The sequence below is a fragment of the Ferrovibrio sp. genome (genome assembly GCF_046297595.1).
In the GTDB taxonomy this organism is placed as follows: Bacteria; Pseudomonadota; Alphaproteobacteria; order Ferrovibrionales; family Ferrovibrionaceae; genus Ferrovibrio.
In genome coordinates this window covers 553939-608338 of record NZ_JBKBHT010000002.1, presented here as the reverse complement: position 1 = coordinate 608338, position 54400 = coordinate 553939, and the positions used below count along the sequence as shown (strand labels likewise).

Sequence of the window (54400 nt, the reverse complement as noted above, 5' to 3'; positions counted from 1 at the left end):
CGAGCGGCAGATGATCGCCGGTTTCGAACTCGACCTGATGGTGGTGGAGTTCGAGCGCGACAAGATGACCGTGCGCGTGCCGCTGTCGAAGGTGAATTCGGTGGGCATCCGCAAGCTCAGCTCGCCGCAGAAGATGCGCACCGCGCTCGATACACTGAAGGGCCGCGCCCGCATCAAGCGCGCCATGTGGAGCCGCCGCGCCCAGGAATACGAGGCAAAGATCAACTCAGGCGATCCGGTCTCGATCGCCGAGGTGGTGCGCGACCTGCACCGCAATGCAGGCCAGCCCGACCAAAGCTATTCCGAGCGCCAGATTTATGAATCGGCGCTGGACCGCCTAGTGCGCGAACTGGCTGCCGTGGAGCGGATCGACGAGGATTCCGCCACCAAGAAGCTGGAAAAGATTCTCAAGATCGCGTGACCCGCGCGCCTGGACCGATCACACCGGGCGCGAAAAAATCACACGGCTTTTCGCTTCGCATTCCCCAGCGGGTCCGGTAGCATCGGTTGCCGGACCCGCTTTTCACTGGCCGATTCGTTAGGGACTTGTCCGCGCTGTATCCCGCTTCCGCCTCTTCCGGCGACCCCGCCGCGCCTCCTCCTGCCGCGCCCGCCCCTGCTGCGTCTTCTTCGGCAGCGACCTCTTCCGAGGCCTTTGCCGTTCTTCATCACAGTCGGCGCGTCTGGGCCGTGGCGGCCATTCATGCCGAAATCGACCGCCTGCGCGAGGCCCATAACGAACTGGCCGCGCGGCTGCTGCCTGGCGATCGCCTGGTCTATCTGGGCAACATGATCGGCCAGGGCCGGGCCACCGTCGAAACCCTCGATGAGCTGCTGGCCTTCCGGCGAGATTTCCTCTGCCTGCCCGGCGCCGAACCCGGAGACATCGTCTATCTGCGCGGCGCGCAGGAGGAGATGTGGCGCAAGCTGCTGCAGATCCAGTTCGCGCCCGGCCCCGGCGAGGTGTTCGACTGGATGTTGCGTCATGGGCTGGAGCCGGTGCTGCGCGGCTATGGCATGGACCCGGCCCAGGTGCGCGGCATCCTGCGCGAGGGCGCGGCGGGCATCAGCCGCTGGACCAACAGCCTGCGCGCCGCCATCCGCAAACATCCCGGCCATGACGACCTGTTCGGCTGCTTCCGCCGGGCCGCTTACACGGTCGGCGGCGAATTGCTGTTCGTGCATGCCGGCATCGATCCCACCGTGCCGCTGGCCACGCAATCGGACCAGCTATGGTGGGGGTCGCCGGCCTTCCGCAATTTCACCCAGCCCTATGGTGGTTTCCGCCGTGTGGTCAGCGGCGGCAACCCCCGCGGCGAGGGCGCACATCTGGATGCCTTCACCTGCTGCCTCGACGGTGGCGCCGGCTTTGGCGGACCGCTCAACGTGGCCTGCTTCTCGCTCGACGGCGCTATCGTTGAGAGTTTTGCCATCTGATATCTTCTCGACGATACCGCGCCAACACCTCTGGATGAAGCCCCGGCATCTTGCTATGGCTTGAACATGAACGAGCGCGCCACCCTGCACTCCCTTGTCGACGCCCTGCTGGCCGACCGGCACGATCTGCTCACCAATTATTTCGCCGAGCGCGGCGCGCGGCTGGAGGCCCTGGTCTGGTCGCCCGAGCGGACCGTCTGCGACTGCCCCCAGATCGCGTTCCTGATCGACTACTGGCAGAACCTGCGCAACGGCACGGATCTGCCGCCCGTCGACAGCATATCTCCCTTTGGTATGAAGCCCGCGCTGGGCCATATCGTACTGATCGACATGGTCGACGACGGCTGGGATGGCGTATTCCGGCTTTATGGCACCCGGGTGGCCGAGACCTATGGCGCCGATATGACAGGCCGGCGCATCTCTGAGATCGACGGCGGCAATTACGTGTCGCTGTTTTTCCGTGCCCTTTACCGCGCCGCCAGCCTGCGGCGGGAATCGCTCTATACCCACCACTTTCCGCCGCCCCATGTGGCCGTGGAATCGTGGCAGCGTATCATGTTACCACTCTGTGATGCCGAAGGCCGCGTGACGCGGTTTTTATGCAGCAATATCGCGGGTCCATGGCGCCCGCCTCATGCCAGGACGAAACTGCCCAGCCCCGCGTTCACGACAGCGTGACAGCCCACACGCAAGCGTGAGGTGATCCGCCGGGTCGCGAAGGGCGTAGAATTGGCAGACCAGCGAGGCTGCCATGACCCCAGAGCGCAATCACGCGGAACGGACGTCCTCCCCCGCCGCCGCGTCCCGGACCTCCCCTTCGTCGGAAGCCAGCGACCGCGCCTTCGTGCGCCGCGCGATGCGGCTGCCGCTGCTGTCGCCCGAAGAGGAAGCCGAACTCGCCAGCGCCTGGCGCGAGACCCAGAACCAGACCGCCCTGCACAAGCTGGTGGCGCCACATATGCGGCTGGTGATATCGACCGCCGTGCGTTTCCGGCATTACGGCCTGCCGCTGAACGACCTGATCCAGGAAGGCAACCTTGGCCTGATGCAGGCCGCGGCCCGCTTCGAGCCCGCACGCGGCGTGCGGTTCGCCACCTATGCGGCCTGGTGGATCCGCGCCGCGATTCAGGACTTCGTGCTGCGCAACTGGTCGATCGTGCGCACCGGCACAACGGCGGCGCATAAATCACTGTTCTTCAATTTGCGGCGCCTGCGCGCCAAGATCGAGCGCGGCGGCCGCGACGCGTTGACCGCCGAAGGCCGGCGCCAGCTCGCCCGCCAGCTCAATGTCAGCGAACACGATGTGCTGCACATGGAAAGCCGGCTGGCGGCCAGCGACCGCTCGCTGAATGCCGTGATCGGCGAGGATGGCGAGACCGACTGGCAGGACCTGCTGGTGGACGACCGCCCCAATCCCGAGGAAACGACCATCACCCAGCGCGACGCAAGATTGCGCAGCCGCTGGCTGGGCGAGGCCCTGGCCGCCCTGCCCGAGCGCGAACGCATGATCGTGCAGGCGCGCTTCTACAGCGAGGGCAACGTGACGCTGGAGCGGCTGGGCATCAAGCTCGGCATCTCGAAGGAACGCGTGCGGCAGCTGGAGCACCAGGCCCTGAAACGCCTGCGCCGCCATCTGGGCGATGTGCCGGGACTGCAGCCGAACCAGGTGTGAGTCATTGCGCTTTCGATATTCCTCTGCCTAGATTTAAACAGAGGGATTTGAACTATGCGCTGCTCTACATACTCCGCTATCGCGCTGATTGCTACCGCGCTTCTCATGCCATTATTTATCGCGTCGACAACTGCCCAGCCGATTGAAGATCGCTGCAGGCAACAACCACACCGCAGCTGCGTTACTCTCATTGCATTTGACACCGTACAGAAGCAAACTCATCCGTTTCATGTAAGCGGTAGCTTGTCCTTCCTTGCACCTGCCATTGCCAAACTGGGACAAGTAAAAGACGGGCTAGCCTTGGCATCATCGATTCCGGAAGCTGCCCTGCAGGCGGTTGCCATTGCCCGTATTGCTGAAGTGACGCGTGACGACGCCCTGTTCGATCAGGCCAATATTATCCTTCAGAAGCTCACAACCGAGGATCAAAAAAACCTTGCAAAGCAAGGCGTCGCAGAAGCATTGGCCCGCGCAGGCCAGACTGAACGCGCGGCAGCAATCGCTGAAACCATGCCACCAACCGGCTTTCGAACCCGAGTCTACAGCTATATTGCTGCCTACGAGGAAGGCGACAGACATATGCAGAAGTCCCTAGAACTTCTGCGTGCCGCCCCAGTGATTTTAAAAGCTAGCGGACTTTCCAGAATTGCTGCTCGACACAACAACAAGGCCATTGCCGATGAGGCAGTCACAGCCGCACGTGATGCAAAGAACAAAAGCGAATCCGCTCAGGCGCTGGCAGAGATTGCTTACATCCTTGGCGATTACACCCTCATAACGGAAGCAGCCGGCATGGCCAAAAACATGCCGATCGGAACGCGTCTGGTAATTGCACAATTACAAGCCAGTCTAGGCGATATTGCACCAGCTTTCGATATCATCCTGCCTGTCCCAGATATAGATGTTCGAGCTTACATTTTGTCGAATATCGCATTTAATATGCGTTGAAAAATGATCAGCTCGATCACTCCACCAGCTTGACCCGTTCACCCGGCTTGATCGTCTCCCCTTCGCGCAGGCCGTTGAGCACACGGAACTGCTCCAGCTTGAAACGGCCGAAGGGAAGCTGTTCGGCGAATTTCTCCACCGTGTCGCCCTGCCGCACCGGCACGATTTTCAGCCGCAGCGGCTTGATCGCCTTCGCCTCGGCCTCGGAGAGGTATTTCAGCGTGTTCACGCTGCGGATCATGGCCGGTTCGATTTTGCTCAGGCCGCCGGCCGGCGCGATAATTACGAAACGCAGGATCGCATCGGTGGGAAAACCGACGGCGACGAAACGCACATCGGCGCTGCCGCCGCTTTTCATCTGCACGCGCGCCGAACCGGTGGCTGCCGGCATGCCGCCCACCGTGATCGCCTCGGCATTGCCAAGGCGCAGGTTGGGCACCCAGAGCCGGGTGAGGTAGTCGAGCGCGTTGCGCGACCCCTGCACCTTGCGCTTGTCGCGCTCCATGTCGAATTGCAGCTTGCCGCCATTGCCGCTGGCGATCACCGCGTCGCTGCTGTTGGAAATGCGCCAGTCGTCGGGTACCGAGAAGCTGAGACGAAGATCGGGATGCATGAAGGTGGTGCCGCGCACCACGCCTTCCTTCGGATCGTCGCCATAGAGCATGCCGTTGATGCGGTCGAGATATTCGTCGCGGCGATAGACCGGGCTGGCGGGGAACTCATTGGCCGCCGCCATCGCCTCGCGCACGCGCTGCGGCCCGCCGGGATGGGTAGCAAACAGGTCGTTCACGCGATCGCGACCAGCCTGGCCGGCCATTTTGGTCGCCAGCTCGCTGTAGTCGCTCAAGCTTTGCAGGAAGGCGGCCTGGGCATCGGGCGCATAGCCCACGCGGGCGAGCAGCTTCACGCCGATGGTATCGGCTTCCAGTTCGTTCTCGCGGCTGAAACTGGCGAGATAGGCACCGCCGGCAACGCTGCCGAGCTGGCCGATCAGATCGCCGGCGCCTGAACCCAGGAAGATCGAACCGAGGATCGATGCTCCCGCGACGCCCAGATTGGTGAAAACCGACTTGTCGTAACGCTGCTCGGAATGATGCGCGATGACGTGACCGATCTCGTGCCCCAGTACGCCGGCCGCCTCGGCCTCGTTGTTGGCGATCGCCAGCGTGCCCCGCGTGATATAGACGTAGCCGCCCGGCAGGGCGAAGGCATTCACCACCGGGGAATTGAGCACGGTGAAGGTGAAATCGCTGGCCGGCTGGCCCGACTGGGCGGCGATGCGCCCGGCGATGCCTGCGACATAGGCGCCGATCTCCGGATCGTCATAGGGTCCGCCGAATTCCTTCAGGACCTTGGGGTGCTCCTGCGCGCCGAGTTTCTTCGCATCCTCGGGCGACATGAAAATCTGCGCCGCCGCCCGGTCCGGAACAGCGGCCGGAAGCGCAAGCCCGCAGGCCAGCAGAAGGACGGCAAAAAAACGGCGGAGCATGGTCTCAAAGCCCCTTGAACATGGCGGCCCGCTTCTCGACGAAACTGGCAACGCCTTCCTTCACGTCCTCGCTGGCCATCAGGCGCTGTTGTGTCGGATGGAAATCGGCCACGGCGGCAGCCGGGCCATCCTCCACGGCAAGGCGGGCGTTGCGCAACGTGGCGCTGACCGCCAGCGGCGCCTGGGCGGCGATGCGATGCGCCATGCGCATGGCCTCTTTCAACTGGCCGCCGGGCTCGGTGACTTCCTGCACGAAGCCGAGCCGAAGCGCGGTGGCGACATCGAATTCATCGCCAGTGAGCAGATAGCGCATGGCATTGCCCCAGCCGGCGCGCTCGACCATGCGGATGGTGGCGCCGCCGGTGGCCATGATGCCACGTTTCACTTCCAGCTGGCTGAAACGGCAATCGCTGGATGCCACCACGATATCGGCAGCCAGCATCAGCTCGATGCCGATGGTGAAGGTGATGCCCTGCACGGCGGCCACCACCGGCTTGGTGCGGAAAGGCGGCAGGTTGTTGCAGGGATCGATCTGGCCCGGCTCGACCAGCAGGTTTTCGCTGCCCATCAGCGGCGCGACTTTCGGCAGGTCGAGACCGGCAGTGAAATGCGGCCCTTCGGCATAGAGCACGGCGACGCGCGCCTCGACATCGGCCTCGAAGGCCGTATAGGCGGCGGCAAGTTCGCGCAGCATCTTGGGCGTGAAGCCGTTCAGCTTGGCCGGCCGGTTCAAGCCGATAAGGAACACCACACCATCGCGGCTGGTGAGAATTTCGCCGTCGGGGTGATGCTGATACTGCTGGGCCGCACTCATCAAGAATATTCCTCCACCTGTACGGGCCGACTTTTCCACAGCGAGGCCGATGCGGGCAAGACGGGCGCCATGCTCCCGCGATATAATGCGGTTTCGTGGCGGAAGCAGGGCGGGTACGAGACCGGGATGCCGGATTTCGCGTGGGAAATCAAACTGGCGGGTGCAACGGATGCACCGGTCTGCGGCGTGGACGAGGCCGGCCGCGGTCCGTTGGCCGGGCCGGTGGTGGCCGCCGCCGTGATCCTGGACCGGCGCCGGACCAGCCGCGAGCTGCTGGCCGGAATCGACGATTCCAAGAAACTGAACGAAGGCCGCCGCGAAAAGCTGTTCGCCGCGCTGCGTGCGCAGGCTGCGACGGGCCATGCCGTGATCGGCATCGGCGGCGCCAGCGTGGCCGAAATCACGCAGCTGAACATCTTTCACGCCACCATGCTGGCGATGCAGCGCGCGGTGACGGCTTTACGCGTGACGCCCGCCCATGTCCTGGTCGACGGCAAACATTGCCCGAAGCACCTGGCCTGCCCGGCCACCGCCATCGTCGATGGTGATGCCCTGAGCCTGTCCATCGCCGCCGCCTCCATCGTCGCCAAGGTGGTGCGCGACCGCGCGATGACGAAACTGCACCTGCGCTACCCGGCCTATGGCTGGGACCGCAACAAGGGTTACGGCACCGCTGCGCACCAGGCCGGGCTGAAGCGCGCCGGCATTTCGCCCCACCACCGACTAGGTTTTGCGCCTGTGCAGCAGCAAATGACTCTAGATATAGAATTAACCAATTAATAAGCTAAAGAATCTAATGACTTGCGGGTCGTTTTAGGGGGATGATCCGCAGATGGCTCCGACACTCACCGACCAGGCCCGCAGGGCGCTTCGCAAGGGCCATCTCAGTCTGGTCAAGACGAGCCCCGATGCGGGTCGCCGTACCACCCGCGCCAAGCCGCTGGTGGCCAAGCCGGCCAAGGCCGAAATTGCCCAGCCCTTGCCGCATCCCGATCTGCCGCTGGACAAGATCCTGATCGGCGAATGCATCGCCAAGATGAACAGCCTGCCGGAAGGCAGCATCGACTGCATCTTCGCCGACCCGCCCTACAACCTGCAGCTTTCCGGCGAACTGCGCCGGCCGAACGACAGCGTGGTGGATGCCGTCGACGACGACTGGGACAAGTTCGATTCCTTCTCGGATTACGATGCCTTCTCGAAAGCCTGGCTGCAGGCCGCCCGCCGGCTGCTGAAGCCCAACGGCACGATCTGGGTGATCGGCAGCTACCACAACATCTTCCGCCTGGGCGCGCAGTTGCAGGACCTGGGTTTCTGGATGTTGAACGACGTGGTGTGGCGCAAGACCAACCCGATGCCGAATTTCCGCGGCAAGCGCTTCACCAACGCGCATGAAACGCTGATCTGGTGCGCAAAGGATCAGGCCGCGCGCAACTACACCTTCAACTACGACGCCATGAAGGCGCTGAACGACGACCTGCAGATGCGGTCGGACTGGTTGATCCCGATCTGCTCGGGCAACGAACGCCTGCGCGGTGAAGACGGCGCCAAGGCGCATCCGACGCAGAAGCCCGAAGCATTGCTGCATCGTGTGATCATCGCTTCGACCAAGCCGGGCGATGTGATCCTGGATCCCTTCTTCGGTTCGGGCACCACCGGCGCCGTGGCCAAGCGCCTGGGCCGGCATTACATCGGCATCGAGCGCGAACAGCGTTACGCCAAGGCGGCCGAGCGCCGCATCGGCACGGTGCAGCCTTCCGCGCCCGACGACGTGGAAGTGACACGATCCAAGAAGGACGAACCCCGCGTGCCGTTCGGCTGGGTGGTGGAGCGCGGCCTGCTGGCGCCGGGCACGGTGCTGGTCGATCCCTCGCGCCGCTTCTCGGCCAAGGTGCGCGCCGATGGCAGCCTGGCCAGCGGCGACGCCGTCGGTTCGATCCACAAGATCGGCGCCCATGTCATGGGTGCCACCGCGTGTAATGGCTGGGTCTTCTGGCACATGCAGGTGGAAGGCAAGCTGGTGCCGATCGACATCCTGCGCCAGAAGCTGCGCGCCGAGCTGGCCTGAAGCCGCCCCAAGCCGGTTTTCCACAGCAAAGGCACGATCTACACCCATCCGTGCTGGCCTCCGCGCCAGCACGGATGCTAACGTCCGCCGGCCCTGAGACGGACGATTGGGGGATCACCGCTTGGACGATCAGTCCGGCATCTCGCCGGCCCTGCTGCAACGCCTGATGGATGACGACGAGTCGCTGCTGGACCGGCACGACCCGAAGGTGGAGGCGTTGCTGATCGAACGGCTGTATCACAACAGCTTCGCCACGCGGTATCTGCCGATCCCGATGCTGTTCGGCGCCTTCGTCATGTACAAGGAATACCTGACCTGGTGGCATATCGCCGGACTGACGCTGCTCTATGCCGCCGGCACCTTCTATCTGGATTACCAGCGCGACCGCTACACCAACTCCGCACCGCTGATCACTGGCGGCGGCGACTGGGGTCTGCGCTTCACCTTCGGGTCGGCCATCACCGGCATCACCTGGGGCCTGCTGGGCTGGTTCTGTTATCCGCCGGGCGATTTCGCGCTGCAGGCCGTGCTGGGTGTGGCCTGGGCCGGACTGCTGATCAGTGCGATGAGCACGCGCGCGGTGCATCTGCCGGCCTTTTACGCCTTCATGATCACGATGTCGGTACCGCCCTATGCCCGCGCCATACTGGAAGGCGAACCGAGCGCGATCTACATGTCGTTCTTCGGCATCATCCTGATGCTGTCGCTCAGCTTCGTCGCGCAGGTGAACAACCGGCGGGAACGCTTCGCCATCGCCCTGCGCCTGCGCAATGCCAACCTGATCGGCGACCTGGACCGCGCGCGCGTCGTGGCCGAAAGCAGCCGCGCCGAAATCGAGCGCGCCTATCGCGGCATGCTGGGTGAGTTCGCTGCCGCCCAGCGGCTGTCCGGCCATGGCAGCTGGAGTTGGCAGACCGCGCCCGAGCAGATCGGTTGGTCGGATGAATTCTATCGCCTGCTGGGCCTGGCGCCGCAATCCTGCCCCGCCGCGCTGGCCGCCTGGCTGGAACGCGTGCATCCCGACGATCGTGATATCGTGCGCGGCCATTACCAGCGCCTGCGTGCCGGCGCCGCCCGCGACCATGTCCGCTTCCGGCTCAATGACCGCGACCGCGCCGACCGCTTCCTGCAGGCCCTGGGCGAAAGCGAACGCGACGCGGATGGCCAGGTGGCACGCATCCACGGCATCCTGCAGCCGGCGGAAAATTAAGCCTCAGTCGAGGCCGAACACCTTCAGCCGCACCAGATCGGGCCGGCGTTCGCCGATGGCGACAGCCAGCCTGTGCACCAGCCACTGCAATGAAGGATCGGCTGTTTCGAAGCGCATCGCCGTGCGCATGTAATAGGCGGAGGCATCGACGGTTTCGCCAGCCGCCAGCCGCGCCATCACCTCAGGCGAACCGATGCGCAGGCCGCGACTCCACACCTCGATGCGCCCGCCCGCGTCGGTTTCCAGCATGTAGCGTGCATCCAGGTCGGCCAGTCCATCGGGCCGCAGCACCTGCCAGTCCGCGCCGCCGGCCAGCACGCGGCCCTGCAGCCGGCCGGAAAAACGCCCGCCGGTGATCGGCACGCAACGGCGCTCGCCGGTTTCCGCGCGGCCGACGCTCTGCGGCGCGGCGACTTCGACATCCAGTTCAAGCAACGGCGTGAACATGCTTCCTCCCTTTTGCCGGAGGAAGGCTAGGCAAATCAGGCCCGGAGGTCCACCCCAAGCGCTGCCGCGACGGGGCCAAGGGCCGCGGCGGGCATGGCGGCCACCTGCAGGCCGGCCAGTTCGCGCTCGGCCTCGGCGAACATCTTGTCCATCTCGATGCGGTCCTTGCGGGGAATATTCGGATGCAGGCCGGTCTCGCGCAGCTTGCGCATGATCTTCTTCAATTCCTTCAGCATCCCCATCGCCTCGCTTTTCAGCGCGGCAAGATCATTGCCCTGGGCCGGAGCAGGAGCCGCAGCAGCCGAAGCTTGTGGTTTGGCCTGCTCACCGGCTTTCGCTTCGGCCGCGGTCGCCGACGCGCTGCCGGCCGACGCCGCCAATCCCGCGCCGCCGGCACTGCCGCCGGCCGCGGCCAGCGCTCTGCCGAGTTCGCGCGCCGCGTCACGGATTTCCTTGGCCACCTTGCGCGCCAGTTTCGCGTCGCCGGTGGCCGCCGCCGAACCGGCGGCGAGTTTCAGCGCCTCCAGCCGCGCCTTCAGCCGTTCCAGCTTGCGGCGCGCAGCCTCTTCGGCGGCTTTGCTCTTGCTGCTTTTCAGCTCGTGCAGAATCTCGTCGAGTTTCTGCTCGGCGTCGGTTTTCGGACGGGGGGTCTTCAGGCCGGCCAGCGCCTCGCGCGCGGCCAGCAGGCTTTTGGGAACGGCATTCCCGGCAATCTCGGCGACCATTCTGGCCTCCTGCTTGCTGTCTGTGTCGCCGCCGGCTTCTGCCGGACGGCAGGGCCATTCTAGGCCCGGATCGTTAACACACCACAAAAAAAGACGGCGCATCCGGGGGGATACGCCGCTGAGTCTGGGGGGAAGGGAAATAACGCTGAACGTACTGACCCTTACGGGTCGGGAAACTCTTTGGCCCTGACAGGCCGGGAAAACTCAGTTCATCACCTTCCAGCTGCCATCGGGCTGGCGGCAGGCAGTGCCATACCCCTGCTGGGTCTGGCCGCCGACCGTGATGGTCTGCTGGAATTCGCGGCAATACTCGCCGCTGCGCGCCTGATACGCCGGCTGCGGCACCACGGTGCCGGCATTGCCGCTATCGGGGTTGCGCCAGGATACCTGGGTGCCGGACGGCGTGCTCTCAAACGCGCGCTGGTTGGCGCGGTCCATATAGCTGCGGTCGGCGCGGTCGAGCGACTTGCCGACCTCCGAACCGAGCAAGGCACCGATCAGCGTGCCGGCCGCGACGCCGACCAGCTGGCCGGTGCCCTTGCCGAACTGCGCGCCGGCGACGGCGCCACCGACACCGCCGAGCACGGTACCGACATTCTGCTTCGGTCCGCTGTCGGTGGAGCAGGCGGCCAACAGGCCGGCGATGCCGAGGACAGCGGCGAAAGAGGTGAGACGCTTGGATGAAGCGATCATGGCTGGAGGAACCCCAAAGACATGCCCATGGCGGGCACGGGGAAGAATCTCGGCCCCGATTACGGCGGGATTGCGGCGCAGATTTGGTATTGTTGCGTCACTGCGCTATATGTGCGGCGCCGGCTTTGTTGCCAATTAAGATTGATTATCAAAGGTTTGAACCAGACATGGATGCCTTTTCCAACCCTTTCGCCCTGTTCGCCGAGTGGCTGGCCGAGGCGGAGAAGAGCGAACCCAACGATGCCAATGCCATGGCGCTGGCCACGGCCGACACCGACGGCCTGCCCAATGTGCGCATGGTGCTGCTGAAAGGCCATGACGAACGCGGCTTCGTCTTCTACACCAATTTCGAAAGCCAGAAGGGCCGCGAGATCCTCGCCAACAAGCAGGCGGCGGCCGTGTTCCACTGGAAAAGCCTGCGCCGGCAGGTGCGCCTGCGCGGACAGGTGAGCGTGGTGAGCGATGAAGAGGCCGACGCCTATTTCGCCTCGCGCCCGCGCGACAGCCGCATCGGCGCCTGGGCCTCGCAGCAGTCGCGCCCGCTGGAAGGCCGCTTCGCGCTGGAAGCCGCCGTGGCAAAATATGCTGCCAAATACGCCATCGGCGAAGTGCCGCGTCCCTCCTACTGGTCGGGCTTTCGCATCGCGCCGAGTTATCTGGAATTCTGGGCCGACCGGCCCTTCCGCCTGCATGACCGGCTGGTCTACCGCCGCAGCGGGGACTCGTGGGCCACGGAGCGGCTGTTTCCCTGATGGCCGGACCCAGCGCCTATGTGCCGGCCGACCCCGCGCTGAAGGCGCGGCTGATGCGGCGCGCCACCTATGCCTCGGTGATCGTCGCCGCCCTGCTGATCGCGGCGAAGCTGGCAGCCTGGCTGGTCACGGGATCGGTGTCGCTGCTGGCATCTTTGGTCGACAGCCTGCTCGATGCGCTGGCCTCTCTGGTCAACCTGCTGGCGGTGCGCCACGCGCTCACGCCGGCCGATGACGAGCACCGCTTCGGCCACGGCAAGGCGGAAGCGCTGGCCGGCCTGGGCCAGGCGGCGCTGATCGCCGGCTCGGCGCTGTTCCTGGTGGTGGAATCCATCGATCGGTTGCTGCACCCGCAGCCGGTGGAACAGAGCGCGGCCGGCATCGCCGTGATGGTGTTTTCCATCGCGATGACCGGCGCGCTGGTGCTGTATCAGCGTCATGTGGTGAAACAGACCGGTTCGCTGGCCGTGTCGGCCGACCGTTTGCATTACGTGGGCGACCTTGCTACCAACCTCGCGGTGATCGCCGCCCTGGTACTGGCCAGCCGCGGCGACTTCGCCTGGTTCGATCCGGTCTGCGCGCTGGTCATTGCCGCAGTGATCCTGAAAAGCGCCATCGACATCGTGCGCGGCGCCCTGCATCACCTGATGGACCGCGAGATGGCCGATGCCGACCGCGAGCAGATCCTGGCCGTGGTGCGCGCGCATCCGGAAACCCGCGCCCTGCACGACCTGCGCACACGGCAGGCCGGCAACCAGGTGTTCATTCAGTTCCACCTGGAATTGGACCCCGAGCTCTCGCTGCGCGAGGCGCACCGGATTTCCGACGAGATCGAGCAGAAATTGCTCGATCTGTTCCCCGGTGCCCAGGTGATCATCCACCAGGACCCGGCCGGCTATGACGAACCCCAGGCCGATTTCGTGACCCGCGACGGCAGCCCTCGGCATTAAGCCGCCCCAAGGCATTGCCCGGCCATTGATCGGCCCGGCGGCTGGCCGGTATGGTGCCGCCCGTCATTTATGCATTCCGCGTCGTTTCGGGGGAAACATGACCTGTCTGCGTGTTCTGCGCCTGGCCGCGCCGGCTATCCTGCTTGGCCTGCTGTTCAGCCTGCCGGCCGAAGCCGCCACCGCCATCGACGGCAAGGCGCTGAACATCCTGTGGGTGCTGCCCTTTGCCGGCATCCTGCTCTCGATCGCGCTGATGCCGCTGTTCACGCCGCATTTCTGGCATCACCATTACGGCAAGGTCGCCGCCTTCTGGGGTCTGTGCGTGATCGTGCCCTTCGCGCTGCAATTCGGTTCGCTGCCCACCGGCCATGTGCTGCTGGAAGTGGCGCTGCATGAATACATCCCCTTCATCATCCTGCTGTTCGCGCTATTCACGGTTGCCGGTGGCGTGCGTCTGACCGGCAACCTGCATGGCTCGCCCAGCCTGAACACCGCCATGCTATTCATCGGCACCGTGCTGGCGAGCTGGATGGGCACCACCGGCGCCTCCATGCTGATGATCCGCCCGCTGATCCGCGCCAACGACAACCGCAAGCACAATGTGCATGTGGTGATCTTCTTCATCTTCCTGGTATCGAATATCGGCGGCGCGCTGACCCCGCTGGGCGATCCGCCGCTGTTCCTGGGCTTCCTGAAGGGCGTGAATTTCTTCTGGACGACCCAGGCGTTGTTCATGCCCACGCTGGTCGTGGTCGTGGTGCTGCTGGGCGTGTTCTACGCCATCGACAGCTATCTCTACCGCAAGGAAGGCATCGTGAAGGCCGATCCGACGCCGGACAGCCCGATCGGCATCGAGGGCGGCGTCAACCTGATTCTGCTCGGCGCCGTGATCCTGGCCGTGCTGATGTCAGGCACCTGGAAGCCCGGCGTCACGCTCAGCGTCTTCGGCATCGGCGTCGAGCTGCAGAACCTGGCGCGCGACCTGCTGCTGCTGGCCATCGCATTCGCCTCGCTGAAACTCACCGAGGCGCAGACGCGCGCCGATAACGGTTTCACCTGGGGCCCCATCGCGGAAGTGGCCAAGCTGTTCGCCGGCATCTTCGTCACCATCATCCCAGCCATCGCCATCCTGCGCGCCGGTACCGAGGGCGCCCTGGGCGGCCTGGTCAGCCTGGCCTCCAATGCCGACGGCTCGCCCAACAACGTGATGTATTTCTGGCTGACCGGCGTGCTGTCGAGCTTCCTCGACAACGCCCCGACCTATCTGGTGTTCTTCAACATGGCGAGCGGCGACGCCGCCACCCTGATGGGTCCGCTGGCCACAACCCTGCTGGCGATTTCGGCCGGCGCAGTGTTCATGGGCGCCAATTCGTATATCGGCAATGCCCCCAACTTCATGGTGAAGGCCATCGCCGAGGAAATGAGCGTGAAGATGCCGAGCTTCTTCGGCTACATGGTCTGGAGCAGCGCCATCCTGCTGCCGTGTTTCGCGCTGGTGACCCTGCTGTTCTTCCTCTGAGCGGAAACCTCAGCGCTTCTGCGGCACCGCTTCCGGCGGCTCGGGATCATCGAAGGTGGCCCAGCCGGTTTCGCCGCCGGTGCTGGTCGACGGCAGGGTTTCGGGCTGGATTACCTGGTGCATATAGGCCTTTGCGAGAAAATTCGCCGTGATCGGCGCCGTCAGGAACAGGAACAGCGTGATCAGCAGTTCATGCACGGTGAAGCCGCCGCCGAAGGCCGCAAAATACACCATGGACGCGAGCAGCGTACCGCCGACGCCCAGGGTGGTGGCTTTGGTGGGGGCATGCAGACGGCTCATCAGGTCGGGTAGCTTGATCAGGCCATAAGAGCCGACCAGGGCGAAAATGCCGCCGACCACGATCAGGAAGGAAACCAGCAGTTCAAAGAAGATCATCATGTCGCGCCCTCACTCGATGATGTCGCCGCGCAGGACGAATTTGCAGAAAGCCACGGTGCCGATGAAACCGACCATGGCAAACAACAGGGCAGCTTCGAAATACATCGCGGTGGCCTGACCGATGCCGAACAGAACAAGCAGGGCGATGGCGTTGATCACCATGGTGTCGAGTGCCAGGATGCGATCCGTAGCACTGGGGCCTTTCGCCAGACGCCAGAGATTCATCAGCAGCGCCAGCGAGACGGCAGCAAAGCCAAAAGTCAGGGCATAGCCGATCATCAGAATATCTCCTTCAGCCGGGCTTCGTAGCGCTGCTTGATATCCGCAACGGTCGCCTGCGGGTCGCCGCTGTCAAGGCAATGCACCAGCAGGCTGCGATGATCGGAAGACAGATCGCAACTGACAGTACCCGGCGTCATGGTGATGGTGCCGGCCAGCACGGTGATCGCTTCCGGGCTGCGCAGATCGAGCGGAACGGTGACGAACCGCGTGCGCAGCCGGTCGTTGCGCCGGAACAGGATCAGGTAGGCCACCTGCAGATTGGCCACCACAATGTCCCACAGCACCAGGAAAAAATAGGATACGGCCTTGCCATAACTGCGGATACGCGGAGCATCCGGCCAAAAGGCGCTGGTGAACATCGGGATCAGCCAGCCGAGAATCAGGCCGAGCAGCAGTCCGCCGAGGCTGAAACTGTTCAGCAGCAGCAGCCACACAACCGCCAGGACAAGGGTGAGGACCGGATGCGGCAGCCAGGCCTGTAGAAAGCCGCGGCTGTCCTTCGTTTCTTTTGTCGCCATGCGCACCTCCCTCACCGCTTCACGATTGCTTCGGGACCCAGAACGGCACGGATATATTCGCCCGGCGCAAAAAGCTGCGCCGCGGTGGCCTCAAGATAGGCCATCACCGGGCCGGCAAAGGCGGTGAGCGCCACCGTGCCGCCCAGCAGCAGCCCGGCAGCCACCATGGGCAGGGCCGGACGCGCCACAGGCTCGGGTTCGATCACGCTGGGAAACGCCGCGCTTTTCCAGAACAGCAGGCTGCCGGCACGTGCAAAACCCAGAATGCAGAGCAGCGACGTGGTCAGTACCACCAACCAGATCCAGACCATCGCCGTGTCGCCGCGCGCGCTGTCGAGAATCAGCAGCTTGCCGACAAAGCCGCTGAGAGGTGGCATGCCGGCCATCGCGATAGCGGCGAGAAAGAACAGCGAGGCCAGAATACCGAGCTGGGCGAAGCCGGGGGCGGCTGTCACGCTGTCGCCCAGTCCCGGCCGCCGTTCGGCAATCAGATCCACGACCAGGAACAGGCCGGCGGCCACCAGGGTGGAATGCAGCAGGTAATACAGCGCGGCCGTCATAGCCTCGGGCGTGAACAGGGCAACGGCCGTAAGCAACGTGCCCATCGAGCCGATCACCGCGAAAGCCGCCATGCGCCCAAGATTGCGCGCCGCCATCACGCCGGCCATGCCGATCACCAGCGTGACCAGCGCGGCGGGCAACAGCCACGGCGCGGCCAGCCAGGCCGAGGTGCCGGCATCGGCACCGAAGGCCAGGGTGTAAAGCCGGATGATCGAATAGGCGCCCACCTTGGTCATGATGGCGAACAGCGCCACCACCGGCGCCGGCGCGTTGGCATAGGTGCCGGGCAGCCAGAAATGCAGCGGCACGAGTGCCGCTTTCACAGCGAACACCAGCAACAGCAGCAGCGCGCCGACCTGTAGCAGCGCCTGGCTGCCGGGTTCCACCAGCGGGACCTTCACCGCCAGATCGGCCATGTTCAGCGTGCCGGTGACGCCGTAGAGCAGGCCCACTGCCACCAGGAACAGCGTGGAGCCGACCAGGTTGATCACCACATACTGCACGCCGGCGCCCAGGCGTTTAGCACCGCCGCCATGCAGCATCAGACCATAGGAGGCGATCAGCAGCACCTCGAAGAAGACGAAGAGGTTGAACACGTCGCCGGTGAGGAAGGCACCGTTGATACCCATGAGTTGGAACTGGAACAGGGCATGAAAATGCCAGCCTTTGCGATCCCAGCCATGGGAGGCATAGACCAGCACGAACAGGGCCAGCACCGAGGTGAGCAGCACCATCATCGCCGACAGGCGGTCGAGCACCAGCACGATGCCGAACGGTGCCGGCCAGTTGCCCAGGGCATACATCTGCGGTGGCCCGGCAGCGGCCATGGCGACGAGCGCAACGGATAAGGCCAGCAAGGCCGCCGTACCGGCCAGGGAGAAGATGCGCTGCAGAACGATGTCGTGGCGCATGGCCAGCACAATCAGCGGCGCCAGCATCGCCGGCAGCACGATGGGAAGGATGACCCAGTGGTTGGCGAGATCGTTCATGCCGCTCACCGCGCCTCGGCCGGGCTGCCGTCGGCCGGACGGTCATCGACATGATCGCTGCCGCTTTCCAGGTAGCTGCGCAACGACAGCACCACCACCAGCGCGGTCATGCCGAACGAGATCACAATGGCCGTCAGCACCAGGGCCTGCGGCAGCGGATCGGTATAGCCCGGCGCGTCATCGCTGATGATCGGCGGCAGGTTGACCACCAGCCGGCCCATGGAAAACAGGAACACGTTGATCGCATAGGACAGCAGCGCCAGGCCGAGCACGACCGGAAAGGTGCGGCCACGCAGCAGCAGGTAGACTCCGGATGCAGTCAGGATGCCGACGGCGCTGGCAACGAGCAGTTCCATGTCACTTCCCCCTTAGGACTTCGCCGGATCGGTCGCACCCGATGGATCGACATCCATCGGCGCTTCGTTGACCGGCAGGCGTTCGGCCTTGCGCCCGACGCGCGAGAGATTGGCCAGCGCCAGCATCACCGCGCCTACCACGGTGAAGAAAACGCCGAAATCAAAGGCCATGGCAGTGGCCAGTTCGAACTTTTCCAGCAGCGGCAGCTTCACATAGCCGAAATCGCTGGTCAGGAACGGACGGCCGGCCAGCCAGGCACCGATGCCGGTGAGACCGGCTGCCAGAACGCCAACGCCGATCAAGCCGTGATAGTCGAAAGTCATGCGCTGCTGCGCCCAGGCAAAGCCGCTGGCCATGTATTGCATGATCAGCGCGATAGCGACCACCAGGCCGGCGATGAACCCGCCGCCGGGCTGATTGTGGCCACGCAGGAATATGAAAGCACCGACCATCAACGCCAGCGGCAACATCAGCCGCGTAGCGACCACCAGCATCATCGGGTGGCGGTCATGCGCGCGTGCCTGATCCGGCAGCCAGGCCGCAAGACGCTGGCCGGTGGAGCCGCGCAGGGCGCCATCCAGCAGGGCGAAGATCGCCAGCCCAGCGATACCCAGCACGATAATCTCGCCAAAGGTATCGAAGCCGCGGAAATCAACCAGGATCACGTTGACCACATTGGTGCCGCCGCCGCCCGGATAGGATTGCGCCAGGTGGTAATCGGAAATGGTGGTGAAATCCCGCGTCATCACTGCCCAGACGATGCCGCCGATTCCTAGGCCGGCCAGCACCGCAAGCATGGCATCGCGCAGGCGACGGCCGGTACTGCTTTCCACTGGGGTTTCCTTGGGCAGCAGGTTAAGCGCCAGCAACAGCAGGATCGTGGTGACGACCTCGACGGAGATCTGGGTCAGCGCCAGATCCGGCGCCGACAGGTAGATAAAGCCGAGCGACACGACCAGGCCGATCACGCTGGTGAGCACCAGCGCCAGCAGCCGGCGGCGATGCAGCAGCGGCAGGGCGATGCAGGCACCCAGCAACAGCGCCCAGCCGGCAACCGCGACCGGGGAAATGGGCAGCAGGTCGCGCAGGCCGGCGACATGGCTGCCGGAGAAATAGGTGGTGAAGCCGACCGCCAGGATGGCCAGCAGCATCGCCACGATATAGCGCTGCAGCGAACCGTTATGCAGACCGTCGACGACAGTGCCGCACAATGCGGTCAGCGCCGCGAACAGACGGTCGAAGATGCGCTTCGCTTCCGGACGCGGCAGGCGCAGCCAGACCAGTGTGGCGCGCTCGTAACGCCACAGCACCAGCAGGCCGGCAACCACGGCAACCGCGCTCATGCCCAGGGCAGGCGTGAAGCCGTGCCATAATGCCAGATGATAGTCGGGCAGTGCCCCGCCGGTCACCGCGCCAGCCGTCGCCGCCACCAGCGGGCCGGCGATGACGGCCGGAAACAGGCCGATCAACACCACCAGAACGACCAGCAGCGCAGGCGGCAACCACATGCCGACGGGCGGATCATGCGGGTGGTTTGGATAGTCGTTGCGTGTCGGCCCGAAAAAGACGTGCAGGATATAGCGGAAGGAATAGGCCACCGAGAACACCGCGCCGAGCGTGGCGAGCAGAGGCACCAGCCATGACTGGCCAAACCACACGGTATGCGCCGCTTCCTCCAGCATCATTTCCTTCGACAGAAAGCCATTCAACAGGGGAATGCCGGCCATCGAGGCTGCAGCCAGAGTGGCAAGAGTGGCGGTGATCGGCATCAGCGCGGCGAGTCCGCCCAGCCGGCGCACGTCGCGCGTGCCGGTCTCGTGGTCGACGATGCCAGCCGACATGAACAAAGCCGCCTTGAAGGTGGCATGGTTGATGATGTGGAACACGCCGGCCACGGCCGCCATCGGCGTGCCGAAGCCGAATAGCATGGTGACGAGGCCGAGATGGCTGACGGTGGAAAATGCCAGCAAGCTTTTCAGATCGTCGCGGAACAGGGCGATCCAGGCGCCAAGCACCATGGTGACCAGCCCGGCCGTGGCCACCAGATAGAACCAGGCCTCGGTGCCGGCCAGTGCCGGCCACATCCGCGCCAGCAGGAAGATGCCGGCCTTCACCATGGTGGCGGAATGCAGATAGGCGCTGACCGGCGTTGGCGCGGCCATGGCATGCGGCAGCCAGAAATGGAACGGGAACTGCGCGGATTTGGTGAAGCAGCCGCCCAAGATCAGGATCAGGGCCGGCAGGTAAAGCGGGGACTGCCGGATCGCTTCGCCCTGCGTGAGAATGACGGTAAGGTCGTAGGAGCCGGCGATGTCGCCGAGGATCAGCATGCCGGCGATCATCGACAGGCCGCCGGCGCCTGTGACGGCCAGGGCCATGCGCGCACCCTGGCGGCCTTCGGGCAGATGCTTCCAGTAGCCGATCAGCAGGAAGGAACTGAGGCTGGTCAGCTCCCAGAAAATCAACAGCAGAAGGATGTTGTTGGACAGGACGATGCCGACCATCGCGCCCTGGAACAGCAGCAGGAACACGTAGAACCGGCCCATCGGATCGTCCTTGGACAGGTAATAGCGCGCATAGGTGATGATCAGCAGGCCAATGCCGAGGATCAGGCCGGCGAACAGCAGGCCAAGCCCGTCGAGGAAAAAGGTGACATTGAGCCCAAGCGCAGGCAGCCAGTCATAACTGACCTGGATCACCTCGCCGCGCAGCACCGCCGGCGCCTCGACCATCAGCAGCACGAAAGCCAGCAGGGTCACGGCACCGGTGGCAATCGCGCAAGCATCGCGACCGGCCCGGATCATCACCGCCGGCAGCACCGCGCCGAGAAACGGCAGCATGACGATCAGCAACAAACTCATGAAGATTTCCCCGTTCAGCCTTTTCCGATCCCGACCTGGCGCCGCACAATCCGGACCGGAACCGGATGAGCTGCAGTGGGCATACGGAAAAGCCACTTTTTTCTGTGTTTATGGCCACCCTGTAAAACGCGACACCCTACCCGTCGGGCTACCCACCGGCAACCTGGCGGTCCGGCATCGCCGGCTCCGGCATGAGATAGGTCGTCAAACGCGCGATAACACCCCGAAATCACATAGCTGTAATTGTCGAGTCGCCTGAGTAGCAGTATGATTGTGGCGATTCGGAGGCATGACGATCCGAATCGGGTGCCCGTTTCCGGAGGACTCCATCAAGGAGGGTTCAGCCATAGCAACCACCAAGACGCGCAAAGGCGCTGCCGCGGCCGCCGGCTCCAAGCCCAAGGCCGCCTCCACCGCAAAGAGTTCAGCCGGCAAGAAGCCCGCCGGAAAGACCAAGTCAGCCGTAAAGGCTGCCAGCAAAAGCAAGGCGCCGGCCAAGAGCACGGCTCCGGCCAAGAAAAAGACGGTGACCAGCGCCGTCACCAAGGCCGCCAAGGCGACCTCCAAGCCGAAACCCGCGAAAAAGCCGATCGATCCGAAAAAGGCCGAAGCCCGTCGTGCCGCCATCCCGGCCGCTGTGATCAAGCTGCACAAGCTGATCCTGAAATCGCTGGACGACGACAAGGCGGAAGACATCGTCTCGATCGAACTGACCGGCAAATCGTCGATCGCAGATTTTCTGGTTGTCGCCTCGGGCCGGTCCTCGCGCCAGGTGGCCGCCATCGCCGAGCATCTGGTCGAACGCATCAGCCGCGAGACCGGCAAGAAGGTGCGCGCCGAAGGCAAGGCCGTGGGCGACTGGGTGCTGATCGATACCGGCGACATCGTCGTGCATATCTTCCGGCCGGAAGTGCGCAGCTTCTACAATCTGGAAAAGATGTGGGGCGCTGCGATTCCCGAGCCCGCCGCGGCCTGACGGACAGCACCGCCCCAGCATGGCTGGGGCGGTGAAACCCACCCATGAAGATCACGGTTGCCTGCATCGGTCGGGCCGGCCGGGCCAAGCATGACGCGGCCCAGAGCCTGATCGACTCCTATCGCGAGCGCCTGCCCTGGCCGGTGATCATCCGCGAGGTGGAAGACCGCAAGCAGGGCGGCAGCGCGGCCGAACGCAAGGCGAGAGAGGCCGAGTTGCTGCTGGCCGCCGTGCCGAAGGGTGCCGTGCTGGTGGCCATGGACGAGCGAGGCAAAAGCCTGTCCAGCCGGCAATTCGCCGAAACCCTGGAGAAATGGCGCGATGGCGGCGAGCAGGAGGTGGCCTTCCTGATCGGCGGCGCCGACGGCCTGGACCCCGCCCTGACGGCCAAAGCCCGGCTGACGCTGTCGCTGTCGGCCATGACTTGGCCGCATTTGCTGGCCAGGGTGATGCTGCTGGAACAGCTCTACCGGGCCTGGAGTCTGCAGACCGGGCATCCTTACCACCGCGACTGAGCGCCATTATTGGCGGAATCGATCACGGCGATGGGAAAGCCCGGCGTGACGGCGCTGCCCGGTTGCGCTATGTAAGGCCCGAATTCTCACCGTTTTTCCGCCAAACGCCTTGTCTGAGCCATGACCGAGACCGCCGAAGCCAAGAAACCTGTCGTTTTGTGCATCCTGGACGGCTGGGGTCTGCGCGAGGACCCGACCGACAATGCCCTGGCCCAGGCCCGGCTGCCCAATTACCGCCGGCTGCTGGAAACCCGCCCGTTCGCCCGCATGGGCACTTCGGGCCGCGATGTGGGCCTGCCGGACGGGCAGATGGGCAATTCGGAAGTGGGCCACATGAATATCGGCGCCGGCCGCATTGCCGTGCCCGATCTCGGCCGCCTCGACAATGCCGTGGCCGATGGCAGCCTGGCGAGCAACCCGGCCGTCACCGGCCTGATCGACAGGCTGAAAAAAAGCGGCGGCGCCCTGCACCTGCTGGGCCTGCTGTCGGATGGCGGCGTGCATTCGCATCAGGACCACATGGCGGCGCTGGCGAAGATCGTTGCCTCCGCTGGCGTGAAGGTACGTATCCACATGTTCGCCGATGGCCGCGACACGCCGCCGAAAAGTGCACTGGGTTTCCTGGCCCAGGTGCGCCAGCAGATCGCAGACACCGACGGCATCTCGTTTGCCACCGTTTCCGGGCGCTTCTATGCGATGGATCGCGACAAGCGCTGGGAACGCGTAGCCCAGGCCTATGACGCGCTGGTGGATGCCAGGGGCAAGACGGCAGCCAGCGCCGAGGCCGCCATCGAACAGGGCTATGCCGCCGACGAGACCGATGAATTCATCACGCCCACCGCCATTGCCGGCTATGGCGGCATGAAGGACGGCGATGGCGTGCTGATGGCGAATTTCCGCGCCGACCGCGCGCGTGAAATCCTCACGGCCTTGCTCGACCCGCATTTCGACGGATTCAAGCGCAATCGCGTGGCGCAGTTTGCCGGCGCGGTGGGCGTGACCGAATATTCGGCCCAGCTCAACGAATTCCTCGCCACTGCCTTTCCGCCGGTGCGCTATCCGCTGACCCTGGGCGAAGTACTGGCCAAGGCCGGCAAGACGCAGCTGCGCATCGCCGAGACCGAGAAATACGCCCACGTCACTTTCTTCATGAATGGCGGCGAAGAGCAGCCATTTCCGGGCGAGGACCGCATCCTGGTGCCGTCGCCGAAGGTGAAGACCTACGACCTGCAGCCGGAAATGTCGGCGCCGGAAGTGACCGACAAGCTCACGGCGGCGATCACCTCGGGCAAATACGACCTGATCATCGTGAACTATGCCAATCCCGACATGGTGGGCCATACCGGTTCGATGCCGGCGGCGATCAAGGCCGCCGAGACCGTGGATGCCTGTGTCGGTCGCGTCGAGCAGGCCGTGAAACAGATGGATGGCGTGCTGCTGATCACCGCCGACCATGGCAACCTGGAAGAGATGCTGGACCGCAGCAGCGGCCAAGCCCACACGCAGCACACCACCAATCCCGTGCCGCTGCTGCTCACCGGCGGTGCGCGCACGGATTCTTATGTCTTAAGCGACGGCCGCCTGTGCGATATCGCGCCGACCCTGCTGCATTTCCTTGGCCTGCCGCAGCCGGCCGAGATGACCGGCCATTGCCTGGCCAAGCCGGGTGCGGCCGCCAACCAGAATACCGCCCGCCGCCTTGCGTAGAACCGTTCCGTCGCTCGCCTTGCTGACGCTGCTGGCGGCGGGCAGCAGCCTTGCGCAGGGCCAGGCGCCGCAGCAGCAGTTGCAGGACGTGCAGAAACGGCTGGAGGAAAGCCGCCAGCGCGAGCGTGCCCTGGGCCAGGAAGCCGCCAAACTGGCGCAGAAGCAGCGCGAGCTGCAAAGGAAACTGGTGATTGCAGCCAGAAAGCTGCAGGCCCAGGAAGACCTGGTGTCGCAGAGCGAGGACAAGCTGGCCCGCCTGATCGCCGATGAGAAGGCCGCCGGCCAGGCCCTGGACGCCCGACGCGGCGAACTGGCCGAGACGCTGGCCAGCCTGGCGCACTTAAGCCGCCAGCCACCGGAAGCCATGGTGCTGGCGCCAGGTTCGGCGCTGGACATGGTGCGCGCCAGCCAGCTGATGGCCGCCCTGGTACCGGAAATCGAGCAGCGCGCCGCCCGCCTGAAGGACGAACTGACCCGTCTGGGCAAGCTGCGCCAGGGCGTGGCTGCCGAGCAGGAACGGCTGGGCAAGGCCATCGAGCAGTTGGACCGTGAACGGCGCGATCTGGAGTTTCTGCAGGCCGAAACGGCCGCCGCCGCCCAGGAAACCGCGGAACAGCGCGATTCCGAGCGCGAGAAATCAAGCCAGTTGGCCGCCCAGGCCAAGGATCTGCGCGCCCTGGTGGACCGCCTGCTGGAACAGGAACGCCGCGAAGCCGAACGCCGCGCCGCCGAGGCGCGAAGCCGCGGTACGGCGCCGAAAAGCGGCGACCGGGACCCGCCGGAGGCCTATGCGGCCCTGGAAGGCTCTGCCGCCCTGCCGGCCCGCGGCCGGGTGGTCGGCCGGTTCGGCCAATCGGATGAAAACGGCGTGCCGTTGCGCGGAATCCGCATTGAGGCCCGTTCCGGCGCCCAGGTGATCGCGCCGGCTGACGGCAAAGTGATGTTCGCCGGACCTTTCCGCGGCTATGGGCAACTCTTGATTATCGCCCATGGCGGTGGATACCATAGTCTATTGGCGGGATTTGGACGGATCGACCGCAGTGTCGGCCAGTGGGTTCTCGCCGGCGAGCCGGTTGGCCTGATGGGCAACTCCCCGGGCGAAAAACCCGTCCTATATCTCGAACTGAGGCGCAAGGGCGAAACGGTCAATCCATTGCCCTGGCTGGCCTCGGGCGACAGAAAGGTGAGCGGCTGATGCGCAATTTCCTCCTCGGCGGTGTCTGTGCCTTCGCATTGATGGGGTCGGTCGCGCTATTCGCCGCCCCTAGCAAGGTGGGCGGCCTGCAGGCCAATGAAACCTATCGCCAGCTCAACCTGTTCGGCGAAATCTTCGAGCGGGTGCGCAACGACTATTACAAGGAGACCAAGGACGACGAGCTGATGGAGGCGGCCATCAACGGCATGCTTGCCTCGCTCGACCCCTATTCGGTCTACCTGCCGCCGCGCAATTTCCAGGAAGCCCGCGTGCAGACGCGTGGCGAATTCGGCGGCCTTGGCATCGAAGTGACCCAGGAGAACGGCCTGATCAAGGTGGTGTCGCCGATCGACGACACGCCGGCGCAGAAGGCCGGCCTGCTGCCGGGCGACCTGATCACCCATCTGGATGGCGATCCGGTGATGGGCAAGTCGCTGCAGGAATCCATCGAGAAGATGCGCGGTGCGCCCAACACCAACATCGTGCTGACCATCCGTCGCGGCACCGACAGCGCGGCCAAGTCATTCGACGTGAAGATCACCCGCGCGGTGATCAAGACCCGCGTCGTGCGGTCGCGCCGCGAGGGCGAATTCGCCTACCTGCGCATCTCGTCGTTCAACGAGCACACCACGCAGGACCTGGTGGCCGCCATCGACAAGCTGAAGGCCGAGATGGGGCCGGAGCTGAAAGGCTACATCGTCGACCTGCGCGACAATCCGGGCGGCCTGCTGGACCAGGCCATCGCGGTGTCGGATACCTTCCTGAACCAGGGCGAGATCGTCTCGACCCGCGCCCTGCGCGCCAGTGCCGACGAGGGCCAGCGCTACAACGCAAAGCGTGGCGACGTCGCCGACAGCAAGCCGATGGCGGTGCTGATCAATGGCGGTTCGGCCTCGGCGTCTGAGATCGTCGCCGGCGCCCTGCAGGACCATCACCGCGCCGTGCTGGTGGGCAACACCACCTTCGGCAAGGGCCTGGTGCAAACCATGATTCCGCTGGGCGAGTTCGGCGGCATGAAGCTGACCACCGCAGGCTATTTCACGCCGTCGGGCCGCAGCATCGACAAGGTGGGCATCGTGCCCGATGTCGAGGCCTGGAACGAGCGCGACCGCCAGATCGCCGCCGCACTGAAGGCACGCCGCGAGATCACCGATACGCGCCAGACTGAGGAAGACACCAAGCAGCCCGACGCCAACAAGGTGCCAGCACCGGCCCAGGTGCAGACGCCGGGCCAGGACGGCCCGGACCTGGTACTGCAGGCCGCCATCGAAGTGCTGCGCGCGCCGCCGAAACCGTCTGCCCGCAAGTGAGCGGCGGGCGCCACAGATCAGCAGAAGGCTGACCCGATGGCCGATCAATCCGACCTGCATGCCGATCCTGAGGATCGGGCAATGCCGGGCCCTGCCGCCAAGCAGGGCCTGCTGAAGCGCCTGCTTGGCCGCTTTGGCAGGCGGAAACGGCATGCTGTCGACATGAACGGTCCGGATGAGATGCATGTCCTGCACGATGCCGACGGGCAGGATGCCGATCTGATCCAAACCATCACGCGTGCCGACGACGACACGCCCCCCCCGCCGCGCCGCAAGGGATTCAAGCACAAGCTGGCGGCCCTGTTCCGCATCATCGGGCTGATCCTGTGGCCGCCCTTCTTGCGCGGCGACTTCGGCACGGTGAACCGCCGCCTGCTGCTGACCGCATGGACGGCCGTACTGCTCACGCTTGCCGGCGTCGGCGGCTGGCTGGTGACCACGGGCGAAAGCCTGACATCGCTGCCCGGTTCGGAAGTCATCATCGGCGTCGCCCGCCTGACCCTGCCGCCGGAAGCCAGGCTCGCGCCGGACCAGAAGGCCGACAAGGCCGCCGCACCGCCAGCCGTCGGCCGGCTGCCCAGCGGCCTGCTGATCGCACCGGATCCAACCCTGAGCGAAGCCACGCCGCGCGGCCTGGTGCCGAAGATCGGCGCCGATGGCCGCCAGCCCTGGAGCGCCTACGCGCGTCCCTTCGACGAACCGCCGACACGCCCGCGCCTGGCCATCGTGCTGCAGGATATGGGCCTGAATGCGCAGCTCACTGCGCTGGCCGCCGAACGGCTGCCGCCGGCGATCACCTTTTCCTTCAACCCTTATGCGCCCGATCTGGCGGTACAGATCGAACGCGCCCGCAGCGCCGGCCATGAAGTCCTGCTCGGCATGCCGATGGAGCCGTTCGACTATCCGACCAGCGATCCCGGCCCCTATACGCTGCTGACCTCCTTGAGCGACCAGGAGAATGTGCGCCGGCTGGACTGGGTACTGACGCGCGCCAGCGGCTATATCGGTTTCACCAACCTGATGGGCGGCAAATACACCTCCTCGCCCGAGCATATGCGCGACATCGCGGTGAAGCTGAAGGAGCGCGGCCTGATGTTCGTCGATACGCGCGTGGCGCCGCGCAGTGTGGCGGCCCGCGTCATGCGGGAGGCCGGCGGCGTCTATGCTTTCGTCAACCGCCAGATCGATGCGCAGCCCAATGCCCAGACTATCGACGCGCGCCTGGACGAGCTGGAACGCACCGCGCGCGCGGGCGGCGTCGCGGTTGGCGGGGCTCTGCCCTATCCTGTTACGCTCGACCGGCTGCTGAACTGGGCCGGCAAGCTGGATGCCAAGGGCATCGCGCTCGCCCCCGTATCGGCCATCGCCAACCGCCAGACCCCGGAGTGAGTGTTGCCATGAGTGCTGCCGCCGATGCGCGCCCCTATCGCGAAGGCGTGGGGATCGCACTGCTCAACCGCGACGACCTGGTTTTCGTCGGCCAGCGCATCGACCAGACGGCAGAGGCCTGGCAGATGCCGCAGGGCGGCATCGATCCGGGTGAAGACCCGCTGCAGGCCGCTTTGCGCGAGATGGAAGAAGAAATCGGCGTACCGAAAAAGCTGGCCGAGGTGGTCGCCGAGAGCCGCGGCTGGCTGTCCTACGATCTGCCCGCCGACCTGGCCGACAAAGTCTGGGGCGGCCGTTATCGCGGCCAGCGGCAGAAATGGTATCTCGCGCGTTTCAAGGGCCGCGATTCCGACATCAACATCGAAACGACGCATCCCGAATTCAAGGAATGGCGCTGGCTGCCCTTCCGGCAGCTGCCCGAGCTGATCGTACCGTTCAAGCGGCCGATCTATGAACTGATCGTCGCCGAGTTCGCCGACCGCGTCCGCAGCTGAGACAAGGAGACGCCATGAGCAAGGGTGACATCCTGCTGGTCCATGGCGCTTTCACCGGCGGATGGGTGTTCGAGAAGCTGCGCGCCGAACTCAATCGTCGCGGCTGGAAGACACATGCACCCGACCTGCCATTCCACGGCAGCGAATATGCGGGCCAGCCGCCGCATCCCGACCTGCATCGCCAGGGCGTGGAGGATTACCGGCGTTTCCTGGAAGCCGAGATTGAACGGTTGATGCGGGATGGCGGCCGGCCGCCGGTGCTGGTGGGCCACTCGCTGGGCGGCCTGCTGACGCAGCAGCTGGCCGCGCGCAACCTGACGCGGGCCGCCGTCCTGCTGGCGCCCGTGGCGGCCTGGGGCACGCTGCCGCACAGCATGACAGAACTGGGCGGCGCCATCGGCCTGCTGCTGAAGACCGGCAACCTGCGCAGCAAGGGCATCCCGCCGAATTACGAACTGGCCGAACAGTATTCGATGGACCGCATCCCGCCGGCCCTGCGGCGGGACATCTTCAACCGCCTGGTGCCGGAATCGGGCCGCGCGATGTTCGAGACGCTCACCTGGTGGCTGGACTGGAGCGCGGCCACCCATGTCAGCGCGCATCGCGTGCAGATCCCGATGCTGGTTCTGGCCGGCAGCGACGACAAGGTGACGCCCGCCCCCACCTGCCGTGCCGTGGCGCGGCAATATCCCGGCCGCGCGGTATACCGCGAGGTACCCGAGCTGAGCCACTTCATCTTCGGCGAGCCGAAGGAGGATGAGGTGAATGCCATGACCGCCGACTGGATCGACAGCCACGCCGGCGCGGCCTGAAAACAGGCCTATATCACCGCCACGCGCACGCCGCACCCCAGCACGATATCGACAAGTGTCCCGTCGCCCGACAGGGGCAGCAGCACGGCCTGGAAACGGTGCCGCTGGCTCTCGACCATGTAGTCGTAGGACAGCGTGCGCATCTTGCCCCGCTCGGCCACGCTGCGATAGATCGCCAACAGCTCGTCGCGGAATTCCCGGTTGGCAATCTCGTCCAGCCAGTGCCCGGTCAGATCCTTGCCGTGATAGAAGACGAATTCGGTGCCGAACAGGCGATACCGGAAACGCGGCAGGGTGCCATGATCCCGACGCTCGACATCGACCAGCAGGATGTGACCCAGAAGCGATTTCAGTTCCAGCGGGTCGATATCGGCGCGCGAGGGATAGCGCCGGCCAGCGCGCTTGCCGGCCCAGTAGGCCACCAGCCACTGCAACTGCGGATCAAGATCCGCCTCGGCCACCGGCGTGATGTGACGATGAGCCCCCGGTATTTCCTGCCCCATGCAAGCAACGGTAGTCCGGCCGGCGGAATGCGCAAGACAGCAACTGCGGTCCTGGGCAAAAATCGGCTGGCAGAAAGAAAAGGGGCTAGGCTGCGGCGATCACGGCCAGTCGACGCTGGCGCCATTGCAGCAGGCGCCAGACCAGGGCGCCGAACCAGCGGCTGAACCAACCCTGGGGATCGAGGTCGCAGGCCTTCAATGCCATGCCGAGGCCGCGCTGGATATGGCCGAAGCGATAGACCGCGCTGGCGCGCAGTTCATAGGCCGCGCTCTGCTTCGCGCGATCATATTCGCCCTGGCAGCCATTGCCGCACCAATAGGCCATGGCCAGTTCGTCGTCGCTGGCTTCCTGCATGCGGCCGAGCGCCACGCGCAGGCGGCTGAGTTTGCCCAGCGGCTGGTTGCGCTGGTAACGCTGCAGGTGATCGTAGAACAGCTTGAAATGCCGGAATTCGTCGGCGGCGATCTTGGCGGCGATGGTTTTCAGCAGCGGCTCATCGGTGGCGTCGCGGATCGCGCTGTAGAAGCTGGAGGTGCCGCATTCCACGACGCAGCGCGCCACCAGTTCGCCATTGCGGCTGCCGCGCACGGAGGCCGTGGCTTCCAGCGGCAGGCGGTAATTCTCGGTGAAACGCTTCAGCGCCAGGGCCGGATCGAAACTGGGGTCGGCAACCTGGGCCCAGCGGGCCAGCGCCTGGCCATGCTGCACCTCCTCGACGCCCCATTGCCGCACCACGGCGCAGAATTCCGGGTCGTCGGCGAAGACGTTGCAGAGATATGTGACGTAATCGTCGGCATTATGCTCGACCAGGGCCGCGGCCTTCACGGCGCGCAACAGCTCCGGGTCGACCTTCGAGGGGTCGAACCGGTCCCAGGGCAGGTCGTTCAGGGTCCAATGGGCAGCCATGGCTTTCCTATTTATACCCCGGTCATCAAATTGCAACTCTTCCCGGATGCGACTAAGTATCCATCTTCATGGAACTTCTTGGCAGAATAACGACACTGCCCCACCCTGATCACGGAGCCCGCCATGACCGGACCGACGCTGTATCACAACCCCCGCTGCTCCAAATCGCGGCAGGCGCTGGCCATCCTGCAGGCCAGCGGCATCGAACCGCGGATCGTGGAATACCTGAAAACACCGCCCGACGCGGCCACGCTCAAGACCCTGCTTGAATTGCTGAAACTGCCGGCCGCCGCCGTGCTGCGCAAAAAGGAAGCCGCCGAGGCCGGTATCGACGCGACAGCCGATGAGGCGACGCTGATCCGGGGCATCGCGGCGCATCCGGAAGTGCTGGAGCGGCCGATTTTCGTGCATAAGGGCCGCGCCGTGCTGGGCCGCCCGCCGGAGAAGGTGCTGGAAATCTTGTAGCAGGCCCAGTGCGAACCCCCTAGATTGTCGGTACGCAGATAAACTACCCGGCATAGGGTTGTGGCCGACATCACATCCAGCGCAGCCCCGATTAAGACCTCCAGACGGCATTGGTGGCTGGCGGCATTGCTGTCCCTTATCGCCCCCGGCCTCGGGCAGGTCTATGCAGGTGCCTGGAAGCGCGCCATCGCTCTTATTCTCGCGCTGTATCTGCCGCAGATTCCGCTGGCGCTTGTCCTGATGCTGTACGTCATCCCGCTCTGGATTGCAGGGATCGCTGATGCAGCATACCTGTGCCGGCGCGAACCACAGCAACACCTTCGTCCTTATCAACGCTGGTATGCAATTCTGCCCTTGGGAATCGCCATCGTTGCCCTGGGCGATCTAGCGAGCAATCTTCTGCCCCGGACCTCAAATACTAAGACATTCCACACTGCCACCTTATCAATGCTGCCCACCTTACGCGGCGGCGACTATTTCATGGTGCGGACGGCCCCACCCGGTCAGCATGAACTGCGCCGTGGCGAGATCATCGTGTTTCGAGCGGCAGATGGTCGAGATTATGTGCAACGCCTGATCGGCCTGCCGGGAGATCGCATCCAGATCAAGGATAACCTCGTTAAGGTCAATGACATTCAGATTCGACATGAGCCGACAGACGACATGGAACTATCCGCAGATTCCTGCGCAGATATGCCTGGCCCGCGTTACCGTGAAATCTGGCCGGACAAGCGCAACTACCCTGTCTGCACCTTGCCCCATAGCAGTCTCAGTGATTTCTCAGCTGTAGTTACCGAAGGAGAAGTCTTTGTCCTCGGAGATAATCGCGTTAATTCGGCTGACAGCCGCACCCGCTTCATCGGCACTCCCCCGATAAGCAGCATCGTCGGCACCGCGACTTATATTTACTGGTCAAAAGATATTCGCCGCATAGGCAATCGATTGGATTGAAGATGGCTGAGTCGGTTGAAAGTAAAAGGACGGGTTTGCCGCATCACGGCATTTCCGCCTATTCGCTCGGCCTGCTCGCGCTGCTGACGTTGTTCTGGGGCGTGAACTGGCCGATCATGAAGCTGGCGCTGAACGAGATCCCGGTCTTCACCTTCCGCGCCTTCTGCTTAGGGGGCGGTGCCGTCGGCCTGTTTGCCATCGCCATTGCCAAGCGCATGCCGCTGGCCATCCCGCGCGGTTACCTGTGGAAGCTGACGGCCATCAGCCTGTTCAACATCGCGGGCTGGAACATCTTTGTGCTCTATGGTCTCTCCATGCTGCCGGCCGGGCGCACGACGATCCTGGCCTTCACCATGCCGCTGTGGCTGGTGCCGATGAGCGTGGTGTGGCTGCAGGAACGCCTGACCGGCTGGAAACTGGCAGGCCTTTGCATCGGCCTGACCGGATTGATCGTACTGGTGGGCGGCGAATGGCAGGCCATGGCGGCCGCGCCGCTGGGCGTGGCCCTGGTGCTGGCGGCTGCGGTGTGCTGGGCCATCGGCACGCTGCTGACCAAGCTGTGGCTGGTGCCGATGACGGCCGTGCCTTTCGTGGGCTGGCAGATGGTGCTGGGCGGCATACCGATCTTCCTGATGGCGCCGGTGCTGGAGGCCGACCGCTGGACCGCCTATTCCGGCATCGCCTGGGGCGCAGTGATCTACAACGCCACCATCTGTTTCGTGTTCTGCTACTGGGCCTGGAACACGCTGGTGCGCATCCTGCCGGCCGGCATCAGCGGGCTGTCCACGCTGATGATTCCGGTGGTGGGCGTGTTCTCGTCGATGTGGATGCTGGGCGAACAGCCGCGCTGGCCGGAATTCGCGGCTTTGGCGCTGGTCGCCACCGCGCTGGGCCTGATCCTCAAGCCGGCGCGCTGACGCTTTCCGCCGCCGGTTCCACGCGAGCCGCGCAGAACTTGAATTCCGGAATCTTGCCGAAGGGATCGAGCTGCGGATTGGTCAGCAGATTGGCCGCGGCTTCCGTGAAGGCAAACGGGATAAACACCAGTCCTTCGGCCACGTCGCGGTCGGCGCGCGCCTTCAGTTCGATGCTGCCGCGCCGGGTGGAGACACGGATGCTCCCACCGGCGGCCACGCCCAGCTTTTCCAGATCGCGCGGATGCAGCGATGCGGTGGCTTCGGGCTCCAGGGCGTCGAGATGTGTCGCGCGCCGCGTCATCGCGCCGGTATGCCAGTGTTCCAGCAGGCGGCCGGTGGTGAGTACCATGGGATAATCCGCATCGGGCAGTTCCGCCGGCGGCGAGACTTTTGTGGGCACGATGCGCGCACGGCCATCCTGCGTGGGGAAGCCGTCGCCGAAGATGATCTCGTGGCCGTGCGGATAGGTGACGGCGCCTTCCGATTCCAAGCGGTCCCAGCTGATGCCGGCCAATGAGGGCATCAGGGATGCCATCTCGGCATAGACCTCTTTCGGATGCGCATACTGCCAGTTCAGCCCCATGCGCTGCGCGATGGCCTGCACCAGTTCCCAGTCCTGCCGGGCTTCGCCGGGCGGCTTGAGCGCGGCCCGGCCAAGTTGCACCCGGCGGTCGGTATTGGTGAAGCTGCCGGCCTTCTCGGCGAAGGCCGAGGCCGGCAGCACCACATCGGCATGGAAAGCGGTTTCGGTGAGGAAGATATCCTGCACCACGAGGTGATCCAGCCCGGCCAGCGCCGCGCGGGCATGGGCGACATCGGGATCCGACATGGCCGGGTTTTCGCCCATGATATACATGCCGCGGATATCGCCACGCTGGGCCGCGTTCATGATCTCAACGACGGTGAGGCCGCGCTTGGAATCGACGGACGTGCCCCACACGGCCTCAAAGGCCTGACGCTTGGCGACATCCTCCACCGACTGGTAATCGGGCAACACCATGGGGATGAGGCCGGCATCGGATGCGCCCTGCACATTGTTCTGCCCACGCAGGGGATGCAGGCCGGTGCCGGGCCGGCCGACTTGGCCGGTGATGAGGCTGAGCGCGATCAGGCAACGGGAGTTGTCGGTGCCATGCACATGCTGCGAGATACCCATGCCCCAGAAGATCAGCGAGGCTTTCGACGTGGCATACAACCGAGCCACTGAACGGATCACCTCAGGCGCGATGCCGCAGAGCGGCGCCATCGCTTCGGGCGCGGCGTCTTGCACCGCCTGTTCCAGGTCGGGAAAGCCGTCAACGAAGCGCTGGATATAGGCGGGGTTGGTCAAGCCTTCCGCGATGATCACGTTGAGCATCGCGTTCAGCAGGGCGACATCCGAACCAGGCTTGAATTTCAGGTTATAGGCAGCGTAACGCGACAGCGCCTGGCCGCGCGGATCGATCACCACCAGCTTCGCACCATTCTGCCGCACGGCATTCTTGATGAAGGTGGCGGCGACGGGATGGTTCACCGTGGGATTGGCGCCGATCACCACAATCACCTCGGCATCCATGGCGGCGGCAAACGGCGCGGTAACGGCGGCCGAGCCGATGCCCTCCATCAGGGCGGCCACCGACGAGGCATGGCAAAGCCGCGTGCAGTGATCGACATTGTTGGTGCCGAAACCGGTGCGCACCAGTTTCTGGAACAGATAAGCTTCCTCGTTAGACCCTTTGGCCGAACCGAAACCGGCCAGCGCCTGCGGACCATGGCTGTCGCGGATTTGCACGAGACCTGAGGCGGCGCGCTCCAGCGCCTCGTCCCAGGTCGCCTCGCGGAAATGCGTCCAGGGATTGGCGGGATCGACGATGCTTTCGCCGTGTTTTGGCGCGTCGTCGCGGCGGATCAGCGGTTTGGTCAGGCGATGCGGATGGCGCACGTAATCCATGCCGAAGCGGCCCTTGACGCAGAGCCGGCCATGATTGGCCGGGCCGTCACGGCCGCTGACATACTGGATGGCATTATCCTTCACATGCATGGTGAGCTGGCAGCCCACACCGCAGAAGGGGCATAGGCTGTCGACTGTTTCCGTCGCCTTCGCCACGCCATGGTTATGCTCGTCCACCAATGTGGCGGGCAGCAGCGCACCGGTGGGGCAGGCCTGCACGCATTCGCCGCAGGCGACGCAGGTGGAGTTGCCCATCGGATCCCTGAGATCGAACACGATCTCGGAATGATGGCCGCGGAAGGCCATGCCGATCACATCGTTGCCCTGCACCTCGCGGCAGGCGCGCACACAGAGATTGCACTGGATGCAGGCATCCAGATTCACCGCCATGGCAACATGGCTGCGATCCGGCGATGGCGCATGGTCGCGGGCCGGGAATCGGCTGGCGGTGACATCGAGCTTTTCAGCCCAATGCCAGAATTTGGAATCCGCGTCATGGGCCGCATCGCGCGGCGGCTGGTCGGCCACCAGCAACTCAAAAACCAGTTCGCGGGCGCGCTTTGCCCGCACGCTCTGGCTGGTCACCTGCATGCCTTCCACCGGCTTACGCTTGCAGCTCGGCGCCAGAACGCGTTCGCCCGCGATCTCGACCATGCAGGCGCGGCAGTTGCCGTCGGCGCGATAGCCCGGCTGCGGCGTGTGGCACAGATGCGGGATGTCGGTGCCCAGCCGTTTGGCCACCTGCCAGATGCTTTCGCCCGGCTGCGCCTCGACCGCGCGGCCATCCAGCGTGAAGCGGGTCATCGGAAGCGCTCCAGCACGGAGAGCAGCGGATTGGGCGCGGCTTGTCCCAGGCCGCAGATCGAGGCGTCGCGCATCACCTGGGCCAGATCGCGCAGCAGCGGCTCGTCCCAGACCGGCTGCGCCATCAGCATGGCCGCCTTCTCGGTGCCGACGCGGCAGGGTGTGCACTGGCCGCAGGATTCATGGCGGAAGAATTTCATCAGGTTCAGTGCCGCCGCCTTCACGTCGTCCTGGTCGGACAGCACGATCACGGCGGCCGAGCCGATGAAGCAGCCGTATTTCTCCAGCGTGCCGAAATCGAGCGGGATGTCGGCCATGCTGGCCGGCAGGATGCCGCCCGATGCGCCGCCGGGCAGATAGGCCGCGAAACTGTGGCCCGGCGCCATGCCGCCGCAATAGTCCTCGATCAGTTCGCGCGCCGTGAGCCCGGCCGGCGCCAGCTTCACGCCCGGCTGGCGCACCCGACCCGAGACGGAATAGCTGCGCAGGCCTTTCGATCCGTTGCGGCCATGCGACAGCCACCAGTCGGCACCCTTGTCGGCAATCGCCGCCACCCAGTAGAGCGTCTCGACATTGTTGATCAGCGTCGGCCGGCCGAACAGGCCAGACTGCACCGGATAGGGCGGCTTCTGGCGCGGCAGGCCGCGTTTGCCCTCGATGCTTTCCAGCATCGCCGATTCCTCGCCGCAGATATAGGCGCCGGCGCCGCGTCGCAACTCCACCTGCAGCCCTTGCAGCAGGCCAGCCTGTTCCAGCGCCTGCAGCTCGGCGCGGATGACGTGATGCAATGCCGGATATTCGTCGCGCAGGTAGATATAGGCGGACTCAGCTTCGATGGCCCAGGCGGCGACCAGCATGCCTTCGAGGAAACCATGCGGTTCGGTTTCCAGGAAGAAGCGATCCTTGAGCGTGCCGGGTTCGCCCTCGTCGCCATTCACCGCCAGGATGCGCGGTTTGGGCTGCTGCAGCATGGCCTGCCATTTGCGCGCGGTGGGAAAACCAGCGCCGCCCATGCCGCGCAAACCGGCTTTGTCGAGCTCGGCGATCAAGGCCTCGCGCGTGAACGCACCGCTGCGGCATTGCGCCAACACGCCATAGCCGCCTTCGGCATGATAGGCCGCCAAGGTCTTATAGCGCGGCAACAGCGGATGCACCGCACGCTGCTCATGCGCCGCTGAAAGCTCCTCGACACTGGCCGGCGCAAAAACATTCTTGCCATAGGTGGCGCAGGGCGCGCGGTCGCATTGTCCCATGCAGGGTGCGCGTATCACCCGTACATCATCGCCCAGCCCCTCGAGCTGCGCGGCCAGCGCATCGGCACCGGCCATGACGCAGCTTAAAGAGTCGCAGACCCGGATGGTGGCGGCAGGCGGCGGTGTTTCACCGGCATCGACCACGTCGAAATGGGCATAGAATGTGGCTGTCTCGTAAATCTCGGCCATCGGCAGGCGCATAGCTTCGGCCAGGGCAACAAGCAGGCTCGCGGGCAGATGACCTTTGGCATCCTGGATACGATGCAGGTATTCCACTAGCAGGTCGCGCCGCAGATCGCCCTCGGGCAGCAGCGCACGCAGATCGGCATGGTCGGCGTCATTGGCCTGACGACCACGCGGCAGGGCGCGACCGGATTTGCGGCCGAAGCGGGGCTGCGCGGCGAAGGCGTTGCTGGTCTGGTTCACGCGGCGTTGTCCTCTGGCCGAGGATTGTAGCGCCGCATTACAAATCCGGCGAGCGTTTAAACTACCGGCTCCAGGCTGGCGCCCAGGCCCTGCATCAGCGGGATGAAACCGGGGAAACTGGTATCCATCACGCGGGCATCGTCGATTTCGATGCCGTCTTTCGCCGCCATGCCCAGCACGAGGAACGACATGGCGATGCGGTGATCGAGTTCGGTGCTGATGCTGGCGCCGCCGGCGGGCGGTTTGCCTTTGCCGCGTATCACCAGGCCATCCTCGAATTCGTCGAGATCGACGCCACAGGCTTTCAGGCCGCGCGCCATCAGGGCCAGACGGTCGCTTTCCTTCACGCGCAGTTCCTTGGCGCCGCGCACCACGGTATCGCCCTCGGCGCAAGCCGCGGCGGCGAACAGGATCGGGTATTCGTCGATCATGCTGGGGGCGCGTTCGGGCGGCACCGTCACGCCTTTCAGCGGCGCATGGCGCACCAGGATATCGGCCACCGCCTCGCCGCCTTCGTCGCGACGGTGGGTGATGGTGAAATCGGCGCCCATGTCCTGCAGCGTGTCGAACAGGCCGATGCGCAAAGGATTGAGCCCGACATTCTGCAGCGTGACGGCCGAACCCGGAACGATGCAGGCCGCCACCATCGGGAAGGCAGCGGAGGACGGATCGCCCGGTACGCGGATGCTGGAGGGTTTGAATTCCGGCTGGCCGGTGAGGCGGATGATCCGCCCGCCGGTTTTGGTCGTCTCGACATCTACCGTGGCGCCGAAATGGCGCAGCAGGTTTTCGGTATGGTCGCGGGTCGGCTCGGGCTCGATCACCGTGGTGATGCCCGGGGCATTCAGACCGGCCAGCAGCACGGCGGATTTCACCTGGGCCGAAGCCACCGGCAGTTCGTATTCGATGGGCAGGGGATGCGCCGTGCCGATCACCGCGAGCGGCAGCCGACCGCCGCGCCGGCCCTCGAAGCGCGCGCCGATGCGGCTTAAGGGTTCGATCACGCGCCCCATCGGGCGGCGACGCAGGGAGGCGTCGCCGGTGAACACGGCGGTGAAATCATGGCTGGCCACTAGGCCCATCACCAGGCGGGCACCGGTGCCGGCATTGCCCATGTCGAGCACGTCTTCGGGCTCGCTCAAACCGCCCACGCCCACGCCCCAGATCCGCCAGTCGCCATCCTGCAGGCGCTCGACCTCGGCGCCCATGGCCCGCATGGCGGCGGCGGTGCGCAGCACGTCCTCGCCCTCCAGCAGGCCGGTCACCCGGGTTTCGCCCACGGACAGGGCGCCGAAGATCAGCGCCCGGTGCGAGATCGATTTGTCGCCCGGGACCCGGGCGGTCCCGGCCAGGCCGCGGGCGGCGGGACGGGCGCGAAACGGGCGGGCTTTCTGGTCGGGCGCAGCGGTCATGGAGCGGATCGTCCGGAAGATCGGCAACCGGCTGTGAAAAAAGCCGGATTTACGGGTTGACAGGGCGCGCTTCTTTAACACAATCGCGCCGCCCCGGCCAGCCGGCGGGGGATGGCGTCGCAGCCCGGTTCCGGACCCATGGCCATGGCCGGTTTGGCGGCGCCGATCACATGGAGATTTGCTCGATGGCCAAAGCCGAATGGGGCACCAAGCGTCGTTGTCTGAGTTGCGGCGCCGCGTTCTACGATCTCAACAAATCGCCGATCCTGTGCCCGAAATGCGGCACCGAGTTCAATCCGGAAGCCCTGGTGAAAAGCTCGCGCCGCCCGGCCAAGGCGGAAGAACCGAAGGCCAAGGCCCCGAAGGCCATCAGCCCTGACGCGCTGGACGCCGAGGTGGAGGATACGGATCTGGGCGATGAAATCCTCGAGGATGCCGACGAATTCGAGGAAGAGGATGTCGCCGAAGAAATCGACGTCGACGCCGCACCCGACGCCGAGGAAGAACGCTGAAAAACCACCCGAAATCGGGCTGACGAAACACTTGCAAAGCAGCGGAGGGCGGCTTATGGTCCGCCCCCGCCGACGGACCCCAGCCCTCCTCCGGGAAGGCGCCAAGTCCGTGATTTAATGGGGCCATAGCTCAGCTGGGAGAGCGCCTGCATGGCATGCAGGAGGTCAGCGGTTCGATCCCGCTTGGCTCCACCAAATCACCCCTCGTCAGCCAGATATTCAGATGGCAATCTGCCGAAAAAGCCCGCCGCAAGGCGGGCTTTTTCGTTGCCGGCAATTATTCAAAGAAACACAGGAGGCCGTAGCAGCTGCCCAGCCAGTCGCGGAACACGAAATACAGCGCGACATCCAGGGCAAGCAGCAGCAGCAGCACCGGTGCGACGATGAATTTCAGGAAATAGACCAACGCCCAGCGCGTGAAGCGCGGTGCCGGAATCACATAACCATGGATACGGGCAGCGGAGCGGAACAGGGCCATGCCCAAGCATTAACCGAGTGCGCCGCCGCTGCCCAGAGGTAGCGACAGGCATCGCCGGCCTGACTTGCCCTTGTCAGTTTCCGGAGGAGTTGTCATAGTAAATTCCACATCCTGAGGCAGGATTTTGTATCGACTGCCCAGGACATCCAACAAGACATTCTCCCCCTCCAGGATTCTCCGTGCTTGCGACTGCCCATAGCCGCCTGATCTGGGACCCCGGTCCGGATGATTTCCGTTTCCCGCTCGTTGCGGAGATTCACCGCTACTGGCAGGACCAGCGCCGCGGCCGCCGCCTGCCGGCCCGGGCCGATATCGACCCCATGGCCATGCGCGTGGCGCTGGGCAACATCGCGCTGATTGAAGTGCATCACGGCCCGCTACGCTTCCGCATCCGACTGGCCGGCACCTATCAGGTCGACCGCTTAGGCATGGACCCGACCGGCATGTGGCTGGATGAGTTGCCCGCGCCGGAATATCGCGACCTGCTGATCAGCCGCCTGAAGGAAATCGTGGCGCGGCCGGAGCCGTTGCTGGCGCATAACCGGCAGATGATGGACGAGCACTGGTACGATTACGAGGCACTCTGGCTGCCACTGGCCAATGACGGCGAGACCGTCGACATGGTGCTGGCCTGCCAGATATTCGCCGACGCCCCGCAAGGGGGCTGAAGCGCGGCGGCAGGCACAAGAACGCTTGCGCTGGACGCTGCCGACCGGCATATCCGAACCGATGCAGCCTGCCATCACCGTCGAACACTGCACCTCCGCCGCCGCCTGGGCCACAGCCCATGACGCCATGCGCCAGAGCGTGCTGGAACAGGCCTGGTGTTATGGCGAGGCGGTAACCGCTGCATCGGCAGGCAAGGTGCAGGCGGAACGCTGGCTGTTCCGCCGGCAGGATCGCGTCATCGCCCTGGCCCAGATCTTTGCGCGCCGCATCGGCCCGCTGGGAAGATTCGTGCGGCTGGTGCGTGGCCCGCTTTTCGCAACAGGCCTCGACCGTGCCGGCCGCGATGCCGTGCTGGCGCTGATCCGCGCACACTATCCATGGCGGCAACGCTGCCTGCTGTGGTGGCTGCCGGAACTGAATGGCGGCTCTGAATCGGAAAACGCGATGGCGCAGATCGGCCTGCGCCCGATGGTAACAGGCTATTCCTCGATCCGGCTGGACCTGACACCGCCGGTCGAGCGCCTGCGCAGTCAACTTGACGGCAAATGGCGCAACATGCTCAAGGCCGCCGAGAAATCCGCCCTGCTGCTGGAAGTGGCGAGCCGTGCCGAAGGCACATGGCATGGCGAGGCTTTCGCCGCGCTAATGGGCGAACATGACGAGCACCGCCTGGAAAACCGCTTTCTTGGACCCGATGCGATTTTCTATTCGGCTTTTGCCGATGCCATCGAAGGCAGCAAGGATGCCAATGAGGATGCATTGCTGTTGTGGGCACATGCCGGTCTACATCAGGGACGCGTGCGGCCGCTGGCCGGCATCCTGCTGCTGCGTCACGGGCGCGGCGCCACCTATGCGATGGGCTGGAGCAACGAGGCCGGCCGGCTTGTGAAAGCGCATTACCGCCTGATCTGGCGCGCCGTGGCGGAACTGAAATCGCGCGGCGTGACACACCTGGATCTTGGCGGCGTGGATACAGAGCGCGGTGCCGGCGTGGCGCGTTTCAAAATGGGCCTCGGCGGCGAGGTTTTCACGCTGGCAGGAAGTTTCGTGTAAGCCCGGATTTCTGTCATAAAAGTCGCCGGATCGCCGCGATTTTCGCGGATAAAATGTGATTCATGACCCGTGAGACAAAAAATTACCCCGCAGGGGCAGTTTTTTCTTGCATCAGGGGGCCTTTGGCCCCATACCCCCCTCCAGAGACTGTTTGGAAAGTGGCGCATGGCCGCCGGCAATTCCACGTTTTGCCGGCCGGAACCACGGGGCTTTCCCAACAGTCTCTCTGCCAATCGGACAACCCTTTTCCTGAGCCGCCAGATTTCAGTCCGCGGCTCCCCCTTGGTGGAGAGTGACATGACCAAGAAGGCAACCAAGCCCGCCCTGTACGAAGTTCCGGCCCTGCCGGAGTCGAATGGGGCGGACGAGCATTTCATTTGCAAGGACGGCGTGCGTTACGCCGGCATGCATCTGATCATCGATCTGTGGGGTGGCAAGCACCTCGACAATCTCGCGCTGGTCAAGCAGACGCTGACCGATGCGGTGTCCGAGATCGGTGCGACCCTGCTCAACATCGACCTGCATCATTTCGAGCCCAATGGCGGCATTTCCGGCGTGGCCGTGCTGGCGGAAAGCCACATGTCTATCCACACCTGGCCGGAAAAGGGCTATGCGGCGCTGGACGTCTTCGTGTGCGGCGACTGTCAGCCGCAGAAGGCGATTCCCGTGCTGCGCCGCGCCTTCCTGCCCGACAACATCCAGTGCACCGAGATGAAGCGGGGACTGATTCTGTGACCACGTGGTTCAATGAAACGCTTTATGCCGGTTTCCGGCAGAGCCACGAGATCAAGAAGGTCCTGTTCGAGGGCAAGTCGAAATACCAGAAGGTGAAGGTGTTCGAGAGCGGCCGTTTCGGCCGCATGCTCGCGCTCGACGGCGTCGTGCAATGCACCGAGGGCGATGAATTCGTCTATCACGAGATGCTGACGCATCTGCCGATCCTGGCCCATGGCAAGGTGGAATCGGTGCTGATCGTCGGCGGCGGCGATGGCGGCATCCTCGAGGAAGTGCTGAAGCACAAGTCGATCAAGCGCGTCACCATGGTCGAGATCGACGGCATGGTGATCGAGGTGGCGAAGAAATACCTGCCGAAAATCTGCGGCAAGGCCTTCGGCGACAAGCGCACAAACCTGATCGTCGGCGACGGCGCGGCCTATGTGGCCAGCACGAAGGATCGCTACGACCTGGTGATCGTCGACCGGCCCGATCCGGTCGGCCCTGCCACCGTGCTGTTCAGCAAGGCCTTCTACGACAATTGCCGCCGGGTGATGAAGCCGGGTGCTATTCTCGTGGCGCAGAACGGCGTGCCGCATATGCAGGGCCCGGAACTGACCGACGCCATCAAGCTGTTCCAGAAGATCTGGGCCCATTCGGGCACTTATCTGGCCGTGGTGCCGACCTATGTCTGCGGCTTCATGTCGCTGACCTGGGCCAGCGACCGCGACATCACCGACGAGGATCCACGCAACATCTTCGCCCGTTTCGACAAGGCGAAGCTGCCGGCGCTGCGCTACTACAATCCGGAAATCCATTTCGGCGCTTTCGCCCTGCCCAGCTTCGTCCAGCGCCTGCTGCCGGCGCCGAAGAAAGCCACGACGAAAAAGAAGCGCTGAGCCACGATTTACAGAAGCAGAAGCGACTTCCGACTTAACGCGCCCGCCGGTTCATCCGGCGGGCGTTTTGCTTTTTGCCGCCGCGAACCAGAAGCCGGCGGCCGAAACCAGCGCGCCGGCCATGATCACCCAGAGCACCGGCCCGTAATTGCCGAAGAAGGCCCATACAAAGGCGGCGATGGATGGCGCCAGCGCCTTGGCGATATTGGCCGGCAGGGTGAGTGCGCCGCTGATTGCGCCATAACCCTCGCGCCATAACAGGTCTGGCACTGCCGTGCCGCGCACGATGGTCATGATGCCATTGGCGCAGCCATAGATCGCAGCGAAGGCGAACAGGGCGGCCACCGAACCGGGGAACAGGACCAGCAGGGCGACACTGGCCGGGAACATCAGCACGATGATGCGGCCGGTGGTGGCCGCCGTGAGCCGGCGGCCGAACAGCAGCAGGATGATGCGGCCGGCCACCTGGGCCGGGCCGATCACGGCGATCACGCCGACGGCGAGGCTGAGCGAAAAACCGCGCTCGTCGAACATCGGGATGAAATGGAAGGTAAGCGCCGAGAAGGTCGCGTAGTAGAAGGTGAAGCAGACCACCAGGCCCCAGAAGACCGGGTGACGCAGGGCGCGGCGCATCGGGCTGTCAGCGCCCGAGGCGGGAACAGTTTCGGCCTGGGTGGCGCCACCGGCTTTGTCGCGCAGCATCAGGGCATGCACGGGCAGGCAATAAAGCAGGTTGCATGCCGCCAGTGCCAGCAATGCGTCGCGCCAGCCAAGAACCTCGATCCACCATGCGGTGAGCGGGATGAAAGCCGTGGAGGCGAAACCGCCGACCAACGTGAGCATGGTGATGCGGAAGCGGTAATTCTCGGGGAAGAGCCGCGTCAGCACCACGAAGACCGGTTCGTAGAGCGTGAGCGCCATGCATACGCCCAGCCCGAACCAGATCACATAGAAGGCCGCCACGTGGTCGACATAGGCCCAAGCCACGAACAGCAGAGAGGCCAGCAGCGAACCGGCGCTCATCAGCACCCGGCCGCCGCGCGCGTCGATCAGCTTGCCGACCGGATAGGCGACCAGGCCGGCCGTGAGCAGGCCCAGCGACAGGGCACCGTTCAGCGCCGTGCGGCTCCAGCCCAGATCGGTCTCCATCGGCACAACGAAGAGCGAAAAGGCGTAGTAGATTGAACCCCAGGAGACGAGCTGGGCAAACGACAACGCACCGACCAGCGGCCAGCCATTGCCGGCCTTCAGAAGGGATTCGGGATGGGGAGAAGCAGCAACCATCGCACCGGCTTATACGCTCAGGCCGACGATCCGTCACCTGACCTTTCCGGCAAGGGTGCAGAGACGATTGCCTTCACAAAACCGTATTATGGGGCTAGCCAAAATCGTCCCCATGCCGCCCCGCAACCGGCTTGAATCGACCGCCTGCAAGCGTATATTGTAACAATCATCGCCTTGACGAGGGTAACCATGCTGCGCCGCCAGTTCCTGTCCAGCGTCACACTCTCCGCCGCCGCCGGCTTTGCCTGCGCGGCCGGCGATGCCGCCGCCATTTCCATCGAACCGGCCCAGGGCGGCGTTCTGGCCCATCTGCGGCAGCCTGCTCCCGGCGTGAACGGTGCCCTGGACTGGGACCTGCTGGCCCAGGCCGGCGAAAGCAAGTTCCAGGATGGCATGATCAGCCGCTTCCCCGCCGCCCTGCAGGGCCTGGACGGCCAGGACGTGGTCATCAGCGGCTACATGATGCCGTTCCGTGACGGCAAGACCCACAAGGAATTCCTGCTCGGCGCCCTGCAGTTCCATTGCTCGAGCTGCATGATGGGCGACCTCAGCCGCATCGTGGCGGTGAAGGCCGCCGAGCCGGTGGCCTATGCCGACCAGCCGGTGCTGGTGCGCGGCACGCTCCGCCTGCTGGAAAGCGAGCAGTCGCCCCTGTTCTATCGCCTGGACGCCGCCCGCTCAGTCTGACCGGACGGTTTTCTGCCAGCTTGATCTGCCAACTTGATCTGATTGGCGGTTTTCCTTAAAACTCGGCCTCCCGGTAGCGGCCTTCAATCGAAAACAGCCTTTGCGCGATGCGCCACGCGTCATTGCGTCCCGCCTTTCATTCCGGATTCCAAATCATCATGACCGCTACTCCCGCCGCCGCGCGCCTGCGCGCCACCCTGATCGGCACCATCGCCATCTGGCTCTGGGCCTCGCTGGCCCTGTTCACCACACTGACTCCCAGCGTGCCGGCCCTGCAACTCACCGCCATGACCTTCACTCTCTCGACCCTCGCCGCCATCGTGCTGTGGCTGCTGCGCGGCGACGGCATCCGGGGCGTGCTGAAGCATTTCAGCCTGAGCCCGGCTGCCTGGGTGCTGGGCGTGTTCGGCCTGTTCGGCTACCACGCGCTGTATTTCCTCGCGCTCAAGCTGGCGCCGCCGCTGGAAGCCAGCCTGATCAACTATCTCTGGCCTTTGCTGATCGTGCTGTTCTCGGCCTTGCTGCCGGGCGAGAAGCTGCGCTGGTTCCATCTGGCCGGCGCGGCACTGGGCTTAGGCGGCACGGTGATCCTGATCGCCGGCAAGGGTGAACTCGGCTTCGACTGGCGTTACGCGGCCGGCTATGCCGCCGCCTTTGCCTGCGCCTTCACATGGTCGGGCTATTCCGTACTGAGCCGCCGTTTCGCCACGGTGCCGACCGATGCCGTGGGCGCCTTCTGCGCCGCCACGGCGTTGCTCTCCTGGCTGGGGCACTTCGCCTTCGAGAGCACCGGCCTGCCGGCCTCCACCGGCGAATGGGCGGCGATCATTGCGCTGGGGCTTGGGCCAGTTGGCCTGGCCTTCTTCTGCTGGGACCACGGCATGAAGCGTGGCGACGTGCGCGCGCTGGGCACCATGGCTTACGCAGCGCCGCTGCTCTCTACCCTGTTGCTGATCGTGTTCGGCCAGGGCGAACTCACCCTGCCCGTTCTGCTGGCCTGTGCGCTGATCGTCGGCGGCGCCGTTCTAGGCACGGGCGACCTGCGGCGACGTTGAACCGGCATCCTCGCGGTGGCCGTCTTCACCTGAGTAGCCGGGGAAGGCTAGCGCCGCGAGGAAAATGCTGAAGCCCAGCACGGCCAGGATGGCGAACAGCATCGGGAAGCCGCCGCCGCGATCATGCACCAGCGCGATCAACGGCACGGCGGTGGCGCTGGCGCCGAAGGACAGCAGGTAGCGCAGCGAATAGGCCCGCGCTCGCCATGCGTCGGAGGTGTATTTCGCCACCATGGCATCGTTGATCGTCACCTGGCCGAAAATCGCAAACATGACGCCCAGGCAGGGCAGCAGCAGCCAGGCATTCCCCAGCCATCCGGCCAGGAACAGGCAGGGCGCCTGCAGAAAGGCCACCGGCACGAAAATCTGCTTCAGCGTGAAACGGTCCACCAGGCGGCCGATGAGCAGCTGCGCCAGCGCGCCGGCGAGATAGACGGCGCTGACCACTAGGCTGATGCCGACCGGCGAGGCGATCAGATCGAGCAGACGCTCGGCGAACAGCTTGGGCAGGGCGATGGTGGCGGCGTTGAACACCACGCCGCCACTGATCCCCACCAGCGCCAGCACGGCGAAGGCGCGGATCGCCACGGCGCGCGGCACACGGGGCTGTGGCTGGCCGCCCTTGCGCGGCGGCGAGGCATGTTCGGGCACCAGCATCAGGTAGACGATGCCGATCACGGTCACCACGATGCCCGGCAGGATGAAGGCGGCACGCCAGCCGGCATATTGCGCGATGGCGCCGGTGACCAGGGCCGCAATGGCCACGCCGATATTGCCCCACACACCGTTCAGCCCGATCTCGCGCCCCATCATCTGCGGCCCCAAAGCCGCGGCATGGGCGGTGAGCATGGCTGTGCCGACCGGATGGTAGATTGCCCCGAACAGCCCGATCAGGGTCAACCCGACGGCAAGGAACCACAGTGACTGGCTCAGACCGGCCAGGATCGCGGCGGCGCCGATGCCGATGAAAAAGACGCCCAGCATGTGCCGGCGGCTCCAGCGGTCGCCCAGCCAGCCGGCCGGGATCGACCCGGCGCCGAAGGCGATGAAGCCACCCAGCGACAGCGCCAGCAATTCGCCATAGGAGCGGCCGAAATCCGCCTCCATCGCCAGCACGGCGGTGGGAAAGATCAGCATGAACTTGTGGTCGATCAGATGGGCGAGATTGACGAAGCCGATGACGCGGCGGGAGAACGGCATGGATGGAAACCCGGAAGAAAATGATTGCAGGTGGCAGGATAGAGCTGTCTGATAATCGTCGTCCTGCCTGTTTCTATCGAGATTCGGACATGCCACGCAGCACCAATGCCGAGGATTACCAGCGCATCGCCACCCCGGTGGCAGCGATGCCGAAGGATTTTCCCGCCGGCCAACATATCCCGCCGCACCGGCATGAACGCGGGCAGTTGCTTTATGCCACGCGGGGCGTGATGCGGATCGGCACGACGCAGGGAACATGGGTGGTGCCGCCGCAATGCGCCCTGTGGATTCCGCCGCAGACCGAACACGAGATTCACATGAGCGGCGCGGTGGCGATGCGTACGCTCTACATCGCGCCACGTGCCGCGCGGCATCTGCCGCGCGACTGCCAGGTGATCGACGTCTCGCCGCTGCTGCGCGCCCTGATCCTCGCCGCGATGGGAGAGCCCGTGGAATATCCGCGCGGCAGCCGCGGCGAGGCCATCGCCAAACTGCTGCTGCATGAACTGCGCGCCGTGCCGGCCCTGCCGCTGCATCTGCCCATGCCACAGGAACCTCGCCTGCTGACTGTGTGCCGGCGTCTGCTGAATAATCCTGGCGGGAATACCGATATCGAAAGCTGCGCGGCGGAAGCGGGCCTGAGCAGCCGCAGCTTGGCCCGGCTGTTCCAGCGCGAAACCGGCATGGGTTTCACGGCCTGGCGCCAGCAGGCGCGTCTGGCCGAGGCGCTGGCGCAGCTCAGCAGCGGCAAACCGGTGGCCCTGGTGGCGGCCGATCTGGGCTATGCCTCGCCGGCCGCCTTCACCGCGATGTTCCGCAAATGCCTCGGCACCACGCCGGGGAAGTATTTCAAGAGGGCCTAGACTGCCTGCTGCGGCAGCGGCTTTTCCATCAGAAGGATCTCAGATCCGTCTTCCGTCGTTTCATCGACGATGCTGAAGCCTTGTCGCAAATAGAATGCCACGGCCTTGATATTGCCCTTCTCTACCGACAGGCAGAGTTTATCCGCAGCCGGGTGCAGGGCGATCAGTCTGTCGAGAAAACGATTACCGATGCCCTGGCGTTGCCAGTCCGGCCTGACATATAACCGGGCAATATTCAGAATCGGCAGGTTCCAAGCCTGGGCGAATGCATGGCCCATAATCTCGCGGTCAGATTCGGCAACCAGAAAGCATGTCCCGCGTTGCTGCAATTGCTGTTGCAGCACGGCAGGTGCATGCCAAAGCCGTGTGATCTCGTCGACCTTATCGCGACCCAGCAGGGCATCGTAAGTATCGTGCCAGGTCTCTATCAGCAGGGCACTGACGGCGGAAATGTCGCTGGCAACGGCATTCCGGATCAGCACCGCCATGTCAGGGACTCCAGCCCGGCGGGGCGAGTTCGAAGCCGGCGAAATCGAAGCCGGGCGCGACGGTGCAGCCGACCAGCGTCCATGTGCCAAGCGTTTCAGCCGCCTGCCAGTGATGCGGTGGCACGATGCCCTGCGGCCGGTGGCCTTCGATCACACCATGGCCCAGGGTGATCTGCTGCACAGGTTTTCCCGCCGTCTCGACGATACTCAAACGCAGCGGCGCACCGGCATGGAAATGCCAGATCTCGACGGCATCCACGCGATGCCAGTGCGAGCGCTCGCCAGCGCGGAGCAGGAAATAGATCGCCGTCGAGCGGCTGCGTCCGTCGGGGCCGGGCGCGTCGCGGAAGGTTTCGACGTAATGACCACCTTCGGGATGCGGCTGCAGGCCAAGGGCGGCGATGATCTCCTCGGCCGTCATCCGAATATCCATTGCAGGATCGAGACGCTGGTGTCGACCAGGAACCAGACCCAGCCCGTGGCCACCACGCTGGCGCCCAGGCTGGCAATCACCAGCACGCCGTCACGCTCCACCTGGCCGAAGGCAGCCAGTATGATCGCCCAGGCCGGCAGCAGGTTGCCGAACGGAATCGGCAGCGAGAGCAGCAGCGCGTTCCACAAGACGATGCCGCCGATCAGCCGCCGACCGCGCTGGCCCGTGAGGCGGGCATGACGCGGCTTCACGTAGCGCTCGATTTTTTCCAGAACTGGAATTGCGGGGCGCAGCAGTTTGGCCACATCCGCGCGGCGATAGCTGCGCTCGCCCCAACTTTGCGGGAACCATGGATGATCCAGGCCGAACAGCATCTGCGCCGCCAACAACAGCAAAGGCGCACCCAGCACGGCTGACAGGCCCGGTGCGATCGGCGCGGGGATTCCGTTCGGCAGAGCGAAGACGAGGATAGCAAGGCCGAAGGCACGCAGGCCGAAGGCATGGATCAGATCATGCAGCGTGATGCGATCCTCGGGGTCGCCGGCACAGAGCGCGGCAATGATCTCGCTCACCTTGCGCGGCGTTTCGCCGTTGCCGTTCTCGCCATTGAAGACGGGAAGAGTTGTCATTTGCCGTCCCCGTTATTCAGGCCGGGCAGTTGCGGTGTGACGTCCTCGGCATCGGCCTCGATCACATCGGTGCGCTGCACGCTGACCTGGAAGCTGGGCAGGGCCGCCGGCGTTTTCGACGAACGGATGCCAAGCTGGCCCAGGCGGCGGATGCGCGGCAGCAGGCGTGCATTGACCGAACGGCTGAAGGCGTCGAACTGTTCGGTGGCTTGCTGCAGGCCACGACCCACTTTATCGGCAAGCGAGAGCGCGGTGGCAGTGGACTCCACCAGATTGCCGACCGCCTCGACGATCTTTTCCAGATTCTCCGCCTGCCGGCCGCCATCGATCTGCAGGCGCGACACGGCGATGATCGCAGCCAGCGCCGAAGGCCCGGTCACCACGATATCGACCTCGGCGGCGCGCCGCTCGAAATCGGGATCGGCCCGGCGCAGTTTTTCCACTGCGGCATCGTTGGGCAGCATCATGGCGATCATGCTGCGGCGCAGGCTGCCGCCGCGCTTCAGCTCCTTGTAGGTGGCGAGCACGGCATTGCCGTAATCCTTGGCGCTGAGCGCACGCAGATGGGTCGCCATGCGCTGGGCCAGTTGCGTCAGCGCGACGGCCTCGGCCGCCTCGTCCTCGGCCTCGGCATGGTCAAGCAGCAGCTTGGAGGCCTTGGAATCGATCACCAGCACGGCATCGCCGGGCAGGAACACCACCGCATCGGGGCGCAGGTTGCCGCGTTCGCCGTCGCCGGCGGCATGATACTGGATGATGAAATCCAGACCCGGTTGCAGGCCGAAGGCCTTCAGCACGTTTTCCAGCCCGATCTCGGCCAGCCGGCCGGCGCCGCCGGGATGCGACAGGGCGCGATAGACCGTGTCGATGGCCTTGCGGCTGTCGCCCACCTGCTGGTTCAGGCGCGTCACCGTCTCGGCGACCGTGAGGAATTGCTGGGTCAGGCCCTCGGTGGCCTGCTTGATGCGCTTCTCGCCCTCTTCCTTCTGGGCCTCGGCCTCGCGCTTGTGGTCGGCCAGCAGTTTGTTGGAAAGCTGGGCAGCGGATTCCACGGCCGCCGCCCGGGCAGCCTGGGTGGCGGTTTCGGCCAGTTTCTCGAAGGCCTGGGTCTTCACGGCCAGCTCGCTGCGCAGGCCGGCGGCCTGGCGCTCGGCCTCCAGCCGGGCCGCCTGGGCGCTGGCGGCCTCGTCGCGGGCCTGGTCCAGCTGGTCGCGCAGCTCGGCCACCAAGGCGGCCTGATCCCCCAGTCCAGAGCCCGGGCCGCCCCCCCGGCGCAGCAGAAGAACCAGCAGAATCAGGATGATCGCCAGCCCTGCGATGCTGGCGATTCCGAGAATTGACATTATATCCATGGCCATGGGTGTTACATAACAGCGGGCTTGACGGAGAACCAGCCCGCGCCTATGACCCCCCGGTTATTACGGAACGGATTTATGGCCCTTTTGCCGATCATCACCGCCCCGGACTCCCGGTTGGAAGCCGTCTCGACCCCCGTCGAGGCGGTGACCGACGAGGTGCGCCGCCAGCTCGACGACATGCTGGAGACCATGTATGCCGCGCCGGGCATCGGCCTGGCCGCCATCCAGGTCGGCATTCCTAAGCGCATGCTGGTGATCGACGTCTCGCGCGAGGGCGAGGACAAGCAGCCGCTGTATATCATCAACCCGGAATTCACCTGGCTGTCGGACGAGGACAAGGTCTACGAGGAGGGCTGCCTGTCGCTGCCCGAGCAGTATGCCGAAGTGGCCCGCCCGGCCGAGGTGAAGATCGAATACCTGGATTATAACGGCGAGAAACAGGAACTGCATGCCGATGGCCTGCTCGCCGTCTGCCTGCAGCACGAGATCGACCATCTGGATGGCATCCTGTTCGTCGACCACATCTCGGCGCTGAAGCGCAACATGATCCTGCGCAAGCTGCTGAAGCAGAAGCGCCTCGCCGAAGCCGGCTGAGCCGGTTCGCTCCATGCCTCTCCGTCTGGTCTTCATGGGCACGCCGGACTTCGCCGTGCCGGTGATGGAAGCCTTCATCGCCAACGGCGACGAGATCGTTGCCGTCTACAGCCAGCCGCCTCGCCCGGCCGGGCGAGGCCAGAAGCTGACCCCCTCGCCCGTGCAGGCCTGCGCCGAAAGGCATGGCCTGACGGTGCGCCATCCGGTGAGCCTGAAAACGCCCGAGGCACAGGCGGAATTCGCCGCGTTGAACGCCGATGCCGCCGTGGTGGTGGCCTATGGGTTGCTGCTGCCCAAACCGGTGCTGGATGCGCCGAAGCTGGGCTGCTTCAACCTGCATGCCTCGCTACTGCCGCGCTGGCGCGGTGCCGCGCCGATCCAGCGCGCGATCATGGCCGGCGATGCCGAAACCGGCGTCTGCGCCATGCAGATGGATGTCGGGCTGGATACCGGCCCGGTTCTGGCCTGCGAAAAAGTCGCCATCGGCCCGCGTATGACCGTGAGCGAACTGCATGACGAACTGGCGCGTGTGGGTGCGCCGCTGATGGTACGCGCGCTGCACGATTTCGCCGACGGCACAATCAAACCGCAGCCGCAGCCCGAAGCGGGCGTAACCTATGCGGCCAAGCTGACCAGGGATGAGGGCCGTATCGACTGGACGAAATCCGCCGCTGAGATCGACCGCATGGTGCGTGCCCTGAATCCAGGCCCCGGCACTTTTTTCGAGCTGAACGGCGAGCGCATCAAAGTGCTGGCCGCCGAGCCAGCGGCAGGCAAAGGCGTCGCCGGCACCCTGCTGGACGATGCCGGCGCGGTGGCCTGCGGCGAGGGCGCACTGAAGCTGCTGAAACTGCAGCGTCCCAGCAAATCCGCCGTGGCGACTGCCGATTTCCTGCGCGGCCTGCCGCTGCCCAAAGGCACAAAACTTGACTAATCAGCAAGAAAGGGAAGGCGTGGATGGCCGGGACAAGCCCGGCCATGACGTTTTTCATTTTAGTCATTTCCCTTACCGTCATGCCCGGACTTGGTCCGGGCATCCACGAGTTGTTTTTTAAACCATGCCGCGCTTCCGCCTCACCATCGAATATAACGGCGGCGCCTATGTCGGCTGGCAGCGCCAGCAGGACAATCGCGCGGTGCAGCAGGCGCTGGAGGAAGCCATCCAGGCCATGAGCGGCCAGGTGGTGGAAACCGTGGCGGCCGGGCGCACCGATGCCGGCGTGCATGCGCGCGGCCAGGTGGTGCATTTCGACCTGGAGCGCGACTTCACCGCCGACCGCATCCGCGACGGACTGAATTTCCATCTGCGGCTGGAGCCGGTGAAGGTGCTGGATGCCGCCATCGTCGGGCCGGAATTCCACGCCCGGCTTTCCGCCACCGGGCGGCAGTATCTCTACCGCATCCTCAACCGCCGGCCGCCGCCGGCACTGGAAGCCGGCTTCGTGTGGCATGTGCCGGTGCCGCTGGATGTGGTGGCGATGCATGACGCCGCCCAAATCCTGGTCGGCCATCACGACTTCACCAGTTTCCGCGCCGCCGAATGCCAGGCCAAATCACCCGAGAAGACGCTGGCGCATCTGGCAGTCAGTCGCGCGGGCGAAGAGATCCACGTCACTGCGAAGGCGCGCAGCTTCCTGCATCACCAGGTGCGCAACATGGTGGGTACGCTGAAACTGGTGGGTGAAGGGCGCTGGTCGGCCGCCGACGTGCAGGCGGCGCTTGAAAAGCGCGACCGTTCCGCCGCCGGGCCGACGGCACCGGCGGAAGGCCTGACCCTGATGCAGGTGGATTACTGAAACGCGCAGTTTAGCTGCGCCAGCCAATCGCCTTGGCCCAGCCCTCGAAATCCTTGCGCCGCACGGCCGGATTGGCCGGCGCGACTTCACCATTCTGCTCTGCCTCGCGGCGGCGCTGCTGAATGCCTTCGGCCATCGGCACCAGATCGGCCAGGGTACGGCGGGAATCGACCATTGCCTCGTCCTCGATCGGGATCGGATTGAGCTGGCCCTTCTCGTCCCAGTCGAACTGGGTGCCATAGACCTGCTTCTTGCCTTCCAGCCAGCGGATACGGTCAATCAGCAAGGCGCGTTGCCAGCGCGGCACCTCGCCTTTGGTAACTTCCGCTTCGATGATCTCAAGACAGGCGCGCATGAAACGCGGCAGGCCGATGGCCTGCTGGACAATCATCCAGGCCGCGACCGCACCGTCTTCGCCGACTTTCGACTTCCCCGGCCAGCCATGCTGGTCGATGATGTCGGCCAGCGTTTTCGCCTGGCTGTTATGCATCGCGCGCAGGTCGGCGTTATACCCCTGGAACAGGCTGCCATCGGCGCTGAGCGTGGCGCGAACCCGCTTGGCCTCGTCGATCATGGCGATCAGCTGCTGGCGCAAATTCTGGTCCATTCTGGTCCTCGTTCTGGATCGGCCGGCCTTTCAGAATCGAGCCCGGCGCGGGACTTATTCGGCAGTTACCCTGCCCCAGAGCAGCGAGCAAGTCCAGCCGGCAGCCATCATGACACCAGATCGAAGAGCCGATGCACCAGAAGGCTGATTGCCAGATCCAGAAAGGCGGCGCCCACCGCCAGCGACAGGCCGGCACCGAGGCCGATCCGGCCGGCCTGCAATACGATATAGAGCCACAGCAGCAATATGCCGGTGCTCCAGCCGGCCAGTGTGCCCAGGGGCAGGAGTCCGATCAGGCTGCCGGCCAATATGGGCAGGCTGGCGGCCGTGACGATGGCCTGGGCCCAGTTGTAGAGCACGACGAACACCGCATAGCGGTGCCCGAGACCGAAACTCCGGCTGACGGCGGCTATGGCGATGAGGAATG

Annotated in this window: 58 protein-coding genes and 1 tRNA gene (2 of these 59 running past the window's edge); 34 read left to right on the top strand and 25 right to left on the bottom strand. The window is 64.8% G+C overall.

Translation table 11 applies throughout. From position 1 onward, the window contains the following. The 5 genes from ACK4FJ_RS08785 to ACK4FJ_RS08765 all read left to right on the top strand — a co-directional run. Positions 1-421: the end of a CarD family transcriptional regulator gene (locus ACK4FJ_RS08785; protein WP_409765478.1), read on the top strand. The gene continues 527 nt to the left of window position 1, outside the view; only the last 421 of its 948 coding nucleotides appear in the window; the start codon falls outside the window, past its left edge; the stop codon is at positions 419-421. 269 nt (positions 422-690) lie between these two features. After that, positions 691-1437, top strand: coding sequence for a hypothetical protein (locus ACK4FJ_RS08780; RefSeq protein WP_409765477.1), 747 nt, complete (start codon positions 691-693; stop codon positions 1435-1437). A 66-nt stretch (positions 1438-1503) separates the two neighbouring features. Beyond that, a complete protein-coding gene (locus tag ACK4FJ_RS08775) occupies positions 1504-2115 on the top strand; it encodes a PAS domain-containing protein (protein WP_409765476.1) in 612 nt (203 codons plus the stop codon). A gap of 73 nt (positions 2116-2188) precedes the next feature. Continuing rightward, the gene (locus ACK4FJ_RS08770; protein WP_409765475.1) at positions 2189-3109 is read left to right on the top strand and encodes an RNA polymerase factor sigma-32; all 921 of its coding nucleotides are present in this window, start codon (positions 2189-2191) and stop codon (positions 3107-3109) included. A 54-nt stretch (positions 3110-3163) separates the two neighbouring features. After that, the gene (locus ACK4FJ_RS08765; protein WP_409765474.1) at positions 3164-4057 is read left to right on the top strand and encodes a hypothetical protein; all 894 of its coding nucleotides are present in this window, start codon (positions 3164-3166) and stop codon (positions 4055-4057) included. 16 nt (positions 4058-4073) lie between these two features. Here the strand turns inward: ACK4FJ_RS08765 and ACK4FJ_RS08760 are convergent, their stop codons facing one another. Both ACK4FJ_RS08760 and ACK4FJ_RS08755 read right to left on the bottom strand, forming a co-directional pair. Next, the gene (locus tag ACK4FJ_RS08760) at positions 4074-5546 is read right to left on the bottom strand and encodes a M48 family metalloprotease (protein ID WP_409765473.1); all 1473 of its coding nucleotides are present in this window, start codon (positions 5544-5546) and stop codon (positions 4074-4076) included. Positions 5547-5550: 4 nt separating this feature from the next. Continuing rightward, entirely contained in the window at positions 5551-6360 is an 810-nt protein-coding gene (locus ACK4FJ_RS08755; protein ID WP_409765472.1) for a crotonase/enoyl-CoA hydratase family protein, read from the bottom strand. Positions 6361-6486: 126 nt separating this feature from the next. Between ACK4FJ_RS08755 and ACK4FJ_RS08750 the strand changes: the two genes are divergently transcribed. From ACK4FJ_RS08750 to ACK4FJ_RS08740, 3 genes are all read left to right on the top strand, one after another. Beyond that, entirely contained in the window at positions 6487-7140 is a 654-nt protein-coding gene (locus ACK4FJ_RS08750) for a ribonuclease HII (RefSeq protein ID WP_409765471.1), read from the top strand. A gap of 256 nt (positions 7141-7396) precedes the next feature. Further along, the gene (locus ACK4FJ_RS08745; RefSeq protein WP_409765532.1) at positions 7397-8425 is read left to right on the top strand and encodes a site-specific DNA-methyltransferase; all 1029 of its coding nucleotides are present in this window, start codon (positions 7397-7399) and stop codon (positions 8423-8425) included. Positions 8426-8546: 121 nt separating this feature from the next. Then, positions 8547-9635, top strand: coding sequence for a PAS domain-containing protein (locus tag ACK4FJ_RS08740; RefSeq protein WP_409765470.1), 1089 nt, complete (start codon positions 8547-8549; stop codon positions 9633-9635). Between the two features lie 3 nt (positions 9636-9638). Here the strand turns inward: ACK4FJ_RS08740 and ACK4FJ_RS08735 are convergent, their stop codons facing one another. The 3 genes from ACK4FJ_RS08735 to ACK4FJ_RS08725 form a co-directional block, all read right to left on the bottom strand. Further along, the gene (locus ACK4FJ_RS08735) at positions 9639-10082 is read right to left on the bottom strand and encodes a DUF3237 domain-containing protein (RefSeq protein WP_409765469.1); all 444 of its coding nucleotides are present in this window, start codon (positions 10080-10082) and stop codon (positions 9639-9641) included. A gap of 35 nt (positions 10083-10117) precedes the next feature. After that, entirely contained in the window at positions 10118-10807 is a 690-nt protein-coding gene (locus ACK4FJ_RS08730) for a hypothetical protein (protein ID WP_409765468.1), read from the bottom strand. Between the two features lie 204 nt (positions 10808-11011). Continuing rightward, positions 11012-11500, bottom strand: coding sequence for an RT0821/Lpp0805 family surface protein (locus ACK4FJ_RS08725; protein WP_409765467.1), 489 nt, complete (start codon positions 11498-11500; stop codon positions 11012-11014). A gap of 167 nt (positions 11501-11667) precedes the next feature. Here ACK4FJ_RS08725 and pdxH point away from each other — a divergent pair, with 167 nt between their 5' ends. From pdxH to ACK4FJ_RS08710, 3 genes are all read left to right on the top strand, one after another. After that, the gene (gene pdxH, locus ACK4FJ_RS08720) at positions 11668-12252 is read left to right on the top strand and encodes a pyridoxamine 5'-phosphate oxidase (protein WP_409765466.1); all 585 of its coding nucleotides are present in this window, start codon (positions 11668-11670) and stop codon (positions 12250-12252) included. Continuing rightward, a complete protein-coding gene (locus tag ACK4FJ_RS08715; RefSeq protein ID WP_409765465.1) occupies positions 12252-13202 on the top strand; it encodes a cation diffusion facilitator family transporter in 951 nt (316 codons plus the stop codon). Before pdxH ends, ACK4FJ_RS08715 begins: the two co-directional genes overlap by 1 nt. A 97-nt stretch (positions 13203-13299) precedes the next feature. Then, positions 13300-14721, top strand: a complete 1422-nt coding sequence (locus tag ACK4FJ_RS08710) for a sodium:proton antiporter (RefSeq protein WP_409765464.1) — start codon at positions 13300-13302, stop codon at positions 14719-14721. Between the two features lie 9 nt (positions 14722-14730). Here ACK4FJ_RS08710 and ACK4FJ_RS08705 read toward each other — a convergent pair whose 3' ends face one another. From ACK4FJ_RS08705 to ACK4FJ_RS08680, 6 genes are read right to left on the bottom strand one after another with little or no spacing between them, the layout of a single operon-like run. Continuing rightward, positions 14731-15120, bottom strand: a complete 390-nt coding sequence (locus ACK4FJ_RS08705; protein ID WP_409765463.1) for a Na+/H+ antiporter subunit G — start codon at positions 15118-15120, stop codon at positions 14731-14733. 9 nt (positions 15121-15129) lie between these two features. After that, positions 15130-15399 (bottom strand): K+/H+ antiporter subunit F, encoded by a 270-nt coding sequence (locus ACK4FJ_RS08700; protein WP_409765462.1) that lies wholly within the window; start codon positions 15397-15399, stop codon positions 15130-15132. Continuing rightward, the gene (locus ACK4FJ_RS08695; RefSeq protein WP_409765461.1) at positions 15399-15920 is read right to left on the bottom strand and encodes a Na+/H+ antiporter subunit E; all 522 of its coding nucleotides are present in this window, start codon (positions 15918-15920) and stop codon (positions 15399-15401) included. Before ACK4FJ_RS08695 ends, ACK4FJ_RS08700 begins: the two co-directional genes overlap by 1 nt. A gap of 11 nt (positions 15921-15931) precedes the next feature. Continuing rightward, positions 15932-17470: a monovalent cation/H+ antiporter subunit D gene (locus ACK4FJ_RS08690; RefSeq protein ID WP_409765460.1), complete on the bottom strand. Its 1539-nt coding sequence runs from the start codon at positions 17468-17470 to the stop codon at positions 15932-15934. Positions 17471-17475: 5 nt separating this feature from the next. Next, the gene (locus ACK4FJ_RS08685; protein ID WP_409765459.1) at positions 17476-17826 is read right to left on the bottom strand and encodes a Na+/H+ antiporter subunit C; all 351 of its coding nucleotides are present in this window, start codon (positions 17824-17826) and stop codon (positions 17476-17478) included. Between the two features lie 12 nt (positions 17827-17838). Continuing rightward, positions 17839-20688, bottom strand: coding sequence for a monovalent cation/H+ antiporter subunit A (locus ACK4FJ_RS08680; RefSeq protein ID WP_409765458.1), 2850 nt, complete (start codon positions 20686-20688; stop codon positions 17839-17841). Positions 20689-20977: 289 nt separating this feature from the next. Between ACK4FJ_RS08680 and rsfS the strand changes: the two genes are divergently transcribed. The 8 genes from rsfS to ACK4FJ_RS08640 all read left to right on the top strand — a co-directional run bounded on the left by rsfS (position 20978) and on the right by ACK4FJ_RS08640 (position 29086). Next, a complete protein-coding gene (gene rsfS, locus ACK4FJ_RS08675) occupies positions 20978-21664 on the top strand; it encodes a ribosome silencing factor (RefSeq protein WP_409765457.1) in 687 nt (228 codons plus the stop codon). Positions 21665-21708: 44 nt separating this feature from the next. After that, entirely contained in the window at positions 21709-22179 is a 471-nt protein-coding gene (gene rlmH, locus ACK4FJ_RS08670; RefSeq protein ID WP_409765456.1) for a 23S rRNA (pseudouridine(1915)-N(3))-methyltransferase RlmH, read from the top strand. Positions 22180-22299: 120 nt separating this feature from the next. Further along, entirely contained in the window at positions 22300-23886 is a 1587-nt protein-coding gene (gene gpmI, locus ACK4FJ_RS08665; protein WP_409765455.1) for a 2,3-bisphosphoglycerate-independent phosphoglycerate mutase, read from the top strand. Next, positions 23879-25081: a murein hydrolase activator EnvC family protein gene (locus ACK4FJ_RS08660; protein ID WP_409765454.1), complete on the top strand. Its 1203-nt coding sequence runs from the start codon at positions 23879-23881 to the stop codon at positions 25079-25081. The genes gpmI and ACK4FJ_RS08660 overlap by 8 nt, the downstream gene beginning before the upstream one ends. Further along, positions 25081-26391 (top strand): S41 family peptidase, encoded by a 1311-nt coding sequence (locus tag ACK4FJ_RS08655; RefSeq protein ID WP_409765453.1) that lies wholly within the window; start codon positions 25081-25083, stop codon positions 26389-26391. Before ACK4FJ_RS08660 ends, ACK4FJ_RS08655 begins: the two co-directional genes overlap by 1 nt. 36 nt (positions 26392-26427) lie before the next feature. Further along, a complete protein-coding gene (locus ACK4FJ_RS08650; protein ID WP_409765452.1) occupies positions 26428-27780 on the top strand; it encodes a divergent polysaccharide deacetylase family protein in 1353 nt (450 codons plus the stop codon). Between the two features lie 8 nt (positions 27781-27788). Next, positions 27789-28274, top strand: a complete 486-nt coding sequence (locus tag ACK4FJ_RS08645) for an RNA pyrophosphohydrolase (RefSeq protein ID WP_409765451.1) — start codon at positions 27789-27791, stop codon at positions 28272-28274. 14 nt (positions 28275-28288) lie between these two features. Next, the gene (locus ACK4FJ_RS08640) at positions 28289-29086 is read left to right on the top strand and encodes an alpha/beta hydrolase (RefSeq protein WP_409765450.1); all 798 of its coding nucleotides are present in this window, start codon (positions 28289-28291) and stop codon (positions 29084-29086) included. Between the two features lie 8 nt (positions 29087-29094). Here the strand turns inward: ACK4FJ_RS08640 and ACK4FJ_RS08635 are convergent, their stop codons facing one another. Both ACK4FJ_RS08635 and ACK4FJ_RS08630 read right to left on the bottom strand, forming a co-directional pair. Then, the gene (locus ACK4FJ_RS08635; protein WP_409765449.1) at positions 29095-29589 is read right to left on the bottom strand and encodes a PAS domain-containing protein; all 495 of its coding nucleotides are present in this window, start codon (positions 29587-29589) and stop codon (positions 29095-29097) included. A gap of 85 nt (positions 29590-29674) precedes the next feature. After that, positions 29675-30496 (bottom strand): ferritin-like domain-containing protein, encoded by an 822-nt coding sequence (locus ACK4FJ_RS08630; protein WP_409765448.1) that lies wholly within the window; start codon positions 30494-30496, stop codon positions 29675-29677. A gap of 123 nt (positions 30497-30619) precedes the next feature. Here ACK4FJ_RS08630 and arsC point away from each other — a divergent pair, with 123 nt between their 5' ends. From arsC to ACK4FJ_RS08615, 3 genes are read left to right on the top strand one after another with little or no spacing between them, the layout of a single operon-like run. Beyond that, a complete protein-coding gene (arsC, locus tag ACK4FJ_RS08625) occupies positions 30620-30961 on the top strand; it encodes an arsenate reductase (glutaredoxin) (RefSeq protein WP_409765447.1) in 342 nt (113 codons plus the stop codon). Positions 30962-31021: 60 nt separating this feature from the next. After that, a complete protein-coding gene (gene lepB / locus ACK4FJ_RS08620) occupies positions 31022-31912 on the top strand; it encodes a signal peptidase I (protein ID WP_409765446.1) in 891 nt (296 codons plus the stop codon). Positions 31913-31914: 2 nt separating this feature from the next. Continuing rightward, positions 31915-32829, top strand: coding sequence for a DMT family transporter (locus ACK4FJ_RS08615; RefSeq protein ID WP_409765445.1), 915 nt, complete (start codon positions 31915-31917; stop codon positions 32827-32829). On the opposite strand, the gene fdhF is transcribed toward ACK4FJ_RS08615, so the two are convergent. From fdhF to aroA, 3 genes are read right to left on the bottom strand one after another with little or no spacing between them, the layout of a single operon-like run. Continuing rightward, positions 32813-35563 (bottom strand): formate dehydrogenase subunit alpha, encoded by a 2751-nt coding sequence (gene fdhF, locus ACK4FJ_RS08610; RefSeq protein WP_409765444.1) that lies wholly within the window; start codon positions 35561-35563, stop codon positions 32813-32815. The genes ACK4FJ_RS08615 and fdhF overlap by 17 nt on opposite strands. Next, a complete protein-coding gene (locus ACK4FJ_RS08605) occupies positions 35560-37242 on the bottom strand; it encodes an NADH-ubiquinone oxidoreductase-F iron-sulfur binding region domain-containing protein (RefSeq protein WP_409765443.1) in 1683 nt (560 codons plus the stop codon). Before ACK4FJ_RS08605 ends, fdhF begins: the two co-directional genes overlap by 4 nt. Positions 37243-37298: 56 nt before the next feature. After that, the gene (aroA, locus tag ACK4FJ_RS08600) at positions 37299-38654 is read right to left on the bottom strand and encodes a 3-phosphoshikimate 1-carboxyvinyltransferase (RefSeq protein WP_409765442.1); all 1356 of its coding nucleotides are present in this window, start codon (positions 38652-38654) and stop codon (positions 37299-37301) included. Positions 38655-38839: 185 nt separating this feature from the next. On the opposite strand from aroA, the gene ACK4FJ_RS08595 reads away from it, so the two are divergent. Both ACK4FJ_RS08595 and ACK4FJ_RS08590 read left to right on the top strand, forming a co-directional pair. Beyond that, on the top strand, positions 38840-39166 hold the full coding sequence (locus ACK4FJ_RS08595) for a TIGR02300 family protein (protein ID WP_409765441.1): 327 nt from the start codon (positions 38840-38842) through the stop codon (positions 39164-39166). Positions 39167-39285: 119 nt separating this feature from the next. After that, positions 39286-39361: transfer RNA gene (locus tag ACK4FJ_RS08590), tRNA-Ala, on the top strand. Between the two features lie 82 nt (positions 39362-39443). Here the strand turns inward: ACK4FJ_RS08590 and ACK4FJ_RS08585 are convergent. Beyond that, complete coding sequence (locus ACK4FJ_RS08585; RefSeq protein WP_409765440.1) at positions 39444-39644, bottom strand: hypothetical protein; 201 nt, start codon at positions 39642-39644, stop codon at positions 39444-39446. Between the two features lie 179 nt (positions 39645-39823). Between ACK4FJ_RS08585 and ACK4FJ_RS08580 the strand changes: the two genes are divergently transcribed. The 4 genes from ACK4FJ_RS08580 to speE all read left to right on the top strand — a co-directional run bounded on the left by ACK4FJ_RS08580 (position 39824) and on the right by speE (position 42979). Continuing rightward, on the top strand, positions 39824-40312 hold the full coding sequence (locus tag ACK4FJ_RS08580) for a PAS domain-containing protein (protein ID WP_409765439.1): 489 nt from the start codon (positions 39824-39826) through the stop codon (positions 40310-40312). A gap of 61 nt (positions 40313-40373) precedes the next feature. After that, positions 40374-41366, top strand: a complete 993-nt coding sequence (locus ACK4FJ_RS08575) for a peptidoglycan bridge formation glycyltransferase FemA/FemB family protein (protein ID WP_409765438.1) — start codon at positions 40374-40376, stop codon at positions 41364-41366. A 297-nt stretch (positions 41367-41663) separates the two neighbouring features. After that, entirely contained in the window at positions 41664-42101 is a 438-nt protein-coding gene (gene speD / locus ACK4FJ_RS08570) for an adenosylmethionine decarboxylase (protein WP_409765437.1), read from the top strand. Further along, on the top strand, positions 42098-42979 hold the full coding sequence (speE, locus tag ACK4FJ_RS08565; RefSeq protein ID WP_409765436.1) for a polyamine aminopropyltransferase: 882 nt from the start codon (positions 42098-42100) through the stop codon (positions 42977-42979). The genes speD and speE overlap by 4 nt, the downstream gene beginning before the upstream one ends. A gap of 51 nt (positions 42980-43030) precedes the next feature. Here the strand turns inward: speE and ACK4FJ_RS08560 are convergent, their stop codons facing one another. Further along, positions 43031-44263: an MFS transporter gene (locus ACK4FJ_RS08560; RefSeq protein ID WP_409765435.1), complete on the bottom strand. Its 1233-nt coding sequence runs from the start codon at positions 44261-44263 to the stop codon at positions 43031-43033. Positions 44264-44452: 189 nt separating this feature from the next. Between ACK4FJ_RS08560 and ACK4FJ_RS08555 the strand changes: the two genes are divergently transcribed. Together ACK4FJ_RS08555 and ACK4FJ_RS08550 are read left to right on the top strand one after the other, a co-directional pair. After that, positions 44453-44950, top strand: coding sequence for a hypothetical protein (locus ACK4FJ_RS08555; RefSeq protein WP_409765434.1), 498 nt, complete (start codon positions 44453-44455; stop codon positions 44948-44950). Between the two features lie 158 nt (positions 44951-45108). Beyond that, positions 45109-46005, top strand: coding sequence for a DMT family transporter (locus tag ACK4FJ_RS08550; RefSeq protein WP_409765433.1), 897 nt, complete (start codon positions 45109-45111; stop codon positions 46003-46005). Here ACK4FJ_RS08550 and ACK4FJ_RS08545 read toward each other — a convergent pair. Then, complete coding sequence (locus ACK4FJ_RS08545) at positions 45976-47205, bottom strand: MFS transporter (protein WP_409765432.1); 1230 nt, start codon at positions 47203-47205, stop codon at positions 45976-45978. The two genes, ACK4FJ_RS08550 and ACK4FJ_RS08545, sit on opposite strands and share 30 nt — an antisense overlap. 89 nt (positions 47206-47294) lie before the next feature. On the opposite strand from ACK4FJ_RS08545, the gene ACK4FJ_RS08540 reads away from it, so the two are divergent. After that, on the top strand, positions 47295-48068 hold the full coding sequence (locus ACK4FJ_RS08540; protein ID WP_409765431.1) for an AraC family transcriptional regulator: 774 nt from the start codon (positions 47295-47297) through the stop codon (positions 48066-48068). Here the strand turns inward: ACK4FJ_RS08540 and ACK4FJ_RS08535 are convergent. The 4 genes from ACK4FJ_RS08535 to rmuC are packed head-to-tail and all read right to left on the bottom strand — an operon-like array spanning position 48065 to position 50961. After that, positions 48065-48556, bottom strand: a complete 492-nt coding sequence (locus ACK4FJ_RS08535) for an N-acetyltransferase family protein (RefSeq protein WP_409765430.1) — start codon at positions 48554-48556, stop codon at positions 48065-48067. The two genes, ACK4FJ_RS08540 and ACK4FJ_RS08535, sit on opposite strands and share 4 nt — an antisense overlap. Position 48557: 1 nt before the next feature. Next, positions 48558-48977, bottom strand: coding sequence for a cupin domain-containing protein (locus ACK4FJ_RS08530; RefSeq protein WP_409765429.1), 420 nt, complete (start codon positions 48975-48977; stop codon positions 48558-48560). Beyond that, positions 48974-49618 (bottom strand): exopolysaccharide biosynthesis protein, encoded by a 645-nt coding sequence (locus tag ACK4FJ_RS08525; RefSeq protein ID WP_409765428.1) that lies wholly within the window; start codon positions 49616-49618, stop codon positions 48974-48976. The genes ACK4FJ_RS08530 and ACK4FJ_RS08525 overlap by 4 nt, the downstream gene beginning before the upstream one ends. Then, entirely contained in the window at positions 49615-50961 is a 1347-nt protein-coding gene (gene rmuC, locus ACK4FJ_RS08520) for a DNA recombination protein RmuC (protein WP_409765427.1), read from the bottom strand. The genes ACK4FJ_RS08525 and rmuC overlap by 4 nt, the downstream gene beginning before the upstream one ends. Positions 50962-51051: 90 nt before the next feature. Here rmuC and def point away from each other — a divergent pair, with 90 nt between their 5' ends. The 3 genes from def (at position 51052) to truA (ending at position 53366) form a co-directional block, all read left to right on the top strand. Further along, complete coding sequence (def, locus tag ACK4FJ_RS08515) at positions 51052-51570, top strand: peptide deformylase (RefSeq protein WP_409765426.1); 519 nt, start codon at positions 51052-51054, stop codon at positions 51568-51570. A gap of 13 nt (positions 51571-51583) precedes the next feature. Beyond that, on the top strand, positions 51584-52504 hold the full coding sequence (fmt, locus tag ACK4FJ_RS08510) for a methionyl-tRNA formyltransferase (RefSeq protein WP_409765425.1): 921 nt from the start codon (positions 51584-51586) through the stop codon (positions 52502-52504). 124 nt (positions 52505-52628) lie between these two features. Beyond that, positions 52629-53366, top strand: a complete 738-nt coding sequence (gene truA, locus ACK4FJ_RS08505; protein WP_409765424.1) for a tRNA pseudouridine(38-40) synthase TruA — start codon at positions 52629-52631, stop codon at positions 53364-53366. Between the two features lie 10 nt (positions 53367-53376). Here the strand turns inward: truA and ACK4FJ_RS08500 are convergent, their stop codons facing one another. Further along, complete coding sequence (locus ACK4FJ_RS08500; protein WP_409765423.1) at positions 53377-53973, bottom strand: DUF6624 domain-containing protein; 597 nt, start codon at positions 53971-53973, stop codon at positions 53377-53379. Between the two features lie 107 nt (positions 53974-54080). Then, positions 54081-54400 carry the 3' portion of a hypothetical protein gene (locus tag ACK4FJ_RS08495; RefSeq protein ID WP_409765422.1) on the bottom strand. Its footprint extends 256 nt past the window's final position, so 320 of the gene's 576 nt are visible here — the last part of the coding sequence; the start codon falls outside the window, past its right edge; the stop codon is at positions 54081-54083.

Excerpts from the sequence above, each read along its gene's own strand:
- ACK4FJ_RS08650 (WP_409765452.1), top strand. The coding sequence starts at position 26,428 with ATGGCCGATCAATCCGACCTGCATGCCGATCCTGAGGATCGGGCAATG.
- ACK4FJ_RS08615 (WP_409765445.1), top strand. The coding sequence starts at position 31,915 with ATGGCTGAGTCGGTTGAAAGTAAAAGGACGGGTTTGCCGCATCACGGC.
- ACK4FJ_RS08640 (WP_409765450.1), top strand. The coding sequence starts at position 28,289 with ATGAGCAAGGGTGACATCCTGCTGGTCCATGGCGCTTTCACCGGCGGA.
- ACK4FJ_RS08775 (WP_409765476.1), top strand. The coding sequence starts at position 1,504 with ATGAACGAGCGCGCCACCCTGCACTCCCTTGTCGACGCCCTGCTGGCC.
- ACK4FJ_RS08680 (WP_409765458.1), bottom strand. The coding sequence starts at position 20,688 with ATGAGTTTGTTGCTGATCGTCATGCTGCCGTTTCTCGGCGCGGTGCTG.
- ACK4FJ_RS08645 (WP_409765451.1), top strand. The coding sequence starts at position 27,789 with ATGAGTGCTGCCGCCGATGCGCGCCCCTATCGCGAAGGCGTGGGGATC.
- arsC (WP_409765447.1), top strand. The coding sequence starts at position 30,620 with ATGACCGGACCGACGCTGTATCACAACCCCCGCTGCTCCAAATCGCGG.
- ACK4FJ_RS08595 (WP_409765441.1), top strand. The coding sequence starts at position 38,840 with ATGGCCAAAGCCGAATGGGGCACCAAGCGTCGTTGTCTGAGTTGCGGC.
- rlmH (WP_409765456.1), top strand. The coding sequence starts at position 21,709 with ATGAAGATCACGGTTGCCTGCATCGGTCGGGCCGGCCGGGCCAAGCAT.
- aroA (WP_409765442.1), bottom strand. The coding sequence starts at position 38,654 with ATGACCGCTGCGCCCGACCAGAAAGCCCGCCCGTTTCGCGCCCGTCCC.
- ACK4FJ_RS08535 (WP_409765430.1), bottom strand. The coding sequence starts at position 48,556 with ATGGCGGTGCTGATCCGGAATGCCGTTGCCAGCGACATTTCCGCCGTC.
- ACK4FJ_RS08685 (WP_409765459.1), bottom strand. The coding sequence starts at position 17,826 with ATGGAACTGCTCGTTGCCAGCGCCGTCGGCATCCTGACTGCATCCGGA.
- speD (WP_409765437.1), top strand. The coding sequence starts at position 41,664 with ATGACCAAGAAGGCAACCAAGCCCGCCCTGTACGAAGTTCCGGCCCTG.
- ACK4FJ_RS08530 (WP_409765429.1), bottom strand. The coding sequence starts at position 48,977 with ATGACGGCCGAGGAGATCATCGCCGCCCTTGGCCTGCAGCCGCATCCC.
- ACK4FJ_RS08710 (WP_409765464.1), top strand. The coding sequence starts at position 13,300 with ATGACCTGTCTGCGTGTTCTGCGCCTGGCCGCGCCGGCTATCCTGCTT.
- def (WP_409765426.1), top strand. The coding sequence starts at position 51,052 with ATGGCCCTTTTGCCGATCATCACCGCCCCGGACTCCCGGTTGGAAGCC.
- ACK4FJ_RS08555 (WP_409765434.1), top strand. The coding sequence starts at position 44,453 with ATGCTGCGCCGCCAGTTCCTGTCCAGCGTCACACTCTCCGCCGCCGCC.
- ACK4FJ_RS08630 (WP_409765448.1), bottom strand. The coding sequence starts at position 30,496 with ATGGCTGCCCATTGGACCCTGAACGACCTGCCCTGGGACCGGTTCGAC.
- ACK4FJ_RS08695 (WP_409765461.1), bottom strand. The coding sequence starts at position 15,920 with ATGGCGACAAAAGAAACGAAGGACAGCCGCGGCTTTCTACAGGCCTGG.
- ACK4FJ_RS08550 (WP_409765433.1), top strand. The coding sequence starts at position 45,109 with ATGACCGCTACTCCCGCCGCCGCGCGCCTGCGCGCCACCCTGATCGGC.
- ACK4FJ_RS08655 (WP_409765453.1), top strand. The coding sequence starts at position 25,081 with ATGCGCAATTTCCTCCTCGGCGGTGTCTGTGCCTTCGCATTGATGGGG.
- ACK4FJ_RS08765 (WP_409765474.1), top strand. The coding sequence starts at position 3,164 with ATGCGCTGCTCTACATACTCCGCTATCGCGCTGATTGCTACCGCGCTT.
- ACK4FJ_RS08525 (WP_409765428.1), bottom strand. The coding sequence starts at position 49,618 with ATGACAACTCTTCCCGTCTTCAATGGCGAGAACGGCAACGGCGAAACG.
- ACK4FJ_RS08545 (WP_409765432.1), bottom strand. The coding sequence starts at position 47,205 with ATGCCGTTCTCCCGCCGCGTCATCGGCTTCGTCAATCTCGCCCATCTG.
- pdxH (WP_409765466.1), top strand. The coding sequence starts at position 11,668 with ATGGATGCCTTTTCCAACCCTTTCGCCCTGTTCGCCGAGTGGCTGGCC.
- ACK4FJ_RS08705 (WP_409765463.1), bottom strand. The coding sequence starts at position 15,120 with ATGATGATCTTCTTTGAACTGCTGGTTTCCTTCCTGATCGTGGTCGGC.
- ACK4FJ_RS08755 (WP_409765472.1), bottom strand. The coding sequence starts at position 6,360 with ATGAGTGCGGCCCAGCAGTATCAGCATCACCCCGACGGCGAAATTCTC.
- ACK4FJ_RS08725 (WP_409765467.1), bottom strand. The coding sequence starts at position 11,500 with ATGATCGCTTCATCCAAGCGTCTCACCTCTTTCGCCGCTGTCCTCGGC.
- ACK4FJ_RS08635 (WP_409765449.1), bottom strand. The coding sequence starts at position 29,589 with ATGGGGCAGGAAATACCGGGGGCTCATCGTCACATCACGCCGGTGGCC.
- ACK4FJ_RS08540 (WP_409765431.1), top strand. The coding sequence starts at position 47,295 with ATGCCACGCAGCACCAATGCCGAGGATTACCAGCGCATCGCCACCCCG.
- ACK4FJ_RS08500 (WP_409765423.1), bottom strand. The coding sequence starts at position 53,973 with ATGGACCAGAATTTGCGCCAGCAGCTGATCGCCATGATCGACGAGGCC.
- rmuC (WP_409765427.1), bottom strand. The coding sequence starts at position 50,961 with ATGTCAATTCTCGGAATCGCCAGCATCGCAGGGCTGGCGATCATCCTG.
- rsfS (WP_409765457.1), top strand. The coding sequence starts at position 20,978 with ATGACGATCCGAATCGGGTGCCCGTTTCCGGAGGACTCCATCAAGGAG.
- ACK4FJ_RS08575 (WP_409765438.1), top strand. The coding sequence starts at position 40,374 with ATGCAGCCTGCCATCACCGTCGAACACTGCACCTCCGCCGCCGCCTGG.
- truA (WP_409765424.1), top strand. The coding sequence starts at position 52,629 with ATGCCGCGCTTCCGCCTCACCATCGAATATAACGGCGGCGCCTATGTC.
- fdhF (WP_409765444.1), bottom strand. The coding sequence starts at position 35,563 with ATGACCCGCTTCACGCTGGATGGCCGCGCGGTCGAGGCGCAGCCGGGC.
- ACK4FJ_RS08750 (WP_409765471.1), top strand. The coding sequence starts at position 6,487 with ATGCCGGATTTCGCGTGGGAAATCAAACTGGCGGGTGCAACGGATGCA.
- gpmI (WP_409765455.1), top strand. The coding sequence starts at position 22,300 with ATGACCGAGACCGCCGAAGCCAAGAAACCTGTCGTTTTGTGCATCCTG.
- ACK4FJ_RS08585 (WP_409765440.1), bottom strand. The coding sequence starts at position 39,644 with ATGGCCCTGTTCCGCTCCGCTGCCCGTATCCATGGTTATGTGATTCCG.
- ACK4FJ_RS08735 (WP_409765469.1), bottom strand. The coding sequence starts at position 10,082 with ATGTTCACGCCGTTGCTTGAACTGGATGTCGAAGTCGCCGCGCCGCAG.
- ACK4FJ_RS08700 (WP_409765462.1), bottom strand. The coding sequence starts at position 15,399 with ATGATCGGCTATGCCCTGACTTTTGGCTTTGCTGCCGTCTCGCTGGCG.
- ACK4FJ_RS08690 (WP_409765460.1), bottom strand. The coding sequence starts at position 17,470 with ATGAACGATCTCGCCAACCACTGGGTCATCCTTCCCATCGTGCTGCCG.
- ACK4FJ_RS08715 (WP_409765465.1), top strand. The coding sequence starts at position 12,252 with ATGGCCGGACCCAGCGCCTATGTGCCGGCCGACCCCGCGCTGAAGGCG.
- ACK4FJ_RS08770 (WP_409765475.1), top strand. The coding sequence starts at position 2,189 with ATGACCCCAGAGCGCAATCACGCGGAACGGACGTCCTCCCCCGCCGCC.
- fmt (WP_409765425.1), top strand. The coding sequence starts at position 51,584 with ATGCCTCTCCGTCTGGTCTTCATGGGCACGCCGGACTTCGCCGTGCCG.
- ACK4FJ_RS08730 (WP_409765468.1), bottom strand. The coding sequence starts at position 10,807 with ATGGTCGCCGAGATTGCCGGGAATGCCGTTCCCAAAAGCCTGCTGGCC.
- ACK4FJ_RS08760 (WP_409765473.1), bottom strand. The coding sequence starts at position 5,546 with ATGCTCCGCCGTTTTTTTGCCGTCCTTCTGCTGGCCTGCGGGCTTGCG.
- ACK4FJ_RS08745 (WP_409765532.1), top strand. The coding sequence starts at position 7,397 with ATGAACAGCCTGCCGGAAGGCAGCATCGACTGCATCTTCGCCGACCCG.
- ACK4FJ_RS08560 (WP_409765435.1), bottom strand. The coding sequence starts at position 44,263 with ATGGTTGCTGCTTCTCCCCATCCCGAATCCCTTCTGAAGGCCGGCAAT.